51 protein-coding genes (2 of these 51 cut by a window edge) are annotated in these 57,671 nt (G+C 44.6%); 36 read left to right on the forward strand and 15 right to left on the reverse strand.

The genetic code is table 11. The features are described 5' to 3' along the window. On the reverse strand, nt 1–2,591 hold the 5' portion of the coding sequence (locus I6E86_RS04405) for an ATP-binding protein (RefSeq protein WP_197175624.1). Its footprint begins 292 nt before the window's first position; the window shows 2,591 of its 2,883 coding nt (coding positions 1–2,591); it begins with the start codon at nt 2,589–2,591; its stop codon lies beyond the left edge, outside the window. A gap of 360 nt (nt 2,592–2,951) precedes the next feature. On the opposite strand from I6E86_RS04405, the gene rsmG reads away from it, so the two are divergent. The 10 genes from rsmG (at nt 2,952) to I6E86_RS04455 (ending at nt 13,057) form a co-directional block, all read left to right on the forward strand. Beyond that, nucleotides 2,952–3,665 carry a 16S rRNA (guanine(527)-N(7))-methyltransferase RsmG gene (rsmG, locus tag I6E86_RS04410; RefSeq protein WP_197175625.1) on the forward strand — a complete coding sequence of 238 codons (714 nt, stop codon included), beginning with the start codon at nt 2,952–2,954 and terminating at the stop codon, nt 3,663–3,665. 174 nt (nt 3,666–3,839) lie between these two features. Next, a complete protein-coding gene (locus tag I6E86_RS04415) occupies nt 3,840–4,619 on the forward strand; it encodes a ParA family protein (RefSeq protein WP_197175626.1) in 780 nt (259 codons plus the stop codon). Between the two features lie 117 nt (nt 4,620–4,736). After that, nucleotides 4,737–5,897, forward strand: coding sequence for a ParB/RepB/Spo0J family partition protein (locus I6E86_RS04420; RefSeq protein WP_197175627.1), 1,161 nt, complete (start codon nt 4,737–4,739; stop codon nt 5,895–5,897). 103 nt (nt 5,898–6,000) lie between these two features. Beyond that, nucleotides 6,001–6,726, forward strand: coding sequence for a MotA/TolQ/ExbB proton channel family protein (locus I6E86_RS04425; RefSeq protein ID WP_227680530.1), 726 nt, complete (start codon nt 6,001–6,003; stop codon nt 6,724–6,726). Nucleotides 6,727–6,797: 71 nt separating this feature from the next. After that, nucleotides 6,798–7,229 (forward strand): ExbD/TolR family protein, encoded by a 432-nt coding sequence (locus I6E86_RS04430; RefSeq protein ID WP_194363046.1) that lies wholly within the window; start codon nt 6,798–6,800, stop codon nt 7,227–7,229. 142 nt (nt 7,230–7,371) lie between these two features. Next, nucleotides 7,372–9,156 carry a lipid A export permease/ATP-binding protein MsbA gene (gene msbA, locus I6E86_RS04435; RefSeq protein WP_227680531.1) on the forward strand — a complete coding sequence of 595 codons (1,785 nt, stop codon included), beginning with the start codon at nt 7,372–7,374 and terminating at the stop codon, nt 9,154–9,156. Between the two features lie 102 nt (nt 9,157–9,258). After that, the gene (gene lpxK / locus I6E86_RS04440; RefSeq protein WP_197175629.1) at nt 9,259–10,392 is read left to right on the forward strand and encodes a tetraacyldisaccharide 4'-kinase; all 1,134 of its coding nucleotides are present in this window, start codon (nt 9,259–9,261) and stop codon (nt 10,390–10,392) included. 50 nt (nt 10,393–10,442) lie between these two features. Next, nucleotides 10,443–11,249: a 3-deoxy-manno-octulosonate cytidylyltransferase gene (kdsB, locus tag I6E86_RS04445; RefSeq protein ID WP_197175630.1), complete on the forward strand. Its 807-nt coding sequence runs from the start codon at nt 10,443–10,445 to the stop codon at nt 11,247–11,249. Between the two features lie 96 nt (nt 11,250–11,345). Continuing rightward, nucleotides 11,346–12,479, forward strand: a complete 1,134-nt coding sequence (locus tag I6E86_RS04450) for a DNA polymerase III subunit delta' (RefSeq protein ID WP_197175631.1) — start codon at nt 11,346–11,348, stop codon at nt 12,477–12,479. 230 nt (nt 12,480–12,709) lie between these two features. After that, on the forward strand, nt 12,710–13,057 hold the full coding sequence (locus tag I6E86_RS04455; protein WP_194363050.1) for a PilZ domain-containing protein: 348 nt from the start codon (nt 12,710–12,712) through the stop codon (nt 13,055–13,057). A 242-nt stretch (nt 13,058–13,299) separates the two neighbouring features. Here the strand turns inward: I6E86_RS04455 and ppk2 are convergent, their stop codons facing one another. Together ppk2 and I6E86_RS04465 are read right to left on the reverse strand one after the other, a co-directional pair. Next, the gene (gene ppk2, locus I6E86_RS04460) at nt 13,300–14,379 is read right to left on the reverse strand and encodes a polyphosphate kinase 2 (RefSeq protein ID WP_265087548.1); all 1,080 of its coding nucleotides are present in this window, start codon (nt 14,377–14,379) and stop codon (nt 13,300–13,302) included. A 184-nt stretch (nt 14,380–14,563) separates the two neighbouring features. Beyond that, complete coding sequence (locus I6E86_RS04465) at nt 14,564–16,075, reverse strand: acetyl-CoA C-acetyltransferase (protein ID WP_197175632.1); 1,512 nt, start codon at nt 16,073–16,075, stop codon at nt 14,564–14,566. A gap of 534 nt (nt 16,076–16,609) precedes the next feature. Between I6E86_RS04465 and I6E86_RS04470 the strand changes: the two genes are divergently transcribed. From I6E86_RS04470 to I6E86_RS04485, 4 genes are all read left to right on the forward strand, one after another. Then, nucleotides 16,610–18,010 (forward strand): 3-oxoacyl-ACP reductase, encoded by a 1,401-nt coding sequence (locus tag I6E86_RS04470; RefSeq protein ID WP_197175633.1) that lies wholly within the window; start codon nt 16,610–16,612, stop codon nt 18,008–18,010. A 280-nt stretch (nt 18,011–18,290) separates the two neighbouring features. Beyond that, nucleotides 18,291–19,208: a MaoC family dehydratase gene (locus tag I6E86_RS04475; RefSeq protein ID WP_197175634.1), complete on the forward strand. Its 918-nt coding sequence runs from the start codon at nt 18,291–18,293 to the stop codon at nt 19,206–19,208. 49 nt (nt 19,209–19,257) lie between these two features. Beyond that, on the forward strand, nt 19,258–19,857 hold the full coding sequence (locus I6E86_RS04480) for a beta-lactamase hydrolase domain-containing protein (protein ID WP_227680532.1): 600 nt from the start codon (nt 19,258–19,260) through the stop codon (nt 19,855–19,857). A 197-nt stretch (nt 19,858–20,054) separates the two neighbouring features. Next, nucleotides 20,055–21,539 (forward strand): serine hydrolase domain-containing protein, encoded by a 1,485-nt coding sequence (locus I6E86_RS04485; RefSeq protein WP_197175635.1) that lies wholly within the window; start codon nt 20,055–20,057, stop codon nt 21,537–21,539. An 82-nt stretch (nt 21,540–21,621) separates the two neighbouring features. Here the strand turns inward: I6E86_RS04485 and I6E86_RS04490 are convergent, their stop codons facing one another. The 3 genes from I6E86_RS04490 to I6E86_RS04500 all read right to left on the reverse strand — a co-directional run bounded on the left by I6E86_RS04490 (nt 21,622) and on the right by I6E86_RS04500 (nt 25,918). Further along, complete coding sequence (locus I6E86_RS04490) at nt 21,622–22,869, reverse strand: cation:proton antiporter (RefSeq protein ID WP_197175644.1); 1,248 nt, start codon at nt 22,867–22,869, stop codon at nt 21,622–21,624. 220 nt (nt 22,870–23,089) lie between these two features. Next, nucleotides 23,090–24,976 carry a dihydroxy-acid dehydratase gene (ilvD, locus tag I6E86_RS04495; protein WP_197175646.1) on the reverse strand — a complete coding sequence of 629 codons (1,887 nt, stop codon included), beginning with the start codon at nt 24,974–24,976 and terminating at the stop codon, nt 23,090–23,092. Between the two features lie 180 nt (nt 24,977–25,156). Continuing rightward, nucleotides 25,157–25,918: a hypothetical protein gene (locus I6E86_RS04500; RefSeq protein ID WP_227680533.1), complete on the reverse strand. Its 762-nt coding sequence runs from the start codon at nt 25,916–25,918 to the stop codon at nt 25,157–25,159. 236 nt (nt 25,919–26,154) lie between these two features. On the opposite strand from I6E86_RS04500, the gene I6E86_RS04505 reads away from it, so the two are divergent. From I6E86_RS04505 to dusB, 3 genes are all read left to right on the forward strand, one after another. Next, entirely contained in the window at nt 26,155–26,598 is a 444-nt protein-coding gene (locus I6E86_RS04505; RefSeq protein ID WP_197175648.1) for an HIT family protein, read from the forward strand. Nucleotides 26,599–27,074: 476 nt separating this feature from the next. Next, complete coding sequence (locus I6E86_RS04510) at nt 27,075–29,120, forward strand: BCCT family transporter (protein WP_197175650.1); 2,046 nt, start codon at nt 27,075–27,077, stop codon at nt 29,118–29,120. Nucleotides 29,121–29,233: 113 nt separating this feature from the next. Continuing rightward, the gene (gene dusB, locus I6E86_RS04515) at nt 29,234–30,265 is read left to right on the forward strand and encodes a tRNA dihydrouridine synthase DusB (RefSeq protein WP_197175651.1); all 1,032 of its coding nucleotides are present in this window, start codon (nt 29,234–29,236) and stop codon (nt 30,263–30,265) included. Between the two features lie 67 nt (nt 30,266–30,332). Here the strand turns inward: dusB and I6E86_RS04520 are convergent, their stop codons facing one another. Beyond that, nucleotides 30,333–30,722 carry a DUF1622 domain-containing protein gene (locus I6E86_RS04520; protein WP_197175652.1) on the reverse strand — a complete coding sequence of 130 codons (390 nt, stop codon included), beginning with the start codon at nt 30,720–30,722 and terminating at the stop codon, nt 30,333–30,335. A gap of 197 nt (nt 30,723–30,919) precedes the next feature. Between I6E86_RS04520 and I6E86_RS04525 the strand changes: the two genes are divergently transcribed. Together I6E86_RS04525 and I6E86_RS04530 are read left to right on the forward strand one after the other, a co-directional pair. After that, nucleotides 30,920–31,807 carry an SDR family NAD(P)-dependent oxidoreductase gene (locus tag I6E86_RS04525; RefSeq protein WP_197175653.1) on the forward strand — a complete coding sequence of 296 codons (888 nt, stop codon included), beginning with the start codon at nt 30,920–30,922 and terminating at the stop codon, nt 31,805–31,807. A gap of 483 nt (nt 31,808–32,290) precedes the next feature. Beyond that, nucleotides 32,291–32,656 (forward strand): glutaredoxin family protein, encoded by a 366-nt coding sequence (locus I6E86_RS04530; protein WP_197175654.1) that lies wholly within the window; start codon nt 32,291–32,293, stop codon nt 32,654–32,656. A gap of 247 nt (nt 32,657–32,903) precedes the next feature. Here I6E86_RS04530 and I6E86_RS04535 read toward each other — a convergent pair whose 3' ends face one another. Further along, nucleotides 32,904–33,122: a DUF4926 domain-containing protein gene (locus tag I6E86_RS04535; protein WP_197175655.1), complete on the reverse strand. Its 219-nt coding sequence runs from the start codon at nt 33,120–33,122 to the stop codon at nt 32,904–32,906. A 99-nt stretch (nt 33,123–33,221) separates the two neighbouring features. On the opposite strand from I6E86_RS04535, the gene I6E86_RS04540 reads away from it, so the two are divergent. Together I6E86_RS04540 and I6E86_RS04545 are read left to right on the forward strand one after the other, a co-directional pair. Continuing rightward, the gene (locus I6E86_RS04540; RefSeq protein ID WP_197175656.1) at nt 33,222–33,644 is read left to right on the forward strand and encodes a hypothetical protein; all 423 of its coding nucleotides are present in this window, start codon (nt 33,222–33,224) and stop codon (nt 33,642–33,644) included. Nucleotides 33,645–33,709: 65 nt separating this feature from the next. Beyond that, a complete protein-coding gene (locus tag I6E86_RS04545; protein ID WP_197175658.1) occupies nt 33,710–34,153 on the forward strand; it encodes a hypothetical protein in 444 nt (147 codons plus the stop codon). Nucleotides 34,154–34,354: 201 nt separating this feature from the next. Here the strand turns inward: I6E86_RS04545 and I6E86_RS04550 are convergent, their stop codons facing one another. The 3 genes from I6E86_RS04550 to lipB form a co-directional block, all read right to left on the reverse strand. After that, a complete protein-coding gene (locus tag I6E86_RS04550; protein WP_197175659.1) occupies nt 34,355–34,819 on the reverse strand; it encodes a hypothetical protein in 465 nt (154 codons plus the stop codon). Between the two features lie 165 nt (nt 34,820–34,984). After that, nucleotides 34,985–35,515: an inorganic diphosphatase gene (locus I6E86_RS04555; RefSeq protein ID WP_110923013.1), complete on the reverse strand. Its 531-nt coding sequence runs from the start codon at nt 35,513–35,515 to the stop codon at nt 34,985–34,987. Nucleotides 35,516–35,708: 193 nt separating this feature from the next. Continuing rightward, nucleotides 35,709–36,542, reverse strand: a complete 834-nt coding sequence (gene lipB, locus I6E86_RS04560; RefSeq protein ID WP_197175661.1) for a lipoyl(octanoyl) transferase LipB — start codon at nt 36,540–36,542, stop codon at nt 35,709–35,711. A gap of 409 nt (nt 36,543–36,951) precedes the next feature. Between lipB and I6E86_RS04565 the strand changes: the two genes are divergently transcribed. The 4 genes from I6E86_RS04565 to pncB all read left to right on the forward strand — a co-directional run bounded on the left by I6E86_RS04565 (nt 36,952) and on the right by pncB (nt 43,253). Beyond that, nucleotides 36,952–38,430: a coniferyl aldehyde dehydrogenase gene (locus I6E86_RS04565; protein WP_197175663.1), complete on the forward strand. Its 1,479-nt coding sequence runs from the start codon at nt 36,952–36,954 to the stop codon at nt 38,428–38,430. 413 nt (nt 38,431–38,843) lie between these two features. Further along, nucleotides 38,844–40,772, forward strand: a complete 1,929-nt coding sequence (locus tag I6E86_RS04570; protein WP_197175665.1) for a glycine betaine ABC transporter substrate-binding protein — start codon at nt 38,844–38,846, stop codon at nt 40,770–40,772. A 65-nt stretch (nt 40,773–40,837) separates the two neighbouring features. Continuing rightward, nucleotides 40,838–41,749, forward strand: coding sequence for an ATP-binding cassette domain-containing protein (locus tag I6E86_RS04575; RefSeq protein WP_197175673.1), 912 nt, complete (start codon nt 40,838–40,840; stop codon nt 41,747–41,749). Nucleotides 41,750–42,026: 277 nt separating this feature from the next. Beyond that, nucleotides 42,027–43,253, forward strand: a complete 1,227-nt coding sequence (pncB, locus tag I6E86_RS04580; RefSeq protein WP_197175675.1) for a nicotinate phosphoribosyltransferase — start codon at nt 42,027–42,029, stop codon at nt 43,251–43,253. A gap of 75 nt (nt 43,254–43,328) precedes the next feature. Here the strand turns inward: pncB and xseB are convergent, their stop codons facing one another. The 3 genes from xseB to I6E86_RS04595 form a co-directional block, all read right to left on the reverse strand. After that, nucleotides 43,329–43,574 carry an exodeoxyribonuclease VII small subunit gene (gene xseB, locus I6E86_RS04585; protein ID WP_194363073.1) on the reverse strand — a complete coding sequence of 82 codons (246 nt, stop codon included), beginning with the start codon at nt 43,572–43,574 and terminating at the stop codon, nt 43,329–43,331. 58 nt (nt 43,575–43,632) lie between these two features. Continuing rightward, nucleotides 43,633–45,177 carry an exodeoxyribonuclease VII large subunit gene (gene xseA / locus I6E86_RS04590; RefSeq protein ID WP_197175677.1) on the reverse strand — a complete coding sequence of 515 codons (1,545 nt, stop codon included), beginning with the start codon at nt 45,175–45,177 and terminating at the stop codon, nt 43,633–43,635. Between the two features lie 256 nt (nt 45,178–45,433). Further along, nucleotides 45,434–45,802: a hypothetical protein gene (locus I6E86_RS04595; RefSeq protein ID WP_197175678.1), complete on the reverse strand. Its 369-nt coding sequence runs from the start codon at nt 45,800–45,802 to the stop codon at nt 45,434–45,436. A 326-nt stretch (nt 45,803–46,128) separates the two neighbouring features. Between I6E86_RS04595 and I6E86_RS04600 the strand changes: the two genes are divergently transcribed. From I6E86_RS04600 to purF, 11 genes are all read left to right on the forward strand, one after another. Further along, nucleotides 46,129–46,788 (forward strand): alpha/beta hydrolase, encoded by a 660-nt coding sequence (locus I6E86_RS04600; protein ID WP_197175680.1) that lies wholly within the window; start codon nt 46,129–46,131, stop codon nt 46,786–46,788. Between the two features lie 133 nt (nt 46,789–46,921). Continuing rightward, nucleotides 46,922–48,022: a cell division protein ZapE gene (gene zapE, locus I6E86_RS04605; protein ID WP_194363077.1), complete on the forward strand. Its 1,101-nt coding sequence runs from the start codon at nt 46,922–46,924 to the stop codon at nt 48,020–48,022. A gap of 62 nt (nt 48,023–48,084) precedes the next feature. Beyond that, nucleotides 48,085–48,744 (forward strand): nitroreductase, encoded by a 660-nt coding sequence (locus I6E86_RS04610; protein WP_197175689.1) that lies wholly within the window; start codon nt 48,085–48,087, stop codon nt 48,742–48,744. 160 nt (nt 48,745–48,904) lie between these two features. Next, complete coding sequence (locus I6E86_RS04615) at nt 48,905–50,194, forward strand: NAD(P)H-dependent glycerol-3-phosphate dehydrogenase (RefSeq protein WP_197175691.1); 1,290 nt, start codon at nt 48,905–48,907, stop codon at nt 50,192–50,194. Nucleotides 50,195–50,253: 59 nt separating this feature from the next. Beyond that, the gene (sixA, locus tag I6E86_RS04620) at nt 50,254–50,712 is read left to right on the forward strand and encodes a phosphohistidine phosphatase SixA (RefSeq protein ID WP_197175692.1); all 459 of its coding nucleotides are present in this window, start codon (nt 50,254–50,256) and stop codon (nt 50,710–50,712) included. Nucleotides 50,713–51,057: 345 nt separating this feature from the next. Beyond that, nucleotides 51,058–52,311 (forward strand): type II secretion system protein GspL, encoded by a 1,254-nt coding sequence (gene gspL, locus I6E86_RS04625; RefSeq protein WP_197175693.1) that lies wholly within the window; start codon nt 51,058–51,060, stop codon nt 52,309–52,311. 32 nt (nt 52,312–52,343) lie between these two features. Next, complete coding sequence (gene gspM, locus I6E86_RS04630; RefSeq protein WP_197175695.1) at nt 52,344–52,913, forward strand: type II secretion system protein GspM; 570 nt, start codon at nt 52,344–52,346, stop codon at nt 52,911–52,913. A 427-nt stretch (nt 52,914–53,340) separates the two neighbouring features. Then, nucleotides 53,341–53,754: a DUF4870 family protein gene (locus I6E86_RS04635; RefSeq protein WP_197175696.1), complete on the forward strand. Its 414-nt coding sequence runs from the start codon at nt 53,341–53,343 to the stop codon at nt 53,752–53,754. A gap of 149 nt (nt 53,755–53,903) precedes the next feature. Further along, nucleotides 53,904–54,938, forward strand: coding sequence for a quinone-dependent dihydroorotate dehydrogenase (locus I6E86_RS04640; protein WP_197175697.1), 1,035 nt, complete (start codon nt 53,904–53,906; stop codon nt 54,936–54,938). 30 nt (nt 54,939–54,968) lie between these two features. Next, complete coding sequence (locus tag I6E86_RS04645; protein ID WP_197175698.1) at nt 54,969–55,466, forward strand: CvpA family protein; 498 nt, start codon at nt 54,969–54,971, stop codon at nt 55,464–55,466. 208 nt (nt 55,467–55,674) lie between these two features. Next, nucleotides 55,675–57,210: an amidophosphoribosyltransferase gene (gene purF, locus I6E86_RS04650; RefSeq protein ID WP_194363086.1), complete on the forward strand. Its 1,536-nt coding sequence runs from the start codon at nt 55,675–55,677 to the stop codon at nt 57,208–57,210. A gap of 121 nt (nt 57,211–57,331) precedes the next feature. Here the strand turns inward: purF and I6E86_RS04655 are convergent, their stop codons facing one another. Then, nucleotides 57,332–57,671, reverse strand: partial view of an AzlD domain-containing protein gene (locus I6E86_RS04655; protein ID WP_197175699.1) — the 3' portion only. It continues 20 nt past the right edge of the window; 340 of the gene's 360 nt are visible here — the last part of the coding sequence; its start codon lies beyond the right edge, outside the window; the stop codon is at nt 57,332–57,334.

Below are 57,671 nucleotides of genomic sequence, written 5' to 3' on the forward strand. Positions count from 1 at the left end.
TCTTTGCGATAGCGGTCTTTTTTATTCGTCGTGTCAATGGGTAGACCTGTCATCAATGTTAATGCTTCGCTGAGTGTATAGACGCCATAGATATGAAAGTTGCCAGCTTTCACTTCTTCAATGATATCGTCACGCAGCATCAACTGCTTAACATTGGCCATCGGAATGACCACACCTTGCTCACCCGTTAGGGCTTGCTCACGGCAGGCATCAAAGAAACCTGCGATTTTGGCATTGATACCGCCAACCGCTTGTACTTCACCCAATTGATTCATCGAGCCCGTAATGGCGAGGGATTGGTTAATCGGCACGTTTGCCAAGGCAGACAGTAGCGCACAGCCTTCGCTGACGGTCGCGCTATCACCATCGATTTGGGCGTAACTTTGCTCAAACGCGAGCGACGCACTAAAGTTCAGCGCATGGTGCTGGCTAAAGAGCGCACGTAAGTAGCTGGTCATGATGAGCATACCTTTAGCATGCAGGCTGCCACCTAAGTCCACATCGCGCTCAATATCTAGAATTTCACCAGCCCCGATATTGGGTTGAATGACAGCAGTCAGACGGGCGGGCATGCCAAACTCACTGTCCGCATAACTGACGACGGTTAAGGCATTGACCTGCCCAACAGCAACGCCTTTTGTTTGGATAAGCTGCTGACCATTTTTGAGCTCATCCCAGTACAGGTCACGAAGGTATCCTGAGCGTTCATCCATATCATCGATTGCTTGAGTAACGTGATCAGCTGTCACTAAACTTTGATCATCCAAGCGGGCATGGCGGTTTGACTCATGTAGCAGTTTAATCAGTAAATCGCTATGCAGGCTCAAACGGTCTTGCTCTTCAGCTTGTAAGCTTAAATGCTCAAGCAAAGTGGCTTGTGCACTACTGTCAAAAGGGTACAAGTCGGCATAATCAATGATGTCTGCCATTTTTGCGACCAGTGCCAGTTCATGCTCGCTGGTGCGTGACACGTCGTCATGAAAGTCTGCGCGGACTTTGAACACCGCATCAAACTCAGGCTCAAGCTCTAACAGCTCATAGTAAAGATCCGCTTCACCCAACAAAATAACTTTGATATCTAGCTCAATCGGGGCAGGCGATAACGACAAACTGCCAGTCAATGTCAGCATCTGCTCAAGGCTAGAGAGTTTTATTTTGCGTGATTGCAGCGCACGCTTTAATCCTTGCCATGCATAAGGGTGCTCAAGCAAGTGGCTGGCTTCTAACAATAGATAACCACCATTGGCACGGTGCAGCGCCCCTGCTCGAATCATGCTGACATCGGTTGTCACCGTACCCAGTTGCGTGATTTGCTCGACATGCCCCAGCAAGTTGAGATGGGTTGGTAAGTCTTCGAACACCACAGGCGCGCCACTGTCTGGCGTGTGACTCACAATAACATTGACCGCATAGCGACTGGGTGTTGTGGCAAGGGCTGCAGTCACAAACTCTTCATCATCACCATTGACGATACGCTCGACATGAGTAACCATGTCAGAAAATACCGTTTTAAGATACTCGATGACCAGCGGATGCGCGGTGAACTGCTCATAAATAGGTGTAAATAGTGGCTCTAGCGCGCGCTGTGCAATACTACGATGTAACGCCTCTATGGCATCATTGGCCTCATCTTCTAACTGCTCAAGTGCAATCGTTAGTTGACTGAGTCGTTTTTGCATATGGTTTTTTTGTGCAAAGTTACTCAGTTCGGCCTCGTAGTCACTGTTGCTATAGGCACTATTACCATACTCAGACTTTTTATCATTGTTACCGATATCGCTATCAATATTGGCATCATTATTCAGATCAAGAGTATCAGTCTCATGGCGGTCTTCTGCCGTTGAGGTACGCCCATGGTTATTAATAGCAGCTTTATTATCGTTACCCTCACTCTCTACCGCAAGCTTACTGGGATGAACGAACATGGCTTTATTATCAAAGGGGCGGAACGTCAAGGCCAAATCGTATTGCTTACCCTCGGCGTTGAGCACCTCATAAGCCTGACTTTCTTTTTGATGCGTGTTGTTTTTGATGGCTTCAATTTTGCTTTGGTATTGGTCACTTCTAAAGCGTTGGCTTAGGCGTTTTTTGGCGTGTTGCCACAAGTGGTTGACTTGCTGTTGCAGCAGGGATGCTTGACCGGCAGACAGGCGCAACGCCAATGGAGTGCGTGGATCCGTAAAATTATGCACATAGACCCAATCGTCAGGCGTCGTCTCATCAGCAGCAATGCGGGTCAGTAAACGGCTAATGATGGTGCGTTTACCCAAACCATTCTCACCTGCAGCAAATACATGGTAGCCACTCGCTTTTATATCTAGAGCCGTATGCAAGGCTTTAAGCGCACGCTGTTGACCAAAGCCAACGTCTAAGTCAGGCGCAGTACGAGTATCTGTTGGCAGATCATCAGGGTCGCTATAGCGCTTTAGTTGCTCAGCTGAAATGACACAGTTTTGCTGAACCTCAACGAATATAGGATGCGGCGTCTGAGCATCATCCGGCGTAGCCTCTGCTGAGTCAGTAATAGGGGATGCTACATGGTTAGCGTCTTTTGATACATCAGATAGGGGCGTGTGTGAATGTTCGGTCATAGGCGTTGAGGTATCATCTTAAAGGTATTAAAAGGAGTCGGTATTCTATCGAGCTTGGTGTTTCGTATTTGCTCTGAGTGTCTATAATATCGTGAATCAATCAAGACATACTACAAGATATGGTTATGTTTTAACCATACTATTATGCGTATTTTGTATTATATCTATAAAAATCACTAGTATGGCCAGTACAAACAAGCCCATTAATCAGGATATTCGATGCTATCAAAGCAGAATAACGCCTCATGATAGGCGCAGATAGTATAAGATGTCGCATATTGGCGCAATCTGCAACTATTCAATGAGCAGACTGCATGATAAAATAGTCGGTTCACATGTCAAAACTGGATAACTTGTTGTATGTCAGCTTCCGCTAAAACCACCTCTTCTGCTAGCACAGGTACTATCCGCATTGATCCAACCGGCTTTGTAAAGCTTGGGTCACAATTGCCAAAGCTGGCCAATATCTTGGCACAAGCCGTCAATGAGCTGGGCCTACCGTTAACCCAGATGCAGCAGCGCACGTTATTGTTTTACTTAGACCAGCTTTTGTTGTGGAATAAAGCGTATAATCTGACCGCTATCACGGATCCAGAAGAAGCCCTGATCAAGCATGTGATTGATTGTTTGTCTATTATAACGCATTTACCATCAGGCTCGCTGCTGGATATCGGCACAGGTGCAGGATTGCCTGCGGTAATTATTGCGATTTGTCAGCCTGATCGCCAGTGCACGGCACTTGATAGTAACCAAAAGAAAATCCGTTTTATCAAGCAGATCAGTAGTGAGCTTGGTTTGAGTAATATGCAGCCCATTGCTTCGCGTATCGAAGCCCATGAGGCTAGCTATGCTGTGGTGACATCTAGAGCCTTTGCCAGTCTGATAGATTTTGTGGAAGTGGCACAGCCAAGACTGGCGGATGGCGGGTACTTATGTGCGATGAAAGGTAAAGCGCCAAGCGAGGAAGAACTGCAAGCGTTAGAGGGTGGTTGGCATATCAAAACCATCAAGCTGATCGTGCCGCGCCTACATGACAGCCGTCATTTAATTGAAATGTCCAGTCGAATTGCCTAAGCTATTAATGCTTTTAAGTGATTGAGTAGTCATGAAACAAGGGCATTTTTTTGTGAAACGTAGTTTACGTCTCTGGCTAAATGACATAGTATCTAACAGCATTGACATTTATCGCAGCTGAGTTAATCGTAAGAAAAGAATCAGTAATAGACCCCAATGAAATCGAGTGAGTGTATGGAAATCATCGCAATTGCGAATCAGAAAGGCGGCGTGGGTAAAACCACAACAGCGGTAAATCTGACCGCCAGTTTGGCTGCAAAGCGCAAGCATGTACTGCTGATTGACCTAGACCCACAAGGCAATGCGACTAGTGGTACTGGTGTCGACAAAAACGAGCTCGCGCTGACGATAGCAGATGTGCTACTTGATGGTGTGTCATTGTCTGATGCTATCGTGGCCAGTCCTGCTGGGTTTGATGTCATTGGTGCCAATCGCGACTTGGCTGGCATGGATATCACCTTGATGAGCAAGACCGACAGCCATGAGCTGTTTAAAACGGCGATGACAGCACTGGTTAATGATCAAGTTGCCCAGCAAAAACCCGCCTATGATTATGTGATTATAGATTGTGCGCCAAGCTTAAACTTGCTGACCATTAATGCCTTGGTCGCCACTGATAGTGTGATTATCCCTATGCAGTGTGAGTACTATGCACTTGAAGGATTGGCAGATTTGTCACAGACGATTGAGCGTTTAACAGAGCTGAATCCCAAGCTGTATATTCGCGGTGTCGTCAGAACCTTATTTGATGCACGCAATACGCTTGCTCGAGATGTCTCTGCTGAGTTAGAAGCACATTTTGGTGACATCATGTATAAGACGCATATTCCAAGAAATATCCGCTTAGCTGAAGCGCCCGCACATGGGCTGCCAGTCATCGCGTACGAGAGATGGTCAAAAGGTGCACGCGCTTATCAAAAGTTGGCCGCTGAAGTAATGAAACAAAGCAGTTAGTTTTAATGATGTTTTTTAATAAAAAACAAATTCGATAAAAAAGTATTTAACAGCATATTCAGTAAGCCGTATCAGTAATCAATTGGCTTTTATTTTAGTGTTAGAGGATAGGCAATCATGGCGAAGAAAAGAGGGTTGGCGGCTAATCGAGGTTTAGATGCCTTGCTTGGGTCAATCAAAAAAGAAAAGCAAATTACCGCCTCTGCATTGCAAGATGACATGGCAGCGCGCGACAATGCTTTGCTTACTGCTGCGCCAGATACCGATATGCCAAACGCTAGCCAATCAGCGACAACAGATCGCACGTCAGACAATGACACATCAAAGGTTCGTTCAATTGCTGCTGATGATAGTGACGTCAGTCAGCGAAAAACCCGTGCGCCGCGTGCGACAAGTAAGAGCAGTATGCATAAAACTGGCGCTAATAAGAACCGCGTTAGTGGCGTTGATGCCAGCACTGAAGATCAAATCAGTTTGGTACAAATTGATGTTACTCGTCTACAGGCAGGTAAATACCAGCCACGCCGTGATATGAGTGAAACCGCCCTTGCAGAGTTGGCGTCTTCTATTAAACAGCATGGAGTGATGCAGCCTATTGTTATTCGTCCGCTATTGGCAAACGAGGACAAAAGCGAGGCATTTGTTACCCATGAGATCATTGCAGGGGAGCGTCGCTGGCGCGCGGCAAAAATGGCAGGAAAATCTGTTATCCCAGCCATTGAGCGTGCCTTGTCAGATGAGCTGGCGATCGCGCTAGCACTGATTGAAAACATTCAGCGTGAAGATTTATCAGTGATCGAACAGGCGGCGGCACTACAACGCTTTCATACGGAATTTGGCATGAGTCATGCGATGATTGCTGAAGTCGTTGGTAAGGCACGTACGACAGTATCGAACTTGTTACGCCTCAACCAATTGCATGATACGGTAAAAGATCATTTGGCTAGCAGTGCATTAGATATGGGTCATGCACGCACTCTGCTTGCGCTATCTTCTGAGCAGCAGCCTATTATTGCCCAAAAAATTATCGATGGCGGCATGACGGTGCGAGAGGCCGAAAAACTGGTCAAATCAATACTGCAGCCTGCGCCCAAAGCCAATCGTATCGAACAAGCACAGTCTCGTGACGCTGAACGTCTGACCCAAAGACTGACCGATATGTTGGGTGCACAAGTTAAGCTCAAACATAAAAAAGATGGGCAGGGCAGTGTTGAGATTTTCTTTGAAAGTCAGGATCAGCTGGCCGCTTTAATCAAGCACATAGAAGCACAGTCTTAACATAGGGTCGAGTTAGTATTTTCTGTTCATATACTGACTTGCCTGCATAGCAACGATAACGACGATAGCAACGATTTTTTCAACAACATGGAAGAAACTGAATATGTGGGAGTTGGTAAAAGCGGGTGGCTGGCTGATGACACCTATTGTTGTGTGCTCAATACTCGCACTGGTGATCATCATCGAGCGGAGCCATACCCTACAGTTCAACAAAATCGTTCCAAGCAGATTGCGTGAGCAGCTCATTACTCGTCTGCGCGAAAATGGCGATATTGGCCGCACGCAATTGATGAATGTTCGAGAAAAAACGGCGCTTGGGGATATTTTAGCGACCGGCTTGCTCTATCGCCAATATGGTCTAGAGTCTATGACCATGCACATGCAAAACCGTGCTAGTGTGCAAATACACCATTTAGAAAAAAACATCAATATGCTGGGTACGATTGGCGCGATTTCGCCATTGCTCGGTTTGCTAGGGACAGTATTAGGCATTATCTCCTCATTTTTAGCGATTACTGATGGGGCCATGCAAGACCCAACGATGTTAGCCGCTGGCGTTTCACAAGCGCTTATTACAACTGCTGCTGGTATGGTTGTTGCGATTCCTGCACTGGTGGCTTATCGATATTTTCAGCGCCGTATTATTGATATCAATGCTAAGTTTGAGACCCAAGCAGGGCTAATGGTGCAAGAGCTATATGATTATCAGTTGCTTGATTATGCTCATGTGGCGATGCCCGCTAATTATGTGCCAGTCGATGACAGTATGGCTGATGATGAGTTATTTGAGGGGTTAAGTTCAGACAAAGCCAGCATCGCTGCGCTATAGTCAGTGAGGTTTTATAGACAAGCATGCTCAATCCTATGATTATGATTGGCAGTTAAATTGAAGAGACGGATATGCGCTTTAGAAAACCGACGGTTGAGCCACTTGAAATCAATCTAACGCCGATGATTGACTGCTTATTGTTTTTGATTGTATTTCTGCTATTAGCGACTTCATTTAACCACTTTAGTCGTCTAAATATTATTCTTCCTGACGCTGAAGGTGTCGCGCTCACCGAACAAAACAACAGCATTGAAGTCGCGGTACAAGAGGATGGCAGTTATTCAGTGAATGGCATCACCCTTGCCAGTAGCAATGAGGCTGAATTGATCAGCATGCTACAGCAAGAGGCAGGTAGTAATCGTGATATGCTCTTTGTGATTGCTGCTGATGCTAATGCCACTCATCAATCTGTGGTACGGGTGATGGATGTTGCAGGAAAACTAGGGTTTTTGAACCTTAATATCAGTACGGTTGTACCACTTGGTCAACCATTACCGCAATAGTATATAGTTGCTTTATATCACTGTTTTATATTACTAATTTATATAGTTACTTTATATTGCCACTTTAGCGCCACTAATAATCCTATGAAGCTGTGCTTTTAGCACAGTTTATTCATATCATAATACCCAAATTGAGGCTTTTATGAGCCAAATATATCAATCCGACTCAAAAGTATCCGCTAATAAACTGTCAGCGGAGCCATCAACGACGCCTAAACGTCAGACTCTACTTCGTCTACTAAGGTATTTAAAGCCGTACTGGTGGGCATTGGCACTGACTGTGTTAGGTTTTGCGATTAATGCTGGAACAGAGATATGGATTGCTAAGCTTTTGCAGTATATTACTGACGCTATCAATCAAGGCGATCAGAGCAAGCAAAACCTGTTTCCATTACTGATTATCGCATTGTTCTTCGTACGTGGTTTGGGTAGTTTTTTGGGTAACTATTATTCTGCTTTGGTCTCGCGTAATTTGGTGTATGAATTGCGAGTAGAGGTTTTTAATAAATTGCTGCGTTTACCAAGCTCATTTTATTTGGCCAATCCAGCAGGTACTATTTCATCAAAGCTCATATTTGATGTGGAACAGGTCACAGCAGCCAGTACAGAATCTATGAAGACGGTGTTGCGTGATGGCCTGACAGTAGTGGCTTTGCTTGGATTTTTGCTCTATAGCAATTGGCGTTTGACCTTAATTTTATTTCTGGTACTACCACCAATACTATGGCTCATTCGCATTGCATCTAAGCGTTACCTAAAATTGTCTAAGGGTATTCAAGAGACGATGGGTGATGTCAGTCATATTACCAATGAAGTTATTGGCGGCTATCAGGTGGTCAAAAACTATGGCGGACAAGCATACGAGGCCGAACGTTTTGATAAGACATCAAAAAAGAATCTACGCCAAGGTATGAAGGTAGTCGTTACCAATAGTATCAATACGCCAGCAGTACAGCTGTTGATGGCAATAGCGATGTCAGTTGTGGTTTGGCTCGCACTGCGTCCATCGGTGATTAATAATATTTCAGCTGGTGAGTTTATCTCCTATATCGCTGCGGCTGGTCTACTGAGTAAGCCTGTCCGTTCGCTGACAGATGTGAACCAAAAGTTGCAAAAAGGCATCGCGGCTGGCGAGTCAATTTTTGCGCTGCTTGATGAGCCAGAAGAACAAGATACAGGTGTGCTCAGCTCAGCCTTAACCGGTGAGATGAAGCTTGATAATGTCAGTTTGATCTATCCAGATTCGACAGTGGCACTGCGCGACTTTACGCTAGATATCCGTGCAGGAGAGACTGTTGCATTGGTAGGGCGTAGCGGGGCAGGTAAATCCTCCTTGGTAAACTTGTTAACACGTACGCTCACCACAACTTCAGGACAGATCACACTGGATGGTATGCCAATCGAAGATATCAAACTAGAGAGCCTGCGTGCTCAAATTGCGATGGTCAATCAGCAAGTGGTTCTGTTTAATACAACGGTATTTAACAACATCGCTTATGGTAGCTTAGCCAATAAGAGTCAGGCCGAAGTCGAGCGCGCTGCAAAAGATGCATTTGCTCATGACTTCATAATGAAAATGCCAAATGGCTACCAAAGCGAAATCGGTGCGGAAGGTTTGCAGCTATCAGGTGGGCAGCGTCAACGCTTGTCTATTGCTCGTGCTTTATTAAAAGATGCGCCCATTCTCATTTTAGATGAAGCAACCAGTGCGCTGGACAACGAGTCAGAGCATTATATTCAGCAAGCGCTAGACAATGTGATGAAAAATCGCACGACGCTAGTGATTGCCCATCGACTGACCACTATCGAGTCTGCTGATCGTATCGCTGTGTTGGATGCAGGGCAGATTGTCGAGCTAGGCACGCATACAGAATTGATGCAGTTGCAAGGCCATTATGCACAGATGTATGACCGTGATTTTGAATAGAGTCATGTGATTCTATTTCAATATGCATTTTATGATAAAGCAGCACTGAATGCATTTTATGATAAAGCGGCACTGAATTTATAGAATAAGTGGTCAATAAACATGAGCATTGAAACGACAGTGACACGTGCATGGCAACGACAAGCTCCTTGGTTGTGGCTATTGCTACCCATTAGCTGGTTGTACGGACTCATCACGATGCTCCGTCGTCAAGCTTATAGAATTGGTTTGCTATCAAGTTATCGTGCGCCTATTCCCATCATGGTTATTGGTAATATCAGTGTGGGCGGTAGTGGAAAAACGCCATTGATCATTGCATTAGTTGATTATTTACAGGATAAAGGCGTTAAAGTCGGGATTGTCAGTCGTGGCTACGGTGGGGATTCGAGTCAAATGCCAGCATTGGTTACCGCGACTAGTTTGCCAAATGTAGTAGGGGATGAGCCTTGCTTAATTGTCAATATGACAGGGGCTGCAATGGCAGTATGCCCCGATCGTCAGCAAGCAGTGAACACCTTATTAAAAGCTTATCCAGATTTACAATTAATTATTGCAGATGATGGCTTGCAGCATTATGCATTGCAACGTGATATTGAGTGGATTGTCGTCGATTCGGCACGCGGTTTTGGCAATGAGCAGCTACTGCCAACAGGGTTTTTACGTGAGCCAATGTCACGACTGCAGGGTGCCACTGTCATTTACCATGAAAAATTAGAGACAGGCGCAAATGATAATAAAGACAGTTTGCCTTTAGCCAATCGTTTGACTATGCATCTGATGCCTGACAAATTGCATCACCTGTGGCAACCTGAACCAACTGGTACTAACAAAACTAATGCCAAAGTGAAAATTGACATGCCTGAAAAGGGCAGTCAGGTACACGCCGTCAGCGGGATTGGTTATCCGCAGCGTTTCTTTGATACCTTGGGTTCTATTGGCTTTGAAGTAATCGGTTATCCTTATCCTGACCATTATGATTTTAGCTTGGCTGAGCTATTACAGTACCCTAACTATCCGATTGTGGTCACGAGTAAAGATGCGGTCAAAATAAGAGCATTACTATCGGCGTATACAGCAGCGCAAGCCCTAAGTGATGAGTATATAGAGCTGGTCAGTAGACTGTGGGTATTACCAGTGACAGCCGTACTCTCTAATAGTTGTTATGACAATTTAGACGAGCAACTCAAGACACTAGGTATTCAGTCTGATCCTGATATCCGTATGAAAACCATGTGATAGATAACCGCTAATATTCTACATTGCCAAAAAATTTATAGGAACAAACCATGTCGCCTGCCACCACATCTACCAAAACCCATATTGTTATTCCTGCACGCTTTAAAAGCACTCGTCTGCCTGGCAAACCATTGCTACAGATACATGGTAAGCCGATGATACTGTGGGTGGCTGAAAAAGCACAGGCTGCAGATTTCGCTGATGACTTGTGTATCGCAACCGATGACGAGCGTATTGCTAAAGTATGCACAGAGGCGGGGTTTGATGTAGTGATGACCAGTAGTGAGCACGCTTCAGGTACAGATCGCTTGGCAGAAGTTGCCGCCATTAAAGGCTGGGCCAGTAATGATATCGTCGTCAATATGCAAGGGGATGAACCACTCGTACCGCCTTTATTATTAGAGCAGGTGCAGGCACTGTTGGTGGCTGACGAAGACAGTGTGATGGCGACGCTGTGTGAGCCTATCGAGGACTATGAGACATTCGTGCGACCTTCTGTGGTAAAAGTGGTCAGTCAGCAGGCCAATAATCGGCAGCGTGCGCTGTATTTTAGCCGAGCGCCGATTCCTTGTGACCGTGATTTTGCATTGGCAAACGAGCTGCAAACATCAGCCCCAAAAAATGCCTATCGTCATCTAGGGTTATACGCGTATAGAGTCAGTCTGTTGGAGCAGTTTGTGCATTGGCCACAAACGCCACTAGAAATCATGGAAAGTCTAGAGCAGCTACGTGTTTTAGAAAACGCTGAGCATATTGCCATTGCCGTTGCGGCCTGCCAATTGCCTGCAGGTGTCGACACACAAGAAGATTTGGATCGCTTAAATGCGATGAGTTTGGCTGACTTTGATCTTAGCTAATGGGCGATATGGCTTCGCTTTAGTCAAATTTGATAGCTATCTAGTATATCGTTTTGAGCTGTGTCTTAACCAATCCCATCTGATAGAGCCCTCACTATGAATGATCTGACAGGAAGTACCCACGCACCAGAGATTTCTGATAGTGTGTATTTTGCCCCGCTTTTGCCTTGGCAGCAGGGATTATGGTCACAGATGACAAAGCGCGTATTGCAACAGCAGTCGATACCCCATGCGTTACTAGCGGCTGGTATGCAAGGTATGGGTAAGCGCGCCTTTGTATGGAGATTGGTCGCGTGGCTACTGTGCCGCGAGCGTCATGCGCATCTATCTGGCGCTTGCGGTATATGTGAAAGCTGCCAATGGCTCAAATCAGGCACGCATCCAAGCTTGCAGGTATTGCCTCTAATCAGCATGCCCATGCGTGCAGAAGACAGCACTACTAAAGAAAAACCAAGCAGTACCACAAAAGACAAAAAGGCTGCCAAAACAACCAGTAATACGGCTCTAAAGACCAAGGTAGATGATATTCGCGCTTTACAGCCTTTTATTTATCAAGGCGGGCAAGGCATGCGCATCTGTGTGTTAGATCATGCAGAACAAATGACCATTGCCGCGGCCAATGCCCTACTCAAAACATTAGAAGAGCCGCAGTCGCAAGTACATTTGTTCCTGATTAGTGATAGCCCAGCGCAGCTATTACCAACCATTAAAAGCCGGGTACAGCAGTTGGCATTACAGACTATTGAGTCATCTGTCGCCGCTGCTTATGTGACGCAGGCGCTTGGGTCAACGATCAATCGTGAAGCAGTGGGCGATTCGGCGATCCATCAGCTTATACAGCTGAGCAATGGTGCACCACTGGCGGCAATCGCTTTAGCGCAGACACCATGGTACAGCAAACGTGCACTCTGGCTGACGACGTGGCAGGCACTGCGTAGTGGCAAGCGCAGCAGCATTGCAGCCAGTGACTATTGGCAAAACCAGTTAGATATCAAGGCATTTATTCAATTGTCTGAGCTGATGCTATTGGATATACGCCGCGTTTGTCTTGGGCTAGATGAACTACAAAAAGACATGAGTCTGTCTGAAATTTTGGCTTCTTATCAACCTATAGACAGTGCTCTTGAGACGTTTGCCACTAGCTTACAGCAGACCAAAATTGCCCTACAACAAAATGTGCAAGAAAAATTTGCCTATGATAAGCTAATGCAAGAGTTGGCTTATTTATAGCGTGGTATAGTCAAGTCTATATAAATCCGCTACATCGTCATCCTCGCTAAGCATACTAATGTATAACTTGCACTCGGTTTCCTTGTATCGAAATTATATTGAACTGACTATATGCCAGTAATAAATCATGCGTAGCCGTTCTTAAATGCTTTGATTTACATGGTATTAATGCCTGATAAACTCAATAACTCATAAAATATAGTAGACCCACTTAACCAAGGAAGCTGACTATGGCAATGCCAGGACGTGGCGGGATTTTGACCTGTCATATTGAAAATATCGAGATGCTGTATGCCAGCTATTTGTCTTTTGTGACCAATGGCGCTCTGTTTGTGCCTTCCGACCAACCGCAAAAACTTGGCAATGAGGTATTCATTGCAATCACACTTCCTAACTCAAGTGAACGCTTGCCTATGAATGGCAAGGTGGTTTGGATCAACTCTAAAGCGCAGGGCGGTCGACCAGCAGGTTTTGCCGTCCAAATCGGCACTGATGTTGCGGGACTCAGAATAAAGAACGAGGTTGAGCGGCTACTGGCAGGTAAAATTGATAGCTTACAATCGACTTATACGATGTAGTCTGTATGACTATCGATATTTTTACCCACTGTTATAATCAAAATAAATATCGCCATAAAAAAGCAGCCTTATACTTGATATAAGGCTGCTTTTTAGTAGAAGTATAGTCAGTGAACTACTAAACCGCTACGGTGTTACCCTTCCTAGAGGTACTATGTTATGTACAATCTGCGGTCGGCTGCCTTGTAGCTGTTTTAGATTTCTTTGACTATATCAACAAACTGGTGGAATGTGAAAGCGTTCTAATAACGCGGCGGCACATACATATCATTTGGGATAGGTTCGCGGTAATATTCATCATCGCGTTTGCGATTGGGCAATTCAACCTCGTCACGAGGCACTTCTTTATACGGGATTTGTTCGAGCAAATGGGCAATACAGTTTAGCCTAGCACGTTTTTTATTATTACCCTCGACCACCCACCACGGTGCTTCAGGAATATGAGTGCGCTCAAACATGGTTTCTTTTGCTTTGGTGTAGTCTTCCCAGCGCCGACGTGACTGCAAGTCCATTGGCGAGAGTTTCCACTGCTTAAGCGGATCATATATTCGGCTCATAAATCGTGCATGTTGTTCATCATCAGTGATAGAAAACCAGTATTTTACGAGGCGAATACCTGAGCGTACGAGCATGCGCTCAAACTCAGGTACCGATTGAAAAAACTCTTCATACTGTGCGTCTGTACAGAAGCCCATCACATGCTCAACACCGCCGCGGTTATACCAACTGCGGTCAAACAATACAATCTCGCCAGCTGCTGGCAAGTGAGCGACATAACGCTGAAAATACCACTGCGTCTGCTCACGTTCGGTGGGAGCGGGTAATGCGGCAACACGGCACACTCTGGGGTTCAAACGCTGAGTGATGCGTTTAATAGCGCCACCCTTACCAGCAGAATCACGCCCCTCAAAGATAACAACAATGCGCTCACCGCGATCAACGACCCAATCTTGTAGCTTTATGAGCTCTCGTTGTAGTCGAACCAATTCGTGGAAATATGTTCGTCTGTCTAGTTTTTCTTGTTCGCTCATCTCCCGTCCATCAAAACGAAAATCACGTGCACAGTCATCTATTTCATTCTCAAGCTCTTCATCATAGGTATCGATTAAATCTTGGTGCATTTTTCGACGTAACTCATCATCCAGAACTTCTTTTTCGATACGCTCTAAAAGAATGGATTGTTCTCGATTATATTGATCCACATGCTCTTTAGTCGCTAAAGATTCAAAGTCAGCCGTTGTACGCGGTTCTGTCATCACAAATTTCTCAGAACCAAAAATGACTTCCCTCAGCTTTTCTAATAAATATTTTGTCTTACCCATAAATATTACCTTTGTTTGGCATATTGGATTTTGTAAGATGGTGCTCCCTCGTTCACTTTTATAATAACAAAATACGGGCAATAAAAAATGCCCTTTAAGTTAATTAAAGGGCATTTTTACAGACAGATGCTGATTAAAATAATAAGTCAGCGTATCTCTCTTTTTAGACTAAATGTAATCCAGATTATTTTTCTAGAATACAAGTCACACCTTGACCACCTGCTGCGCAGATAGAGATGAGTGCACGGCCTGAGCCTTTTTGATCGAGTAGTTTGGCAGCAGTGGCTAAGATACGACCACCAGTAGCAGCAAACGGATGACCTGCAGCCAATGATGAGCCATTAACGTTCAGTTTGCTACGATCGATAGATCCTAGTGGTGCCTCTAATCCTAGGCGCTCTTCGCAGAATTTCTCATCTTCCCATGAGGCAAGTGTTGACAATACTTGTGAAGCAAAGGCTTCATGAATCTCATAAAAGTCAAAATCTTGCAGCGTCAGACCAGCACGCTCAAGCATGCGCGGTACGGCATACGCTGGTGCCATTAGCAGGCCTTCCGTCGTGCCAGATTTACCAATAAAGTCAACCGCAGCCGTTTCCTGATGCACGATATAAGCCAATGGCTTTAGACCATGCTCTTTTGCCCATTCATCCGTACCCAATAGCACACAAGAAGCACCGTCAGTTAGCGGTGTAGAGTTGGCAGCAGTCATCGTTGGATTGGCGTTTCTTTTGCCAAATACTGGTTTTAGCTTAGCCAGTTTTTCTAAAGTGGTGTCTGGACGCAAGTTGTTGTCGCGAGTCAGACCTTTGTAAGGCGTGATCAAGTCGTCAAAGAAACCATCGTCATAAGCGCGTGCTAGGTTTTGATGGCTATTGAACGCAAGCTCATCTTGGGCTTCACGGCTGATGTTCCACTCAAGCGTTGTGATCGCTTGGTGCTCACCCATTGACAAACCAGTGCGTGGCTCGCCGTTTTGCGGTGAATCAATCAAGTCTTTTGGGTTTAGACCCATCAATGCTTTTAGGCGTTGTTTGTTGTCTTTTGCGGCACCCAGTTTGATAAGTACTTTACGTAGGCCATCGCCAACTGCGATAGGCGCATCAGAGGTCGTGTCTACGCCGCCAGTGATGGCTGAATCAATCAGACCAAGTGCAATCTTGTTTGCAGAGGCAAAAGTCGCTTGTAAGCCAGTACCACAAGCTTGTGAGATGTCATAAGTTGGCGTGTGCGGGTTCAATGCTGTGTTTAATGTTGCTTCGCGAGTTAGGTTGATATCGCGGCTCAGTTTCATGACAGCGCCAGATACCACTTCACCTAGTGTCTCGCCTTGTAGGTTGTAACGCTCAACCAAACCATCTAAAGCAGCCGTTAGCATGTCTGTGTTGCTGACGTCAGCATACGGACCATTTGAGCGTGCAAATGGAATACGGTTACCACCGATGATGGCCACACGGTTTAGGCCTGATGCAGGCTTTGCTTGACTGGCTTTTTTAGCGGTGGGCTTTTTGGCAGCAGGCGCATCTACTTTATCATCAGCCACTTTTTTACTAGCAGTTTCTTTAACAGTGCTTTCTTTAGTAGAGGTGTCTTTAGCAGCGGTTTCTTTTTTGGTATTGTCCGCTTTGGTACTAGTCGCTTTAACAACAGTGCTTTCAACAACAGGACTGTCTGGATGATTGTTTTTATTACTCATAGTATTATCCTTAAAAAGTATGTGTAGAAAAAAAGTTAAAAGATAGACAACTTGTCTTAATCAATAAATATTAGCATTTATTATGTGACATAGATGCTTATCATAAGGTGTTTTTATTCAGTTAATGTATATCTTTAGCAAACGATGTGACGCTTGTATCAGGTCAATAATAAATTCATAACCATTATTCATCGCTTTGATAGACTGACTAGTAAGAAATATTAGCATTGCACAATTCTATGTTTGATAATATATTGTTATCAATTATAGGACATGCCATAACTTATTGGTCGGATTTTAACATGTTATAGTGTCCCTTAACGTGAGAAAAAGTGGCCGTCTTGTATACTGAGTTGTTTACAGATTGTTGTAGACATTGTCTGTTTTTGGACTTGTTTATGAGGTCAGTGTATAGTTAGGCAAGTTTTAGAGCGATTTACTAAATATCAATAATGATAATAACGATGAGCCTATATAATACGCCCATCGCATTTTCTATTTATTATTTTAACCATTAATTATAAGGATTATATTATGTCAGACCGTTATGGTGATTTTGTTCAATCTTCTCTTGGCAAAAAAGTAGCTAAAAATCTAGGTTTACCAATGCCGACCACGCTTGATCGTTTTGAAAGCGGTGAGCGTCTGGTACGTGGTAGCGTGTTGGTTGGCCGTGCTAATGGTGATGACGCCAGCGTGAGCCAGTCTATTGCGCGCATCTTGTCAGATGTCCATGCTGAAGTATATGTGAACAGCGGCGATGATATGACTGATGCCCTAGCGGATGCAGGCGTTGAAGCAAAAGCCAACACAGGCGGTGATGACAAGTTCAAAGTTTTATTGTTTGATGCCAGCAACATTGTCAATGCCGAACAACTAAAAGAAGTGTATGAATTCTTTCATACGGTTGCACGCCGCGTAGAGAAGTCTGGCCGTGTGATTATTGTTGGTCGTACGCCTGAGAGCATAACTGATATCGAAACGGCAATGGCTCAGCGTTCGCTTGAAGGGTTTGTAAAGTCAGTTGGCAAAGAGTTCAAGCGCGGTGTGACCGCACAGCTCGTCTATGTTGAGACTGGTGCTGAGCAAAACCTAGATTCAACATTGCGATTTTTTACCTCAGCACGCTCAGCTTATGTTTCAGGACAGGTCGTTCGCGTTAGCAAAGGCGATTCAGTTGATGTAGATTGGAATCAGCCTTTGGGCGGCAAAACCATGCTAGTAACCGGTGCTAGCCGCGGTATTGGTGAAGCCATCGCTCGCGTATTGGCGCGTGAAGGGGCGCATGTGATTTGCCTTGATGTACCGCAGCAGCAAGCAGACCTACAAAAGGTGGCCAGTGAAATTAGTGGTTCTGTATTGACCGTTGATATCACCAGTGCTGATGCTGGTAAAGAGGTTGCAGAAGCGGCTGAAAAACGTGGTGGCCTTGATGCTGTGATTCATAATGCTGGCGTGACGCGTGACAAAACTTTGGCAAACATGGATGAGAAAAAGTGGGATATGGTTATCAACATCAATTTGGGCAGTATTGCCAGATTGAACCGCTATATGCTTGATAACGAAGTACTAAAAGACAGCGCACGTATTGTATGCGTATCTTCTATCTCAGGTATTGCAGGCAACATGGGTCAAACCAACTATGCCACGTCTAAAGCAGGCGTGATCGGTTTGGTTAATGCGACTGCGAACCAGTTAGAAGACAATGCAAAAGGCATGACCATTAACGCGGTTGCTCCAGGATTTATCGAAACGCAAATGACAGAAGCTATTCCGTTTGCTATCCGTGAAGCGGGCCGCCGCATGAACTCAATGAGCCAAGGCGGCTTACCAGTGGATGTGGCTGAAACCATCGCATGGCTCGCATCACCTGCCTCTGGTGGCCTAAACGGCAATATAGTACGTGTTTGTGGTCAAAGCTTGCTTGGCGCATAATGTTAATTTACGGCTGAGCATATAAGGCTGATACATAGAGGCTAGAGCTATGCTTACCAGATAATTGCTAATAAAAAGTAACAAAGCTGCCCACGGGTGGCTTTTTTATGATAAAAATATAAGAATCAATAGCCAAACGGTTTTTTGCTGATAGATATACTCATGAGGTTGATGAAATTTGATGCTTATTGGATGATTTAATAGTAGGCTTTAGTCAATGACTGTAGAATGTCTCTATATACGTTAAAAAACTTGTTCAAGCCACACTTAGGATCTATTTATGTCAGACAAACATTATGATGCGTTGCCAAAAGCGCACACCACTTATGCCAACATCGTCAAAAGCTTGCTGCCTATCGGAAACAGTGGCAAGGTCAGCAGAGACGAGTTGCCACAAGCCACTTATTACGTAGACGATTTGCATATCGATCAAGACAATTTAGAGGATTATCGCAAGATTTGTGGGTTCGCTGATGACGGTAAAGTACCAGCGACTTATTTTTCAGTATTGTCACAGACGCTACAGATGAATATGATGGTCAAAGAACCATTCCCGTTTGCGATGTTGGGTTTGGTACACGTTGACAATAGCGTGACGCAGTACCGTCCGATTGGGGAGCGTGAAACAGTAGCATTGTCGGTCACGTTCGATAATTTGCGCGATCACGCTCAAGGTCAGCAATTTGACTTTATTACCATCGTTAAATCAGAGGACGAGGTCATCTGGGAAGGCACATCGACATATCTGTCACGTAGCAAAAAGCCTGCCAGCAGCAAAGACAAAAAAAGCACGCCGCGCCCAGCTGTGGTCAAACCAGAAGTTGACGAAGCTGGGGTACACAGTATCTTTGAAGTACCAGAAGACATCGGTCGCCGTTATGCTTTCGTATCAGGGGATTTTAACTTGATTCATTTGCACCCATTATCAGCACGTGCTTTTGGTTTCCCCAAAGCGATTGCCCATGGTATGTGGTCAAAAGCCAAGTGTCTTGCCCTAATGGGTGATTTACCTGATGCTTATACTGTTGATGTCTCATTTAAATTGCCTATCTTTTTGCCAGCTGAAGTAGAGCTGATCGCTGAGCCAGTCGCACAGCTTACCAATGCAGACGATACCTGTGAATTTGGGCTATACAGCTCAAAGAATAACAAGCCGCATTTGGCTGGTGTTATGAAACTAGAGACAGATAGCAAGTAACCGCTATCTTTTTATTCAATGGCCATTTCTAACGAATATATTTATCATTATGACTGCACAAAGCCCTATGACCTTACCAGACCATGAAACAAGCACAGACCAGACAGATCAATCAGTCGCGACGAATACCCTAGCTGCTAATGATACCTCAAGCAGTAAAGAAGGCAGTGTCAGCAGTGCTAGTGATGCTGACACTGACAATGGTATTGATTTGGCTGTGATTCTCGAGCCGTATTTCCGTCCTGATGCCAATACCATTGTATGCGGTGCGCTAGATGATGAAAAAGTGTCGGCACTGGCGCAGGCTGGCGTTGAGATTATTATCAATTTACAGCCTGATGATGAGCTGGGCTTTGATGAGTCAGCAGCGGTATCGCGTGCAGGTATGCACTATGAGCATTTACCTATCAATGGCGCTGCAGAGTTAAAGCAGCTCAAAATATTGGCATTTGATAATATTTTGCGTCAGCACCATAGCAAAAAGATCGCTATGCACTGTGGGTCTGGAAATCGAGTAGGGGCTGCCATTGCGCTACGAGCAGGATGGCTGCGTGGACGCAAGATGGATACGGCTATGGAGCGCGGTCGTAGCCATGGTCTGACCAAACTTGAACAAGAAGTTCATAATCGTTTGCTCGTACCACGTTAAATATTTGCGTTGTATGAAAGGTTAATACTAAGCTAAATATTAGCATCATGATAAGATATCGTCATGATTGAGTAAGGAAAAGGCGACCGATGGGTGGCCTTTTTTATTGGCCAGCTGCTTATTTGTATTGATGCATGAAGCATGCATATCAGGCAGGTCTCAAAATTAAAATAAGTCAAAACGGGAGCAAGATAATAATGACGGGACACAGCGAAAAACACGTAAATACTGCTACGGATAGCATTTTACAATCACGTTTGCAGCAACTGCTGACTGACTTACAATTGGATGATGCGCCGGCAGGGGGTGCGGTGGTCGTATATCAGGCAGGAGCATGTATTGCACAAGCGAGCACAGGCATGGCACGTCCTAATATGTCGTGGCAGCCTGATACGTTGGCGATTAATTTCTCAACCGGTAAAGGGGTATTGGCCACGCTGGTACACGTGTTGGCCTCTCAAGCATTGCTCGACTATGATGTGCCTATTGCTCATTATTGGCCAGCATTTGCAGCACAGGGCAAGGAGAAAATTACCTTACGCCATGTGATGTCGCATCAAGCCAACTTATATTCTATTCAGAGCATTGATGCGGACAGCGACACATTACTGAACTGGGATGTGATGCTAGATAAAATTGCCGCGATGCCCGTCACACCGCCAGAAAACGCAGCCTCGTATGCTAGTGCTTACAGCGCATTGGTTTACGGCTGGGTACTAGGCGGCGTTATAGAAGCGGCCACTGAACTATCACTTGCTGAAGCATTGCGTCATTATTTGACAGAGCCTTTGGGCATTGCAGACAGTTGTTACTTTGGCGTGCCAAAGAGCAAGGTAGATCAAGTGGCACAGCTGACCAAAAACTTTGAAGGCGCAGATGAGCCTACCTCACAGCCCAATCAAAGACGTCATAAACCTACGTTAAAAGCGGATTCAAAAGACACGCTACACACCTACGCCGGCCTTCCCAGCTATGCGAGCTGGCAACAAAAGATGCTAGATGATAAAAATGATGCTAATGTCGAGAACGCTAATAGTACTAATGGTGGTATCGATAGAGAAAATGCTGGTGATTCAAAACCAGTGTTAGACACCGCTGCTATCAATCGTCTTTATCTTGATACCAGTACGTTAAATCTGAGAAACTATAAAGCGGCACTCATACCCGCAGGCACGTCACCGATTGATTATTATAGCGACGACACATTGCAAGCAGTCATACCAGCGGCCAACGGGGTGGCATCAGCGCAAGCTTTGGCCACTATCTATGCCATGCTGGCAAATGGCGGTAAATGGCGTGGTCAAACGCTGATTAATCAAGCAATCTTTGAGCAGTTATTGACATCGAAAGTGACGGGTTTGGATGCGGTTATGCCGTCACAGATGCAATGGCGATTGGGTTACCATAAATTATTTAGCATATGTGACAGTCAGAATAACAATCAGAACCCTATGATCGACAGCGTTCATAATGAAAGCGCTGAGAACGAAAGCACAAAGAATGACAGTGCCATATCATCAGGGTTTGGCCATATGGGATACAATGGTTCGGTCGCGTGGTGTGACCCTGAGCGTCAATTATCCTTTGCCTTTACTCATAATTTTGACACCACTATGCTCAATGACGTGCGTCAGTTTGCGCTGACAGAAGCCGTCTTAGCATTGGTGGATGATATGCTCTAAACAGAGTTTTATGGAAAGCCTCAAATCATAGAATAGCTGTGAGTTATACTGGATGAGCAGCATTAGTACGTATCATTACGTATTAATACTGCTTATTTGGCGTCATTTGAAGCAGTTTAGTAGCGCTCAAACCATGAATAAAGATTGAGGTTAAAATCACAATTGAGCAGACAATCCATAACTTGAGTGCATCTTCCTCATCGAAGAATCCTTGGTTTAGCGCGTAAGATAAATAATACAACGTCCCAATACCGCGAATGCCCAGTGCTGAGATGGCGTATTTTTCGGTATGCGGTAGATTCAATCCTGATAAAGCAATGAATCCACCAATAGGACGGATGAGTAGCAAGAAGGTAAAGCTCACGATATAGACACGCCATGTCAGCTCAATATCCGACTGTAGACCCTGACCGATGAACATCCCAAAGATTACCAATACCAATGACATCAGCAAACCTTCTGATTGCTCGGCAAAGTCATGTAGCTTTTGATGATACGTGTGCTCGCATTCTGAGCGGCGAAATGCAAAAGCGGCCACAAAAACAGCGATAAACCCATAACTGTGTACATACTCCGCTAAACCATAGGCCAAGAGCGTTAAAGCGATGACCACGTAGCCTTGTGAGATGGTGGTATCGCGAGTGTATTTAGAAAACACCAGCTTGGCCAGAACTTTACCAACCACGATACCAACCACCACGCCTGCGCCAATTTTCCATAGGACATCATGGGTAAACCAAGACCAGAGCATCTCGTAGGTAAAGACCTGTCCTTCGCTAAACGCCTCGGCAATTTTAATCGCCAAGTAAACAAATGGAAAAGCCAGACCATCGTTAAGCCCTGCCTCTGATGTGAGGGTAAAGCGCGGTGTGTCTTCGCCGCCCGTATTAGGCGGCCCTACCTGAATACTAGATGCTAGCACGGGATCGGTAGGTGCTAAGACTGCACCCAATAAGATAGCTGCGGCCAAGCTTAAGCCAAACGCGTAGTAGCCTAAGACCGCCATCGCAAAGATACCAATTGGCATGGTAATGAGCAGTAGCCTAACCGTGGGTCGCCATAGTTTCCAAGACAGCTCAGTGTCAATTTTTATACCAGCACCAACGAGTGAGACCAAGACGACAATCTCAGTCAGCTTTTCGATTATTAAGCCATTACTTAAGGGGTCTAAAAAAGACAATGACGTCCACCAGTAACCCATCATCAAACCAAAGCTGACTTGCAGCATAGGCAGTGAGATTGAGGTGCGCTTAAAGACAATAGGAAACAATGCCCCTAATAAAAAGGCAAACCCGCAAATTAATAAGAATAAGTTGTAGTTTTCAATCATAGGGCTGATACACGTTTTTGTATGGTTGAGAGGGTATTTAGCTTTAGCCTTTATCATGACGCCAAAAAAAATCAATTACCGCAAAAAATCGTTATCAAAATGTCTACTGCGTTGTTTTTTGGTGAAAAAAAGCCTGCATAAGATATGCAGGCTTTTCATGGGTCTTTAGATTGATATGTTTCAAGATAGTTTATTTATCTTAAAACACAGTGCGCATGTTTTAGCGTTCTACTTGGCTCACATCACGTATCGCACCCGTATCGGCACTGGTGGTCATGGCAGCATAGGCACGTAGAGCAGGGGTGACATAACGCTCACGGCTGACCGGTTTCCACGCATCACGTCCACGTGCTTCCATCGCTTCGCGGCGCGCCGCCAAATCGGCATCGCTGACTTGCATGTTGATAGTGCGGTTCGGAATGTCGATATGGATAGTATCACCCTCTTCAACCAGACCAATTGCACCGCCTTCAGCTGCTTCTGGGCTGGCATGACCAATAGATAGGCCTGACGTACCACCAGAGAAACGACCATCGGTGAGCAGGGCACATTCTTTACCCAAGCCTTTAGACTTTAGGTAAGTCGTTGGGTAAAGCATTTCTTGCATACCAGGCCCGCCTTTAGGGCCTTCATAACGAATGATGACCACATCACCAGCCACGATATCATCAGCCAATACCGCAGCCACAGCATCATCTTGTGACTCAAATAGGCGCGCACGACCAGTAAAGACTAATATGCTGTCATCTACACCTGCGGTTTTTACCACGCATCCACGCTCGGCGATATTGCCATATAGTACGGCTAAGCCACCATCTGCTGAATAGGCATGTTGCGCACTACGGATACAGCCTGATTCACGGTTGACGTCGAGGTTTGACCATTCTTTTGATTGCGAAAACGCCTCAGTGGTACGTACGCCACCCGGTGCTGCAAGGAATCGCGCGCGCGCTTCAAGGTTATCAGTATTCATGATATCCCATTTATCAATCGCGGCTTTCATCGTTGGACTATGGATGGTCGGGACGTCAGTGCTCAAGAGGCCTGCACGATCAAGCTCAGCCAATAACGCAAAGACACCACCGGCACGATGCACATCTTCCATATGGTATTTTTGTGAGGCAGGGGCCACTTTTGCAAGGCAAGGGACACCGCGGCTTAAGCGGTCAATGTCATGCATTTTAAAGTCAATTTCTGCTTCATTAGCCGCAGCTAACAGATGCAAAATCGTGTTGGTCGAGCCGCCCATGGCGATATCCAAGGTCATCGCGTTTTCAAAAGCGGCTTTGCTCGCGATTGAGCGCGGTAATACTGAATCGTCATCTTGCTCATAACGGCGTTTGGCCAATGATACTATGGTGCGACCCGCTTCTAAAAATAGCTCACGACGCAATGAGTGAGTGGCTAGTAGCGAGCCATTACCCGGTAGTGCCAAGCCTAAGGCTTCGGTCAAGCAGTTCATCGAGTTGGCTGTAAACATACCAGAGCATGAACCACAGGTTGGGCAAGCTGAGGCTTCGATAGCGGCCACATCTTCATCGCTAATGCTGTCGTCAGCAGCGTCCATCATGGCATCGACGAGGTCGAGTTTACGAACCGCACTGCTATCACTACTATCAGTATTGTGACTCTTACCAACCGTACTGGCTAGAATCTTGCCCGCTTCCATTGGGCCACCTGAAATAAACACTACTGGGATATTCAGGCGCATGGCAGCCATCAACATACCCGGCGTGATTTTATCGCAGTTAGAGATACAGACTAGCGCATCTGCGCAGTGAGCATTGACCATATATTCAACAGAGTCAGCAATGAGGTCGCGGCTAGGTAGCGAGTACAACATACCGCTATGACCCATCGCAATGCCGTCATCGACCGCAATAGTATTGAACTCTTTGGCCACGCCGCCCGATTTTTCAATCTCGCGTGCGACCAGTTGCCCCAAGTCTTTTAAATGCACATGGCCGGGTACAAACTGGGTAAATGAGTTGGCAATGGCAATAATTGGCTTGCCAAAGTCGCCATCAGTCATGCCAGTTGCACGCCATAATGCGCGAGCGCCTGCCATATTACGACCACCAGTAGAGGTTTTTGAGCGATAATCCATGTGATATTCCTTACAAATAGGCGAGGTTTATTAAAATGTTTAGCCTCAGCTGTGATATTGATAGTGTGCTTTTTATGATGCGTGAGGACTAGTGAATAATACTAAATGGCTACCATACCATTGGCTATGAGTGGCTAAAAATCGGCTGCCAACCATGATAAAGAATAGAGCGACAAAGTGCTACTCTAAACGCTCTAATATGGCATTTTCAAACCAAGGCAGAGCGGTTTTATTGGTTTCCAGTTTGGCTATAACGATTAACGCATGTGCGGCAGGTAACAGCTGATAGTCTGCACTGGTCTCTAGCGGTAAGATGGACTCCGCACTGGTGCGCTGCTCATCAATACTGACCAAAGGCAGTTTGTTGTTTTTATAGAGGATATCTACACGGCCAAAAAACTGCCACTCTTTTAAGGCGTTTGTCAGTGCATCTGCCTCATCTTTGGTATAAATCTGCTGCGTCTCTTTACCTGTGTTGGTCCAATGTAGACGTACCGCTAGCTGCAGAGCCTCACTAAATACGACCAATGAGCCAATAATTTTCACATGCCAAGGACTAGCGAGTAGTGCAGCATCAATTCCTATGAGCTTGGCAGCGGCTTGTGCTGTCATGGAGGTATTGAACTGTGCTAATAGCGCAGGTGTGAGTGGATGCGTTTGTTTAATGGCCTCATCTAGACTGTCGTAGTGATATAAAAACGGCAGCGGCAAGTCTTGCGTAATGGTTTTTTTACTGATTTTACAGTTATGAATCTGCCAAGCGATTGCTTTATCAGTTAATGCATCTGCCAAAATAATGGTATTGGGTGCAAGGGTTTGCACATCATCATTCGCATTGGTTTGCTGCGCATCGCTCACGGGCGCTGTGTCATCGGATACAGAGATTGATGGCGTGTCGTCGAGTGTGGAATGAGCGTAATTGTCATCTGATTGAGTCGTCAAGGTAGGCGAGTCCATAAACATCATGTTATTAAAATAGAGGGTTAATATAACATTTTAAGGGTGCGCCCCGCTAATAAATTGGTGAGCTGAGATAGTGAGTATGCAGCTTGATTTTCTCAACGATAATGATGATAGTGACTTGTACTAACGTTACATTTCATCCACTATATTACAAGCTGTCTAAACCATTCAAAAAGCTACTCAATGCCTAATAATCAAAAATCAAAGGAAAAATAATGACTGAATTGAATCAACAAACTACTTATGATAACAACAACATTTTTGCCAAAATGCTAGATGGTGACATTCCTTATCACAAAGTCTATGAAGACGAGCATACCCTTGCTTTTATGGATATCATGCCGCAAGCAGAAGGCCATGTATTGGTCATACCAAAACAGAAGGCCGTTGATTTAGCCGATCTTGAGCCTGAATATGCTGCTGCTGTTTTGATGACATCTAAGAAAATTATGCAAGCCCAGCGCCAAGTGTTTGCGCGAGAAGGAATTATTCAAATGCAATTGAATGGCGCGCAGGCAGGGCAGACTGTGTTTCATTATCATATACATCTGATTCCTAGCAGTATCCATGAGCTAGGACGTCATGCCGCTGTGATGGCTGACCAAGAGCAGTTGGCCAATTTGGCTAAGCAGTTGGCAGCGGTGATTGATGCTGAATAATGCCAGTACAATGCTTTATGGTTTTGACATCTATAGCAATTTATAGATTTTTATCATAAATTGTTAACTTAATAGCACATATAAGATAAGGGGGCAGCTAACAAGCTGCCTTTTTTCGTTCTCTTGGTAATAGTCATGTAACAATCGTTAAAGTCATGTTACAAGTTGAATGCTTGCCTAGGGTTTTTGAAAGGAGTGTGATAGATATGATGCTTATTTACTAACCATCTTACATTCCAGCTTTGTCTTTACTAGGGCGTGTCCTCATTTTAAAAATGGTGATAAAAATGAGATAAATCGCAGTCAAACAAGGAAAATAGCGCAGATAATATCGAGATATTAGTCAGCTATTTGACGCCGTTTGGCAAGATTTAGCCATTTTTAACCCATTTAGATAACTATCGATTGAATTGAGGACACGCCCTAATAAATCATTCTAAAAAAGGCAGAGCTCACTTCTGAGGAAACCATTTTTCATGAGCAAGTTACCTCGTTCTACTATTTTATTGCCAGTCTTTGTACCTGCAGCGGTCATTATGCTGTTGTTGGTCATCGGTACTGCGATCAATCCTGAAGCAGCTGGTGCGCTATTCAGTGATGTGCTTGCCTTCACGACCGAGACGTTCGGTTGGTTTTATATGCTAGCAGTAGCATTGTTTTTGATGTTCATCATTGTACTGGCATTTTCGTCCTATGGCAGTATTAAGCTGGGCCCTGATCATGCGGAGGCGGAGTATAAGTTCCTCGAATGGTTTGCCATGCTGTTCTCGGCAGGTTACGGGATTGCGCTACTGTTCTTTGGGGTAGCAGAGCCAGTCATGCATTTCGCCAGTCCACCACTCTCCCAGCCCCAAACCATTGCGGCAGCAAAAGAGGCGATGCAAATTGCATATTTCCACTGGGGTTTTCATATTTGGGCGATTTACGGTGTGGTGGGTTTGTCACTAGCCTATTTTGCGTTTCGTCATGGTCTGCCACTATCCATACGTTCGACGCTATATCCGATTATCGGTGACAGGATTTATGGCCCTATTGGGCATACGGTCGATGTGTTTGCGATATTGGGTACGATGTTCGGTATTGCCACCAGTCTAGGTTTGTCGGTATCGCAAATCAATGCGGGACTCAATTATCTGCTGCCTAATATTATCCCAGTGAATACGACCGTACAGGTGATTGCCATTGCATTGGTGACAGCAGCGGCACTGGTATCGGTATTGGCAGGAATGGATAAAGGCGTAAAACGCTTGTCTATCTTAAATATGGTATTGGCGACAGCGCTGATGTTGTTTGTGTTTATTGTGGGCCCGACCATCTTTATTCTGAATGCCTTTATGGAAAATACGGGCAGTTATTTGGGTAATATTGTCGAGCGTACCTTTAGTTTGCAAGCGTATGAGAATAGTGACTGGATCGGTAGCTGGACATTGTTTATCTTTGCATGGACGATTGCATGGGCACCTTTTGTAGGTCTATTCATTGCTAAGATTAGCCGTGGCCGTACCATCCGTGAGTTTGTACTGGGTGTGATGCTCGTACCAACCTTCTTTACGTTCTTTTGGTTTGCCGTGTTTGGTGATACCGCGTTACATATGATTATGGTTGATGGTTATACCTCGCTAATCGGTGATGTACAAGACAACCAAGCGATTGCCTTGTTTAAATTATTAGAGAACCTACCATTTACTGAATTTGTGTCGTCATTGACCATTTTATTGATTATTACCTTTTTTGTGACATCGTCGGATTCTGGCTCATTAGTGATTGATTCGCTAGCGGCTGGTGGTCGCAGTGATACGCCGTGGTGGCAGCGCAGCTTTTGGGTGGTGACCGAAGGTGCTGTTGCCGCTGTACTATTGATTGCAGGCGGCCTAACGGCGCTTCAAACGGCTGCTATTGTCAGTGCGTTACCGTTTGCAATTATTATTCTCATTTCAATGTTTGGTATGTGGCGTGCGCTGCGTATCGAGGGACATCGTAATCAGAGCCTCGGTCAAAACAACAAACTGCCGCCACATCTACTCAAGCCATCAGCATGGCGCGAGCGTATCGACTATATGACCGATAAACCGACGCGTGGCAAGGTGCTTAGTTATATCAAAGACGTGATTATGCCATCGATGATGGAAGTGTCATCTAAATTTGCAGAAACAGGCTGGACGACTGAGGTCAACTACGACGCGGTCAATAACCGTGCAGTGCTTGAGTTGCAACGTGGCGACGACGTTGAGTTTTGGTATGAGGTGCGCTTATCTGAGCATGATGCGCCCGATTACTATACAGAAGACAGCGCAGATACCTTGCCACAAGAGCACCATCACCGTGCTGAGGTGTATCTACGCCGTGGTGGCCAGACGTATGACTTGTATGGCTATGAGACAGAGGCCGTCATTAATGACATCATCGATCAGTTTGAGAAGTACTTACATTTCCTCAATGTGTCGCCTGATAGTTTACCGTGGCGTATGCAAGAGCATGATGAAGACATCACATTAGAGCAGGGCAGTGTGCTCGATAAATAATAGAGTGAATGCGTTAAGAGTCATCATGAAAGCTGTTCACGTTAATAACTTGCAATAAACTCAGGATTCCTTAGAATAACGGCTTGTTTTTCTTACAAATCAAGCCGTTTTTTATGTCTATTGATTCTTCTGTTTTATCTGCGAATGCGCCAGTGTCTGATCATCCATTATTGCAACCATTAAATATAGGTGGTCTGACGATTGAAAACCGTCTGATGGTCGCACCAATGGCTGGCGTGACAGACAATCCTTTCCGCCGACTGTGCAAATCATTTGGTGCAGGTCATGCGGTCAGCGAGATGATCATCGCTGATACGGCGCTGTATGCGCGCAAAAAATCCCTGTATCGTGCCAACTTTGACAATGAAATTGCGCCTATCTCTGCGCAGATAGCAGGGGCTGAACCGGATAAATTGGCTCAAGCCGCTCGTTATCAAATTGATAATGGTGCACAGATTATTGACATCAATATGGGCTGTCCTGCCAAAAAAGTTTGTCGAAAATTGGCAGGGTCTGCATTGCTACAAGACGAAGACTTAGTCGCACGATTGCTCGATGCAACCGTCAATGCGGTCAATGCACCAGTCACCCTCAAAACACGTTTGGGTTTTGAAAATGGCCGTGAAAACATCTTACGAGTGGCCAAGCGGGCGGAGCAAGCAGGCATTGCCGCGATTGCCATTCACGGGCGTACGCGTGAGGATATGTATACTGGCGAGGCGCGTTACGAGCTCATACGCGAAGTTAAAGAAAGCATCAGTATTCCTGTTATTGCCAATGGTGATATCGATAGCGCACAAAAAGCTCAGCGCGTTTATGAGCTAACAGGCTGTGATGCCGTGATGATTGGACGAGCAGCCCAAGGCCAGCCATGGATATTTCGCGATATTGAGCACTTTCTGCGTACTGGTGAGACTCTAGAGGCACCTAGTGTGAGCGAGATAAAAGAGATCGTGCTGGCGCATTTGCAAGAGCTATATGGCTTTTATGGTGAGTATTCTGGCTGCCGCATCGCCCGCAAGCATATTGCTTGGTATACGACAGGTATTCCCAACTCCAATGCCTTTAGGCAAGCGATGTATGGAGAAGAGAGCACCGCAGGACAGTTCCGAGTCGTCGAGACTTTTTTGCAGGCGCATGAGTAATATAAGCTGAATACTCCTTCGGTGCACCTATGCGTATGAATGATTCATAAAGTCTATTCGACCACTGCTATGTTTTTTCTACCATTGCTGTGTCTGGATTCGGTTCAGCGGCAGTTATTTTGTTTTGCCAAGGGAATCGACCTTCTAACTCAACCTGTAGTGACAAGCTCAAAAAGGTTCGAATAAGCACGATAATACCTAATACTAGTACGCTGCGTAGCGACGGCTCTGTCACGACAGTAGCCACAATATCAGCAGCGATTAGCACCTCTAGTCCTAATAGAATAGACTTGCCAATGGTCTGCCTGATTTCTACGTACGTATTATGATTGAGGCCACCCGATAGCCGAAATGCCCTATAAAAAGCAAAGAACAGTCCAAAAAACATAATCAGTACGCCAATGACTTCAATTATCTTGGCAATTAAATCGACATAGTGGGTCAACGTTTCTATCAAAGTGTATTCTCCTCGGTATTAGCCAGAAAAAGCATCATAAGTAGCATCACTATTATTATATGATTAGACATGGCTGCAAACCCCTAAAGCCCTCAAATTAACTACCAGTTACTGGTGTTTTGTTCACTTTGTGTGATATTTTTTTGCTATGCTATAAATGAATATTCATTGGCATAGGACAAAAAAAAGGAACTTTTATGGCAAATCCCTCGAAAAAAGCAATAACCAAAGCAGTAAAAGGTAAGAATATTATTATTACAGGGGCTTCAAGTGGTATTGGCGAACGTACGGCTTTTTTATTAAGTGAGTGCGGTGCACAGGTTATCTTATTGGCACGTACTGAGGATAAGCTAAAAACAGTAACAGAAAGCATTGAAATACTTGGTGGCAAAGCCAATTATTATCCTTGTGATTTGACCAATATGGATGATATTGAAAAAGTCAGTAAGCAAATTTTGGCGGATTTTGGCCATGTTGATGTCTTAGTCAATAACGCTGGTCGCTCGATTCGTCGTTCAGTTCATGAATCGGTCGATCGTTTCCATGATTTTGAGCGTACGATGGATATCAATTACTTTGGCGCTGTTAAAATCGTTCTTGGGTTTTTGCCGACGATGATTGAACGTCAGACGGGTCAAATTGTCAACATATCCTCGATTGGTGTATTGGCGAACAGTCCACGCTTTGCCGCTTATGTCGCATCGAAATCAGCGTTGGATGCTTTTAGTCGCTGCTTAGCTGCCGAAGTAAAAGGGGACAATGTGACGATTACCAATATCTTTATGCCATTGGTTCGTACGCCTATGATTGCCCCAACCAAGCTATACCGCTACATGCCTGCGTTAATGCCTGATGAAGCGGCGTTGATGGTCGCAAGAGCCATCGTCGATAAGCCAAATAGTATTGCCAGTAATATGGGTAAATTTGCATCAGCCACGTATTCACTGGTGCCAGCATTTAACGTCGGTATCCAATCAATTGGCTATCGTATTTTCCCAAGCACCCGCGCTGGACTGACTACCGATAAGAAGCCAAACCTTGCTCAGCGTGCCTTCGCCAGAATCCTTCCGGGTGAGCATCACTAAAGTTCGGGTTTCATGCGCTTTGAGTCATAAGAAAGGATGCTACGGCATCCTTTTTTAATATCTCTCAAGGTATTAATACTTATATGAATGGGTAGAATAGCGATGCTTTTTAGCTATCTGATGACCAGAACGACGAGATTGTTAGATGCTTTAGGATTTTACTTTTAGTACCTTAAAATAGATGCCTCATTTACGATGCTAACCAAGGCGACTGGGGGTATATAGTCAATCCTCTATAAAAGAGTGACAGCGTTAACCTTGCTTGAAGTATCACGTATACATCTGCACTCGGTTGCTTTGTATCTCTTTTAAACTGAATCAACTGTAGTAGAATGAGTTTACCATGGCCTAATCGTCTCGACTCTCATGCTCAATGAGATTAAGCTTTGCATATCGGAAAATCTGAACACCATACAAGTACACACTAAGCACTCATTCGCTGAGTGTTAAAGAATCCACAAAAGATAATTTGAAGAGGTAAGGATGTTAATTAAATTGCTACGAGAAGGTCTAGGACGAATTATTGCGGGTATTAGTTTTATGACACAAGGTAATGCCATGAAACGTACTGAAGAAGAACAAGCTCTTGTTAATAAGGCTGGTGAAGATCTATCCTTATATCAATTTCAATCTTGTCCTTTTTGCGTCAAAGTACGTCGTCAAATTCATAAGTTGAATGTGCCTGTTGAGCTTCGAGATGCAAAAAACAATGAACAGTTTCGCAATGAGCTTGCTGCGAACGGTGGGCGGATAAAAGTACCTTGTCTACGTATTCAAAAAAACGACGACGTCCAATGGATGTATGAATCTAATGATATCAATGCTTACTTGCAACAGCGTTTCGGCTAGAGCGTGCTGCAGTTCGAACAACAACTGTTAAATAGACTAAAAGTGGCTAAATCATCGCCAAACTGTGTTAAGTAACTTGTTAATATCTCGATATTATCTGTAATACTTTGCTTGTTTGGCGGACATTTATCTCATTTTTATCACCATTTTTGAAATGAGGACACCCCTTAGTATGTTTAATAATAGCCTCTGAGGTTGAATCAGCTTATGTCTGAATGTACTCAACGGTTGGGCAATTCACCTTTAACTATTCGATATATGTTTCAGTGCTGGCAACCCAATAAAGGCTCATATCTTCTTTTTTCAAGGGTACAGTCGCGAGTGTACGACCTTCATTGTCAGTGAATTCAATTTCATATACGGGAGGAGTCACATCAAAAATATGTACTACAGTTCCCACATCACCCGCTCTGATATTCTCTTGAATATCTTTTGATACCTTAATAACATCGTTTATATTCAACATATTGCTAATCCTTATTTGTCATAACGTCTGTTGTTCGTAATGGAGTTACAAAAACTGTCCAAGTCACTTATGTGAATACTCCAGAAAATAGGAATTAAAATGGAAAACTACCAATTATCACGTTTTCTGCCACGAAACAAAATACTAGATTATATTTCGGCGTTAGATGAAGATGGTTTAACGACCTTCGTGATACACAATGCTGATGATTATGGGGTTTATTTGGTAACTCTTTTAGCTGAAGTTGCAAAGAAAAAAAACACTCCTCTTTGGTATAAACACTTGGGAGTACTATGTTCATCTCATTTATTTTTTATGCACGGTGCTCAACTATCTGCTTTATTTTATTTTATAAAAGCTCATGAGCTAGATTCGAACGATACTTCCATATTAAATTCTATTTTAGATTTTGGTGAACCACCTGAAATTGTGCTGACTGAAGATCAAAAGAAGTATTATGCTGCTAAGCTGCTAGCATTAGAACCTGAAAATGAAAAAGCTTTAGTTATCATCAATTCGTGATCGGTGCGCTATACAGGCATCGAACTGCTTACCGTATAACCAAAGATGAATGGATAAAAAAACTAATGTCTACTATAGAAAAAAAGCTGAACCAAGCAGAGATTTTTTACCAAAACTACGAACCAGAGCTAGCTCTTGATATCTTAAATGAAGTAATTTCTGATAGTAATTCAACAGATAGTGAAATAGCGGAGGCTTTAAACCTAAAAGGAATAACTGTAGATCTTGCTCCATATCTTTCGGAAGATAAAGAAAACTACTCTGGACTAATTTTTTTCCAAAAAGCTTTGGAATACGCCCCTTATAATACTAGTATTCTATTCAACGTACTCAATTCATTTTCTTGTATAGACATGATGCAAGACTATACTCAAAAAAACAAAAGTGCTTTTATATGCGCTTATGATGTCTTGAATAATGACCTGTATGATTCTTTAAACGAAGAGTCCAAAAGTAATTTGCATAAATTTTCTTCTAAATATCATGAATTTCAAGAGGAACGCTTTTAGGGTATACCTCAAGGGAACCAGCTAATTCACCCTTAAAACCTATTAACAGACTACTTAAAACAGACTACTTAAAACAGACTAGTATAATGGAACCACTTATAACAGACTCTGTTGGGATTTCTAGTATCGAAATAGTCACGCTCGACGGCTAATAATGTCGGTAAGATTTTGCAGTAGATACATCGATTTCACCTCTGTCATTTAACCAAACACACTGCGTAGTATGAAAAATAACCCTATCATTACGACAACGATGACGAGCAATCGTTTGAGCCAAAAAGGGAGCAGCGGCTTTTTATAACCCAAGTCGTTGAGCTGACTGTCAACCCCAGCTTGTAAGCGCTTAAATCCTTGGCTCTGCTCGGTGGTTTTGACACGGTTCTTAACCAGTGGCTGTGGCGGCTCTGCCGTAGGCGCTCTATCAAAACTGATGGCTTCGTTAGGAATCCCCTGTTTGTTGGCGATAGTCGTAAGCTTCTGCTGTTGTTTTATTTTTAGCGCCGTCTCATAAGCATCGATCCTATCTTTGGCATCATCCATGCTGATGTTTTCGTCAGCTGCCAAGGTTTTGATCGCCATGACTAAGTTGTTTTTTTCGATCATCATCATGACCGCTTTTGGCAGCTTTGCATTGACTTTTTTTGAGCTGGGGTCAGAGTTAAACATGATTGTCCTTATGACAGCATAAAGGTGTGAGTAGCTAGATAGTATGGTTATTCATTATAACCATTTTATATCAGAAAAATTCAAGCAAAAAAATACCGCAATCATAATCATGACTGCGGTATTTTAATATCTATCTTATCAGCATTTCTGCCAACCTATGATAAATTATAAATCTTTCCAACGTTGGATAGATTTTTTAATCACTTCTTTGGCTTCTGCAACATCATCCCAAGACTCAACCACTGTGCTACCTGGCTTTTTCAGATCTTTGTAATGGCTGAAGTGGTATTCTAACTGGTTGATTAGCTGTTTTGGTAGATCGGCTAGGCTGTTGTAAGCATTACCAGTGTCACGGTCGTCAGCAGGTACGACAACGATTTTGTCATCTACTTCGCCATCATCGACAAACTTCATAACGCCGATTACTTTGGCTTTTAAGAAAATACCCGTCGGTAAAGGCTGCTCAGTCAGTAACAACACATCTAGCTCATCGCCATCTTCGTCAAGCGTTTGCGGGATAAAGCCATAGTTGCAAGGCTTAGCAAAAATCTGTGGATCAATACGATCAAGCTCAAATACGGCTAGCTCGCGATTCCATTCGATTTTATGGCTGCTACCAGCTGGAATTTCTACGACTACGTTGATGATGCCGCCATCTACGTCGCCTGCGTCTAGAATTTTATTAAAATCTGCCATGAAATACTCCAATTTTCTTTTGTTTTAAGTGTTTGAATAATCAATGATAGTCAAAGTGTTGAGCTGGGAGACTAGCAAAAGAACTGTAGCACCCGATTTGTACTGCATGCGATTATAGCAAGTTTGATGCAAATTTTCTCATAATGCTTAGTCTAAGCGCGCAAGAGATTATGCAAAAATGGACTCAGAGCATTTATTGGGGCGCGATTGCTCGTAACTCAATCAGTCCAGCATGACGTTTGGCAATATTATCAATCAGCTTCTGAGTCACTTGCTCATAGCTCAAAGCATTGCTTATCTGTTGAGTGTTTTGTGTACTTGGCGCTTTATTCATCGCCACAAAGTCAGACAGACGCAGCATTTGCATCCCTGCATAACCGCAAGGATTGATGGCGTTAAAAGCGGCCAAATCACAATTTAGATTGATTGCAATACCATGATAACTAAAGCCATGCTTGATCTTGAAGCCTAGAGAGGCCATCTTGCCTAGCATGATTTTATCATCAACAGGTGTGCCGTTGGTTTGCGTATCGGTACTGCTATCTGATTCAGGGATATCTGCATACAAGTAAACCCCTGGTGCATCACGACGAGCATGGGCGCTGAAATGTGCACTGTCAGATAGAGGCGTGCTATGTAAGCAGTCGTTAATGACATCTTCAATGGCTTGTTCGGCGTGAGAAACTAGGTTGCGTACGCTCCATTTGAGACTATTCAAATCAAACAACCAGTAAAGCACCAGCTGCCCGTGTCCGTGCCATGTGACTTGACCACCGCGATCAGTCTTGATGATAGGGGTATTAGTGCGCTGTAATATGTGCTCTTCTTTGCCCGCTTGCCCAAGGGTGTAAACGTCATTGTGATCAACAATCCATAATTCATCAGGTGTGCGTACACCTTGCTCTTTTTTTAAGGCAATACGCTCAAGCGTACGCTCAAGCATTGCATCGTGAGTCGGGTTATAGTCGGCTGCTGATAGGGATTTACTGATCAGCATATCGCTAAGCGGCTGTGTGGCATTTTGCATAAGGGTGTCTGTCTTATTGTTATTGGGTATAGAAATGAAGATAGATACTACTGATAGGCAGTGTAGCAGTTTTAACCCCTATCACTCAAAACTATTGCTCAAGTTATGGCCTAAAGCATCGTTCGATTCGTTGACCAAAGCTATACAGTGGATAGTACCTATCCTATAACATGTTCTAATATATAATGACCTGATATAACAGGTCAGGCCTCCACGAGCACAGACGCAGCAGTCGACCAAAGATGCTGTTCATTGCGTGGGTGATGCGCTACATTAAAGTATGATGAATGGAATCTGATTAGGACGCGACCTTTTAAGATAGGCTCCTATTCTAGGGTCAGGATATGCCAACAAACCGTGCACCCTAATATACCCAATTGATGCCAATAAATATGACAAGGAAGAACAAATGACAGACAGCAATCAACAGATCCATGATCAGGCGTTAACCGGTACAAGCCTTGCACGTTTGCCCGAAGCCCTAAGTACCGCCACGACGATTGATGAGATGAAAGCGCAGTTCTCGCGCTTGCAAGCACTCAGCCGTAGGCAGCCGATAAACGATTGGCAAACTCGTGAAAACCAGCTCGATAACCTAGAAATCATGCTCAGCGACAACCAAGAGAGTTTTGCCACAGCGATCAGCGCAGATTTTGGCTATCGGAGCCAGTCAGAGACTCAGTTTGCTGAGCTGTTTCCTAGTTTTACAGGCATCAGTCATGCCAAAAAACACGGCAAAAAATGGATGAAGCCGCATCGTGCGCCTATTTCTGCCCTATATATGCCAGCCCATAATGAAATTCAGCCACAGCCACTAGGGGTAGTCGGTATCATGGTTCCTTGGAACTATCCACTGTTTTTGGCGATTGGACCCATGATTGATGCACTCACCGCAGGCAATCGCATCATGGTAAAAATGAGTGAAGCCGCGCCGCAGTTCGCTCAGACATTCGCTGATGCGATAGCGCGTTATTTTTCGCCAGATATGATCTGTGTGGTATTGGGTGAGGTTGATATTGCGGCCGCCTTTAGTGAGTTGCCGTTTGACCACCTATTATATACAGGCTCTACTGCGGTAGGCAAGAAAGTCATGGCAGCTGCTGCGCCGAACCTAACACCCGTGACGCTAGAATTGGGTGGTAAGTCGCCGGTTATCGTATTAGACGACGCCAATCTAGAATCTGTCGTCAATCGTGTGATGATGGGCAAAACACTGAATGCAGGTCAAACCTGTATTGCCCCTGACTATGTATTAATTCCGCGCCAATATCACGAGCAGTTTATTCACTTAGCAACAGAGTGGATGACAAAGCACTATCCTAATATTGAAAGCAACCCTGACTACTCGCGCATCATCAATGGTGAGCAGTTCAAACGGGTCAAAGGCTATCTAGATGCATTGTCAGCTGAGGAAGTACATGCCCTCACAGCGGTTGAGTCAGACATAGAGACACGCCTGATGCCGCCAGTGATTGTATGTGAGCCTGCACCTGATAGCGATGTGATGCAAAACGAGATTTTTGCACCGATTTTGCCGCTCATGCATTATGAGACACTTGATGAGGCGATTGCATTTGTGAATGCACGTCCAAGACCATTAGCTTTATACATTTTCGGTGATAACTATGGTGGTATCGAAAAAGTGCGTAATAACACTGTCTCGGGTGGTCTATGTATCAATGAGGTTTTGATACATGTGGCTCAGCATGATTTACCTTTTGGCGGTGTCGGTGAATCAGGTACCGGTGTTTACCATGGTAAAGATGGATTTGAGCGTTTAAGTCATATGAAGCCAGTGTTTGTTCAGTCTAAGCTAAACGGCCTGAACCTCTTATTACCCCCTTATGGTGGACTGTTTAAAAAGGCCATGGCGCTGTTTTTAAAATAGCTGTTGAACGATATCGGATTTAGAATCAGAGGTTTATGAGCATATGACTGGCAATAGCTCTAGGACTAGTCATTAAGTTAGTGTCAGCAATAGCCTAATCAATAGCACTTATGCCTATAAGTGCTATTTTTTTGCCTACGATATTGCGTATCGGATGCTATGTCAAAGTAAAGCGTTATATGGTCAGTTTTTTACTCTCATGATAGGGCTGTTATCTACTGTCATAACTGACAAATAAGCATTTGTCATGACTCTGATAAATCGCTACACTTTGTAGTAAGTCTACACAACAGTAAGTAATCTTTGAATAAGCTAGGGATGTCATCGATGGATATGACATCGTAGGATCTATATTGAAACTTACTGTGTGAACCAGCCTTTTATGCGATATAAAACAAAAAATAGGACAGCGCATGCGCCAATGGATTGCTTTAAGTTTACTGTGCATGAGTGCGTTGCTGCTGCCTGTATCGGCATCAGCGGCTTGTGACTCGCCCATTAAATTTGGGGCACTGACATGGGAGAGTGGCCAATTTATCTCAGGTGTGCTCAAATATATCGTTGAAGATGGCTATGGCTGTACGATTGAGGAGGTACCCGGAGCAGGACCTGCATTGGATACTGCGCTGTCACAAAATGACATTCAGGTGATTGGCGAGCAGTGGATCGGGCGTTCTCCTATCATGGAGCAAGCGATTGAACAAAACAAAGTGGCTGTCATTGGAGATACGCTAAAAGGCGGAGCGACCCAAGGGTGGTATGTCCCCCGTTATGTGCTAGAGGAAAACCCAGGTCTGCGTCGCTATCAAGATTTGCCAAAATATGCTGAGCTGTTTAAAGACCCCGAAGACCCAAATAAATCACGTTTCATGAACTGTCCCTCTGGTTGGACGTGTGAGATTTTTAACACGCGGTTGCTCAAAACCACAGGTCTGGACAGTATCTTTAATAACGCCCATCCTGGTACGGGTGCCGCGCTCGATGCCGAAATCGCCTCCGCTTTTGAACAGCATAAACCACTGTTGTTTTACTACTGGCAGCCCACAGGTCTGATGGCGAAGTATGACTTTGCCGCCTTAGAGTTTCCGGCGCATAAGGATGCGTGTTGGCAAGACCTACTGCTTGCTGATGGCACGATGGATTGTGTATCAGGTTTTCCGGTATCACCCTTAGGTATCGCAGTATCTACGCTCTTTATTGAAACCAATCCCGAGCTGGTCGATGTGTTTGAAAAGGTGCAATTCACCTCTGATGAGCTGAACGGCGCTATCTTAGAGATGAGTGAGAGCAAACGTAGCGGTGATGAGCAAGCGTTGGTGTTTTTGCGTGAGAATCCAAACGTTTGGCAAGGATGGTTGACCGATGAAGCGGCTGTCAATCTTGCCGCTAAATTGGGTCTGGACTCGGCAGGTGCTATGACAGCTGATGCCGCCACCTCGCGCCTTGATCCATCAGCGCGCTCATCAAGCTTTCCTTTGTGGTCACTTGAGACTCCTCTCAATAACGCTTTAGCAAGCGTCGTCCAAAACTATGGTGGTGTATTCCGTACTATCAGTACCATGGCACTCACATATCTATTGCTACCTATTGAGCAGTTGTTAACCGCTATCCCGCCTTGGCTGATTATTGCATTTGTGACTGTGCTTGGTTGGTTTGGTGTCCGCAAGATTTGGTTTGCGCTGGCATGCGGTGCAGGATTGTTTTTGATTGGAGCATTTGGCTTATGGGGTGCATTGATTGATACATTGGCATTGCTCATCGTCTCGGTGCTGGTCACCATCGTGATGGGTATTCCTATCGGTATTGCGATGTCAAGCAGCCAGTTGCTGCGCAAAGTGGTGACGCCTGTACTGGATGTCATGCAGACCATGCCAAGCTTTGTATATCTGATACCCGTGCTCATGCTGTTTGGTATTGGTAAAGTACCTGCGCTGTTTGCCACGATTATTTATGCGCTGCCGCCACTGATTCGCCTTACGATGTTAGGTATCACGCAAGTCAATCATGAGATGGTAGAGGCGGGTCGCTCATTTGGTAGCACCCATATGCAGCTGCTTATCTGGATTAAGTTACCACAGGCATTGCCTAGTATCATGGCGGGTGTTAATCAAGCGGTAATGATGTCGCTCTCTATGGTGGTACTTGCCTCGATGATTGGTGCCCCCGGTCTGGGCGAAGATGTGTTGCAATCCATCCAAACCCTCAATATCGGTCAAGGTTTACAAGCGGGTACAGCAATCGTCATCGTTGCCATTATTATTGACCGTATAACCCAAGCCTTTGGTCAAGGCAAGCGTGCCCGTCAAAAAACCATTCAAGCAGGCAAACGTCCGATTGGGTAAGATTTGTTTAGCGATAACCATGCAAAGTTACAATAATAAAATCCACCTAAACAGTGAGAGTCATAATGAGTCATATCCAGCTAAAAAATATCAGTAAGATTTATAATGCCACTCGCACGCAAGCGCAGTCTGCATTGGCACTATTGGCTGAGGGTATGGATAGCATCGAGGTAAAGGCACAAACGGGCTATTCGGTGGGTCTTTATGATATCAACCTGAATATCGAGGCGGGCGAAGTACATTGTATAATGGGGCTGTCAGGCTCAGGAAAATCTACGCTAGTACGCCATATTAATCGCTTGATTGATCCAACCAGTGGAGAAATATGGGTAGATACCACTAATAATACTAACGTTAAAGCTGGCAATAAATCTGGTAATAAGACAGACATAGACGCGACTGATTCTCCAGCAATGACTCCTGCCATCAATGCTATCAATATTTTAGCGCTGAATGACAAACAGTTGCAGCACTATCGTCAGCAATCGATCAGTATGGTCTTTCAGCATTTTGGTCTGGTGCCGCATATGACCGTCATACAAAATGTCGCCTATGGTCTACGTGTGCGTAAAATGAGTGTTAGTGAACGTCATGAAACGGCAAGACATTGGCTCAATGAGGTGGGGCTATCAAATGTAGAGGGTAGCTATCCGGATGAGCTGTCTGGTGGTATGCAGCAGCGTGTTGGACTGGCGCGAGCACTAGCAACAGACAACCCGATATTATTGATGGATGAAGCGTTCTCCGCTCTTGATCCGCTCATTCGCACCCAACTACAAGAGCAACTGTTAGCGCTACAAGATCGTCTAAACAAAACCATTGTTTTTATTACTCATGATATTGATGAGGCAGTCAAAGTAGGTCAGCGTATTAGTATTTTAAATGGTGGTCGTTTGATCCAAACAGGTACGGCACACGAGTTGCGTCATCACCCTGCAGACCGTTATGTCGAGCAGTTTATGAGCATAAAGGCATAATTGGCATTGTTCAGTAGTGGGGAAATCGATGAATAGAGTATGTCTTACTGAAGGTGGGTAAGCCTTGCTGGGTATAGACTATTTGCTGTTCTTATTGAGATGCTATTTTGTGTCAATCACGTGCGAACTCTGAAATAAACCCCAAACTTCGTTATACTTAACGGTTTATCGACGCCTTATTATTTTTTGGGTCGTCTTATTTGTTATCCATATATAACGTCGCTTGGTCTATCAGGTGACATCTATTTTTTACTTTTGCACTTTTTAAGGCCATAGCATGACCGTTACTTATGCACCTATTATTACCTCATTGCTTGATAATGATTTGTACAAATTTACCATGCTACAAGCCATGCTACATCAGTTCCCGCAAACTCATGGTGTCTATCGTTTTCGCTGCCGTAATAATAAAGACACGTCCTACCCATTGGCGGATATTCAGCAGGATTTAGAGCAGCAAATAGACAGTCTATGCGAGCTACGATTTTTGCCAGATGAGCTGGAATACCTGCGCAGTTTACGTTTTATTCGCTCAGATTTTGTCGATTATCTGGAGCTATTTAAGCTAAAGCGCCGTTTTATCACGGTCAGTACGGATGACAAAGGTCGCTTATCTATCGATATCGAAGGACCGATGATTCAGGCGATGTTCTTTGAAGTATTCGTGCTGGCCATCGTCAACGAGCTTTATTTTAATGCTTTATCCAGTGAGAGCGTGATTGCCGAAGGTCAGCGTCGCCTTAATGAAAAAGTGGCGTTGCTACATCAGTATGCTGGCGAGCAGAAAAAAAATGGCCAAGACAAACCGCCATTTATCGTGGCAGATTTTGGTACGCGTAGACGATTCAGCAGACGCTGGCAGGCCCATGTGGTCGAGACATTATATAAAGCCGAACCAAAAATTGTGAGTGGCACATCCAACGTCTATTTGGCTAAGCAGCTCGGAATGACACCGATAGGCACGATGGCGCATGAGTTTATGCAGGCCTTTCAGGCTTTGGATGTGCGTTTGCGTGACTCACAAAAGGCCGCGTTGGAGTCATGGGTGCATGAGTACCGTGGCGACTTGGGCATTGCGCTGACAGATGTGGTTGGGATGGATGCGTTCTTACGTGATTTTGATTTGTATTTTGCTAAGCTCTTTGACGGTCTGCGTCATGACAGCGGTGACCCATATATCTGGGGTGATAAGGCGGTTGCACATTATGAAAAGCTCAAGATAGACCCAAAGACCAAGATTCTGACCTTTAGCGATGGGCTAAATCTAGAAAAGGCGTGGGAGCTGCATCAGTACTTTAAGGATCGCATCAGAACCAGTTTCGGTATTGGTACCAATCTCACCAATGATATGGGTATCACGCCGATCAATATCGTGCTGAAATTGGTGGAGTGCAATGGTCAGCCAGTGGCTAAGCTATCTGACAGCCCGGGCAAGACCATGATCAATAACGACACGTATCTTGCCTATCTTCGCCAAGTGTTTGAGGTGGATGAGCCTGAGTAAACGAAAGGCAGAGCCCAAATGAGCTTGATGCGCTTGGTTTGACTAATTAGCTGCTATCTAGTGGCAGGTTTTTATTTAACTATCAATGCTGCTAGTAGATTTTTCTTCGGCAAAGGCGGCGTCTAATGCTTGTTGTACGGCGTTGATACGGGTCTCGCAAACTCGATAAGCGGCAATAGACTCTTCGACCGTGGTCATTAGGTTGTCAATATCAGGCTCGTCTTGCTGCTGCAATTCAGCGGCATTGGTTTTTAGAATATCGTAAGCCGCCTTAAAGGTCTTTGGGGCGGCTTTTTTGCGTCGGCGAGTTGTGGTAGTCATAGAATTTCCTAATTTTTAAAGGTAAGTAGATCAGTAATCGTTAGATATTATTATGTGGTTAAGCTGGAATATCTGAGGTTTCCGTCGCTTTCTTATCCGTATTGACATTAACAATCTGTGCTGTTGCATTGCCATCTTTTAGTATGATGTTTACCGTTTGCTCGGGATAGAGTTGGGTGCTACTAGTGAGTGTTTGCTTATTTTTCACATCTGTTAACATAGTATAGCCCTGCTTAAGCACACGGGAAGGGCGATGTAGTAGCACAATATCACGTAGATGTTCGCTATCACGCTGTGCTTGTATCAGCTGCTGCTGAGTGCTGTGCATGATGGTCGTTTGGTGGTTTTTGCTCGCAGTCGAGGCCATCGTCAACTGCTGATGAGCCAAGGTCTGCGTTTGCTCATAGTGCTCAGAGGTGAGTCTGGCGGCTTGCTTCACTTGGCGCTGTGCGCTTTGTTGAATACTATGCCATGCATAGTCACTGTCTTTTTGTAGGGCCGTCAGCTGACCGATTGTTTGCGATTGTATTTGACTCAACTGACGCGCCGTTTGTTGCTCGGCAGTATTCAATTGGCGCTGAGCTGCTTGCTTGATTTGCGCTTGGTATTGTAGCGTCTGAGCGATGAGCTGTGCTAAGTGGCCACTAATGGCGGCGATGACTTTTGATGGTGTATCAAAACTGGTATGCGCCACCTCGTCTAAAATGACTTTGTCACGCTCATGACCAATACCTACCCATACAGGAATAGGCTGCTCAGCAACCAACGCCGCCAGTTCATAATCATTGAGATAAGCCAAGTCCCCAACCGCACCGCCGCCGCGAATAATCACCAATAGATCCGGCAGGTGCTGATACGTCTCATAAAACTGCTGCTGAGCACTGACGATGGCTTGGCGTATCTCGGCGGGCGCATGATTGCCTTGAAACGTAGCGTTATGATAATGGAAGTGACACGCACCTGTACTGGCTAAGCGATCCGCATCTGCTTGAAAGTCTCCCAATCCGGCCGCCTTTTCGGGAGCGATAACCAGTACATGCTCGATGTCAAATGGCGCGGGAAGCTGTTGATTGAGATGTAATAGCCCTTCACCTGTTAAACGGTCGACCATTTCTGCATATTGCCGTGCCAAGTCGCCTAGTGTATAGCTAGGGTCGATGTCTTCAATGGTGATTGAAAAACCATACTGAGCATGAAATCCTGCCGATACTTTGAGTAGTACGGTCAAATCACGCTCAAGTGGCATACCTGTTGCCCGCTCGAACTTGGCTAAGACACGGGCCGCTTTAAAGCGCCATAGATTACCACGGCAGCTGGCGACCACTTTGCCATCATCGTCTTTTTCGGCCAACTCAAAATAGTAGTGACCGCCTTTACTCGATAGATTACGGATTTCTGCTTTGACCCACACTCTATGATCAAAGGTTTGTTTAATGACCATCTCAACTGCTGATAGATAGTCACTCAGGCGCAGGACAGTATCTTCTAAATTCACTTCAAGATTGTTTTCTTGCTCAGCGAGTTCGGCCTCTAAAGTCGCCAAATCTTTGGCAGGCGTTAATACTTTGGCTTGTTTGGTGTTTGAAATATTGGGTTTGCGCATGATAAAAGACCAAAGATAAGTAAGACGTAAAGGCTGATGAGGGCATGTTAAATACAATAGAAGTAGTTTAACGTAAAAGAGAGCACACAAAAAGCGATGCCAACAAGCTTTGATTGATATATTATCTATATCGCAGTTTGTTGGTTACTTGCTGAAGGGATATTGTATGTCATTTGATATTGGCGGTTGGATCTTAAGCTTGGTTTCATCTACAGACAGTTAGCGTATAGGGAAAAGCAGTTCGCTATTTATCGGTCTATTGGCAGCGGAAGTTAATGGTATATTCATAATCGTCATCGCGTGATAAGTCTGGTGTTCCCGTGCCAAATATTGAGCCAACGACAGCGCCTACTTGACCAACCATACGGCCAGTACTTTCATTTAAGATGCCATTGTATTTTACATTGTCATCGACGATGATCACTTGCTTACTTCGACAAGTTTTTTGCGCGCTATTTATCGCATTTTGCTGCGCTTTAACTTTAGTCTCGGCGATGCCTGTTGTCTCATAGATAGAGTTGGCACGTTGAATCACTGGTGATGAAGGTGTGCTCTGGCAGGCACTTAATACGAGTACAGCCGCTAACGTGGTGGTCAAACCGGCAGCTTTATTGAAAATATTCATAAATAATTCCTAAAGTTTATAAACAGAACCTATTTTTCACGCAAGACGATAGCAGTGATAAGCAAGTCTCATGAAGATAGCCTATCTACGCATTAAGTGTCTAGACGGTTATTGTGTGCTGTATTACAGTGGCATTGCCAGTGAGTGCTATTATGCATGATACATTCCAAAACAAGTAACATCGCACATCTATCGATAGACTGTATGAGTCTAAAATAAAACAAGTCGCAGCCGTACACAGCAAACCACTTGAAATATACCTCATATCTAGGATAATTGAGCCATTCGTTTTTTACTAACTTCCATTTTTATTAATAAGTAACTTTATGCAATTGATTCCTGCTCCTGCTGGTGTGCTCGAGGTCGACGCACTATGGCAACAAGACAATCCTAATAACCTAAATACAGATACAGTAGCGCTGCTGTGTCATCCCAACCCGTTGTTTGATGGAACGATGAATAATAAAGTGGTCACGACCATGTATCGTTTTGCCCGTGATAATGGCATGCATGTGGTACGCTTTAACTTTCGCGGCGTTGGCCAATCGACAGGCGAGCATGACTATGCCGAAGGTGAAGTGGTCGACGCAATGACCGTGCTACAATGGATCGCCGAGCAAACCAATGCCCGCAAGCTCTGGCTTGGTGGCTTTTCTTTTGGTGGTTATGTCACGGCACGCGTGGCTGAGCAAGTGCTGGAGGCCTCACATATATGGGGCGTGAGCGATTTTGAGATATCAAAAATCGCCCTTATCGCACCGTCAGTTGAAAAAAATGACAGCAGTGATATCAGCTTGCCCGTTGATAAGACCTTTGAGATTTATGGTAATGCGGATGAGGTGATCGAACCTGACAATATGCAAGCATTTGCTGATCGCTTAGGTATTGAGGTGAGCGTTGTGGATGGTGCGGGTCACTTTTTTCATGGCCGTCTATCAGAGCTGAAAGGTTTATTGGAAAAGCATAGCTTTGGACAAGACAGCTAATTTGTTTGTTACCTAGCTCAGCTTCATAGTTTTCGTTTCGATATGGTTTAGCATGGCTTGCTTGGTAGCACCAGCACCGTGCTAAATTGCCCCACTATTTTAATATTTATTGAATCCAACGATGAGTCGTATTATGAGTTTATCTCCATTGCAACGTTACGAGAAAGCCGTCAGTACCGATGAATTTACTCGAGATGAGCAGCAATTTCAGGCCATGAGCTGTCTTGATGAGATATATCATCAGCTCATTAATAGCGCACCGCAAAAGAAAGGCTTTTTTGGCTTTTTAAAATCTAAACCGGTTGCACCAATGGGTTTATATATGTGGGGCGGCGTAGGGCGCGGCAAAACGTGGATGATGGACATGTTCTATGACTCATTGACCATTGAGCGTAAGATGCGCCTGCATTTTCATCATTTTATGCAGCGCGTTCATAAAGAGCTAAACAAGCTACAGGGCGAAAGTAATCCGCTTGAAAAAGTGGCTGATATCATCTATAAAGAAGCCGTTATTATCTGCTTTGATGAGTTTTTTGTCTCTAACGTCTCTGATGCCATGATACTGGGTGATCTGTTTACCATGTTGTTTGAGCGCGGTATTACTTTGGTCGCCACATCAAACATTGAGCCGTCTGGACTGTATAAAGACGGCTTGCATCGTGATCGTTTTATGCCGGCTATTGCGGAAGTTGAAAGTCACACCGCCGTGATGAATATTGACTCCGGTATTGATTATCGTCTGCGTGTCTTGCAGCAAGCAGAGTTATATGAATCGCCCCTGACTAAAGCTAATTACCACTGGTTGGCCAACCGTTTTGCCAGCCTATCAAATAACCAAAAAATCAGTAAAGAGCCTATTACGATCAACGGCCGTGAGGTCAAAATTAACGCTCGTACCGAAGATATTTTGTTTTGCGATTTCCGTCATCTATGTATGGCACCGCGCTCAGCTGCTGATTTTATTGAACTTGCCAAGCAGTTCAGTACGGTGTTGGTGGATTCAGTACCAGCGCTAGATGATGACCTACGTGATCCAACACGCCGTTTTATTTATCTGGTTGATGAGTTTTATGATCGCCGTGTCAAACTGCTCGTGCGAGCAGAGCAGTCAATTTTGGACTTGTATCAAGGAGAAAAGCTGGCCTTTGAGATTGAGCGTACTCGCTCACGTTTGCTTGAGATGCAATCAGAGGACTATCTACGATCTGATCACCGTGTTGAAGATGCAGCGTAGCTGACAATGTTAAAAGTTATTAGCAAAAAATAGTAAGAGATAACGATAAATGAGGATAGAAAATGACGGTCATAGACGAAAACAACCAAAAAATAGATGACAAAAAACTGTCAGTTAAAAACGTAGCAGTAAATGATATATCCTCTACCAGTGATGAGCTGATTGGCTGGATTAGTTCAAGACGCAGTATGGGTAATCTGGATATGCCTGCGCCCACACGTGCACAAATTGAATCTGCTATTGAATGTGCGACAACCGCGCCAGATCATAAAAAACTGACTCCATGGCGTTTTATTGTGACGCAAGGCGCGGCACGTCATGAGTTAGGTCAAGCATTGCTCAAAGCAGCTCAGGAGCAAGCAGTAAGGGATGGAGAAGAGTTGTCTGAGAAAACCATACAAAAAACCCAAAATATGCCATTACGAGCGCCTCTAATCATAACGGTCGTGACTCAAATGCAGGAACACAAAAAAGTGCCGCCTTTTGAGCAAATGCTAAGTGCGGGCGCTGCAGTACAAAATCTAATCTTGGCGCTAAAAGCCCAAGGATTCAGTACCGTATGGCGTACTGGACTGCTATGTAATGAGCCTGCAGTAAAAGAGTATTTCAATGTGGGCCCAGATGATTATGTGACCGCTTTTGTTTATACTGGCACCAGTCCAAAAGATGAATCCAAACGCAAACCTATAGATATCGAGCCATTGGTACGCTTCGAGTCATGATTTGACCAAGCACCGTCTTTTGGTCAAAAGCTTTCAAAACAATTTTGCCTATACGATTAGGCTGAATACAGCATTTAGCACCAAATATCGGTTACTAGCACTAAATATCAGTTACGATGGGTTTTATTGATAATACGTCAGTCAACATGGATAAAAGAACATGACAAGTCCTAACAATAGTAAAAAAGACAATGACAGCGATAACAAGGAAGTGGTCAAACACACATCTGAAAAACAAAACGGTATGCTGGCAGGTATCTTGGAGCGGGCAACAAAATCAGGTATCGGCCGCAAAAAACTGAACCCTAGTGCCGTAGAGTCGGCAGTGGCGAAAGGTATGGCAGAGATTCATAGTAACCCTACTAAGCTGCGTTTGGTATTTTTGGGCGGCGGTAGCTTCGGTACGGCAATGGCAAACTTGGCTGCTCGTAATGGCTGTGATACTACGCTGTGGGTACGAAACAAGCGTACCGTTAAGGCGATGGCAAAAACCCAAACCAATAAGAAGTATTTGCCTGGTTACAAGCTGGATGATCGCTTGAAATACAGCCACGATTTGGCCGCATCAGTCAAAGACAAAGACATCATCTTCATTGCTGTACCGGGTCTGGCATTTCGAGAGACCCTAAAAAATATTGCCCCTTTTATCAGTGGGCAGTCTATTGTCTCATTAACCAAAGGTATGGAAAAAGACACCTTTGCGATGATGAGTGATATTATCAAAGAAGTGTTGCCAGAAGTGAATTTCGGTGTCATGTCAGGGCCAAACTTGGCCATTGAAATCATGAAAAATATGCCATCTGCGACCGTGATTGCTAGTGAGTCTGAGCCGCTGCGTCACGCGGTACAAGCGGCGCTGCACAGTGCCTTTTTTAGAGTATTTGCGAGCGACGATGTCAAAGGTGTCGAGCTTGGTGGGGCCCTTAAAAACATCTATGCGATCGCCATGGGTATGGCAGCAGCTTATGAAGTAGGCGAAAATACCAAAGCGATGATACTGACGCGCGCGTTGGCAGAAATGAGTCGTTTCGGCGTTGAAGAGGGAGCCAACCCGCTCACTTTCTTAGGCTTGTCTGGCGTAGGAGATTTATACGCCACTTGTAGCTCAGAGTTGAGCCGCAACTATCGTATCGGCAACATGCTCGGTCGCGGTATGAGTATTGATGCAGCGGTCAAAAAGCTTGGCCAAACTGCTGAAGGGGTCAATACTATTCAGCAAGTACATGAAAAAGCGACCAAAGCTGGTATCTATATGCCGATCACCCATGCGCTTTATGCCGTGATTTATGAAGACAAGGCCGCACTGGGTGTGGCATTACATCTGATGGAAGCCGGTTTCCGTAGTGATGTTGAGTTTGTGATGGCGCACGATCATAGCAATGCGGCACTGACGGCTCACATGAAAACCTCTAATAGTAGTGCCAAGAATAAAAGTGATGCTGATAAGTAAAATATATTACTAAGAGGTAGTATTAAGAGACCGTATAACTCAGTGTGCCAAGGAAGGTTATGAAAATTATATTAGTACGTCATGGTCAAGCAGAAGACGAGACGCGCCCAGACAGTGCGCGTCAGTTGACAAGTTTTGGTCAGCAGCAAGCTGCGCAAATGGCAGCGTATCTCACCACTCATTATAAACCAGATCGTTTCGTCGTCAGCCCTTATACTCGGGCACAGCAAACCCTAGCTGTGCTGCAATCACTTGTATCATGCGTGCCTTCATCGATACAAGACAATATCACACCGTCTGATGATGCCCGTCAAGCGCTGATAGATATTGGCAATATTGAGGCCGAGTGTCTGGTCGTGGTCTGTCATATGTCTATCGTGGCTTATATCGCCGGACTGCTCACAGGTGATTATCCTGAGTCATTCTCGTTGGCAGAAGCGAGAGTGTTTGAGATGGATTTTGTGATGACTGGCATGGCAACTGAAGTTGATCGTTTTGTGCCTGATCAGCCTTACTAGGGCGTGTCCTCATTTCAAAAATGGTGATAAAAATGAGATAAATTGCAGTCAGACAAGGAAAATAGCTGGCTAATATCGAGATATTAGTCAGCTATTTGACGCTGTTTGGCAAGATTTAGCCATTTTTAACCCATTTAGATGACTATCGATTGAATTGAGGACACGCCCTAGACTGGTTGATAGATTTACTGCTTAGATTTGAGCGATTCGGAAGTGACTGATCTTAAAAGCAGTCATAAAAACTGAGCGCTTTGCTGAGTATGCAAAATTTTCTAATCATTTCTTTACGACAGTATTGCTTCATAGAGTATTTTATAACCGCCGCAATAATTGAGGACACGCTTAGTGTTACATGTTTGGTTAAGAGCGCAGCATAGTCCACTAGCTGTCTGGCACGAAGATATACAGCAATGGCAAACGGTTGATGGGTGGCAACAGCTGCAAACTATCTATGGTAACTATAAATCCAATGGCCAAAAGACGCTTTGTTTGTATTTTCCTTCAAGCCACGCACTGCAAGTGGATACTGAGCTCAATATTGCCCAACTCAAACAATTGGGCAATACTGGTAAGCAGTATTTGTTTGAAGAGACGTCATTGACGCCTGTTGATCAGCTGTCTATTCGTCAATTGAATCATGCAGACGATACGCAACTGTATGCGCTGGCGCAAAGTGATATTGAGGCATGGCAGCAAAGTGCCGAGCTGGTTGGCTTACATATCGCTGCACTGCTTCCAGATTTTTTTTTGCTGCCGCCGCCAGAAGAGGGTGCAGGTCAGCAAGTAACCCTTTATCAAGATGAGTATACGATACTACTGCGCCAATCATGGCGTCAGGGTATGGCCGTTAGTTATTTGCCATTGATATTTGAGCGGTTTTCTTACTTGAGTGAAGTGATGGTATTGCCAGCTATTGAGGCTGCAGAGGATCCTTTAAACCCATCAATGCCAATGAGTTTTGTGGCGCAAACAGCCGCACTTGTTGCAGATCATCAGCTTTTACTCACGACATTGGCCACGACGCCCAAGCCAGTCGACAATCCCGAACGTCATGCGCTCAATTTCTTTGTTAAATCAACGGATTCACAGTTGTCACCGTATCTACGGGTTGCGATGATGGTGGCGCTATCTGCCTTAGTGCTACAAATGGCAACCGATGGCGTACAGTGGTATCAATACAACGCAGCGAGTGCTGCAACTAAGACTGAAATTGCAGCGCAGTATCAATCTTGGTTTGCCGATGAGCCGCTGAGCACACGCACCAAGCTGCAAGTGCAGCTGCAACCAAAATTGCGTAGTGATAGCCAAGCAGCGGCTGCACATATGGCAGTACTATCACGGATATCACCGCTGATTAAACAATCTTCATTGCGTGCGCAAGCCTTAGTCATGCAGCCCTCAGCGCTCAGCTTTACGTTAACTGCGCCAGATCGTGACAGTCTTGATAAGTTTGCAAGTGCGCTTGTCGAGCAAGGACTAAGCGCCAAGCTAGAGCAAGTCAATAGCAATGAGCAAGGTCAATTTAGCGGTCAAGTTACTGTCAATGTTGTAGAAAACAATGTTGTGACAAGCAATGCTGTGACAAACAATGCGTCATAATTCATCAAGGTATTGGTAATAAAGGTCAAAACATGAAACGATTACAGCGCCGACCCAAACGCAGTGCAGCTGTCCCTACAACCAGTACTAAAGCGCATGCATTTTCAGAGCGTGTGAGCAGTTATCAAAATGGATTGGCGACGCGTTGGCATCGGCTGCCTGCACGTGATCAGTTGGCGTTGGCTGTATTGTCAGTATTTTTACTATTGTTTATCGGTGGCTACGGTGGTTACAGTGTCCATCAAGCAGCCAATGACAGTAAACGCGGCTATCAGGAACAAGTAGCAGACTATTTCTGGTTACGTGCTCAAGAAGGTAATATCGATAGTAAAGCATCGAGTGCGGCTACTACGGTTGATGGAGAGGCTGATATGCCACCTGCTAGTCGTATTAACGCGTTGTTGAATAGTTCTGGCATTGCAAATGCTCAAGTGGTTGCCGCTGGTGATTCAGTACAATTGAGCTTTACCCATCCGAGCCAAGCAGTGGTCAGTACGGCACTTGGCAAACTTGAACAGCAAGGTTGGCAGTTCACGCAATTGTCTATGCAGCAGGATACAACCAACAAATCTATTCAGGTACAGGCGACAGTCGCTTTGTAGAATGCGTCAGAAAGATGCTTAACTCTCAGTCATTTTTATACCATCGCATTTTGTATTTGATTTAAAACTAGGGCTTGTCATCAATTAGATTGTGAGGCTTAAAATGAGAGAAATTGTAGATAAACAAGGAAGAAATTGCCGTTAATATGAACATATTGACAAAATTACTGACGATGTTTAGCAAAATTTAGCCATTTTAAGGCCACTAAATGCATTAATGTGCTAATTGATGACACGCCCTAGGGCTTTATCCTTGGTATCATTGAAAAGCCACTCATCTAGCACCATTAAATGTGTATTAGCCGAACACATATCAACCATAAACAATCGCTCGATAGCCAATCCGAGCAGCAGTCACATCACTAAACTGCCTCTACCTATAGCGATTAATGAGCACAAATACTACCTGTAAGGAAAAAATCCTATAATGAGTGACAGACTGAGAAACGATACGCAGGGTTCTTTGACTACTTATAATCACATCACTTATTTCTTATATGTGATCAGTTACTTTACGGCAGGTCTGCTGTGGATTGTGCCGATTGTCATGAACTATGCCAAACGTCACGATGCTGATGGAACATGGCTGGCCACGCACTTTGATTGGCAGATTAAGACCTTTTGGTACAGTATTGTTTGGTTCATCGTTGGTATTATTATTATTACCTTTGCATTTGGTGGCTTTGGCGTTGGTATGCTGGCTGATAGTGGCAATATTGCTATCGGTTCGGTATTGTTGGCAGGGGTGGGTTTACTTATTATGACCTTTACCTTTATCTGGCACTTATATCGTATCATTCGTGGCTGGATTGCGCTGACCGATGGTCGTCCTGTGCCCTGATAGCGATTAATCTGTATTCACTACAGTGCTAATATGGAAATTTACCGCATGAAACTTTGCTCTTATTTCTGTTAAGCTGATATAATCGCTGCGCCTGATTTCATTCGCATTATTCATTCACTTTTTTTCGAGCAGGGTCTGTCATTACTATGTCTTATGCCTTACTTCGTCCTTTTTTGTTTAATCTGGATCCCGAGCACGCCCATGAGATGACGCTGTCTTTATTGGATAAAGCGCACAAAGCGCGTGTGCTAGGCTTGGCATATGGTCAGTCGATGCAACCAACGGATTGTATGGGATTGCAGTTTGCTAATCCCGTTGGTTTGGCAGCAGGGCTAGACAAAAACGGTGACTATATCGATGCACTCGCAGAGCTAGGCTTTGGTTTTATCGAAGTAGGGACAGTGACACCAAGACCGCAAGTAGGCAACGATAAGCCAAGACTGTTCAGAATCAAGCAAGCAGATGCGATTATCAATCGTATGGGCTTTAACAATGAAGGCATCGATTATCTGATCGACAATGTCAAACGCTGCAAGTATAAAGGTAACATCGGTATCAATATTGGCAAAAACGCCGATACGCCAGTCGAGCAAGCTGCCGATGATTACGTCTATTGTTTAGAGCGCGCTTATCCGCATGCCTCATATATCACGGTCAATATCTCATCGCCAAACACTAAGAATTTACGTGATTTGCAAAGCGGTGAAGCCCTAACTCGTTTGATGGACACCATCAAAAACCGTCACAGTCAATTAGCCACTGAATATGGTTTTTATGTGCCACTGGTGCTTAAAGTTGCTCCTGATTTAGAGCCATTACAGGTGGACTATATCTCACAGCAGCTGATAGATTTTGAGATTGATGGTTTGATTGCGACCAATACAACCTTAAGCCGTGTCGGCGTTGAAGATTTACGTGATGGCGATCAAATGGGCGGTCTATCAGGTCGACCAGTGAGCCATATTAGTACCCAGATTTTACAACAGTTCTCTGATCAGCTAGAGGGTAAAGTCGCGTTGATAGGTGTGGGCGGTATCGATAGCGGTGCCAAAGCGGTCAAAAAAATCGAAGCAGGCGCGGACATGGTACAGCTCTATACAGGACTCATATATAGAGGCCCTGGGCTGGTGCAGTCTTGTATCCAAGCAATCGGTGGCTATTATGATGCCATGGAGAGCTAGCCATATGAATAAAATGATGAGTCATAGCATATGAGTGGTTTAGATATTGTGATTGCTATTGTGGTCTTGATTGGCTTATGGCGTGGCTTTCAGGTCGGACTGATTAAAACAGCGATAGGCTTGGTAGGGTGGTTTATTGCCCTTATTGCAGCGACTCGGCTCGCAGGCGTGGTATCACCGCAACTGACTGGTATCGTACAAAACCCTGTATTACAAATGGCCATGGCGTTCTTATTGGTGGTGATTGCCATATTGGCTATCATGCACCTAGTGGCTTTTGTGTTCTCAGGGATACTTAAGACGCTACGTTTGGGCGTCTTAGATAAAATGGCAGGCGGCGTACTGGGTGCTGCCAAAAACGTACTGATGGTCTTGGTTGTACTGAGTGTTAGTGCGCCATTATTGGTACAGATGCCACAGTGGCAGACCTCAGTACTAGCACCTGAGCTGCTTCCTTATGCACCGATGGGCAAGGCCTTGGTATCAGATGTATTGGGTATGGCTTGGAATCAAGTCAATCAATCGTAGTTCTCCCTATTTTTAATTCTTTTAATACTTCTAAATATTTGCGTGTGTCATTAATTATCCAAAACAGATTACCAAAAATTCTCGTTAAATTTTTTACAAAATCATCAGGTTAGCGGCGGGCGATGGCGAGTGGTTTTAGTAATATACTGCCGTTAAGTTTGCCGTTATTGTCGTACTAATGTATGAGTCAAAATAGGATATAGCTATTATGTGTGGAGTCATTGGAGTTGCAGCTCACGAGCCAGTCAATCAGATACTTTATGACGGTTTGACGATGCTACAGCATCGCGGGCAAGATGCAGCGGGTATTGTCACTTTGCAAGATGGACGACTCTATCTACGTAAAGAAAACGGCATGGTGCGTGACGTGTTTATGAATCGTCATATGATGAAACTGGTTGGTAAATTCGGTATCGGTCACGTTCGTTATCCAACAGCGGGTACTTCAAGCAGCGCTGAAGCTCAGCCATTTTATGTCAACTCACCTTATGGCATCACCCTTGCGCATAATGGTAACTTGACCAATGCTGAGAGCTTGGCCAAATCGTTGTATATCGAAGATCGTCGCCATCTTAATACAGATTCAGATTCTGAAGTACTATTGAATGTATTAGCGCACGAGATGCAGAATCTTGGCAAAACGCATCCAACGGCTGATGATATCTTTGAAGCGGTCAAAGCTGTATATAAACGCTGTGAAGGCGCTTATGGCGTAGTTGCTTTGATTACTGGCCATGGCCTGCTAGCATTCCGTGATCCAAACGGTATCCGTCCGCTTATCTTTGGTAAGCGTATGGCACCGAATGGCGGCACTGAATATATGGTGGCATCAGAGTCAGTGGCATTAACAGGGTCAGGCTTCACTATCGTTCGTGATGTCAGACCAGGCGAAGCTATTTTCATTGATCTCAACCATAAGTTGCACACGCATCAGTGTGTCGAGCAAAAAGAATACACGCCTTGTATCTTTGAGTATGTGTATTTTGCTCGTCCAGACTCTATCATGGACAACATCTCAGTCTATAAATCACGCCTCCGCATGGGTGAAAAACTGGCAGATAAAATTCTTGCTGAATGGGGTGAGGATCATGATATCGATGTGGTTATTCCGATTCCAGATACCTCACGTACCTCAGCGATGGAGCTTGCGCTCAAAATGAACGTCAAGTACCGTGAAGGGTTTATGAAAAACCGCTACATCGGTCGTACGTTTATTATGCCAGGTCAGCAGCAGCGCAAAAAGTCGGTTCGCCAAAAGCTTAGCGCCGTTCCACTAGAGTTCAAAGGCAAAAATGTACTGTTGGTTGATGACTCAATCGTCCGTGGTACGACTTGTCATGAAATTATTCAAATGGCGCGTGATGCTGGCGCAAACAAAGTATTCTTTGCAAGTGCATCGCCACCTGTCAAATTCCCGAACGTATATGGCATTGATATGCCTGTACGTACTGAGCTGATTGCGTCAGGCAACAGTGTTGAAGAAGTGCGTGAGATTATTGGAGCTGATCGTTTGATCTTCCAAGACTTGGATGATTTGATCGATGCGGTAAAAGACACCAAGCACAGTAAAGTTGAAGGCTTTGATTGTGCGGTATTCAATGGCTGTTACATTACCGGACAGATCAATGAAGCGTATCTTGATCACTTGCAAGAGCAGCGTAACGACACTGCCAAAACAGGTAAAAAAGGCGTACAAATAGTGGCCGATACCCCAGTTGACATGATGGGTGTTGAAGAGCTTTAAGCTGAACTAAAGCCATTATTTTTAGCTAGGCCTTAAGTATAAAAAAAGCTGGATTCTTTATAGAATCCAGCTTTTTTGTGCTTAAACTACCGCTAAAAAATAGTATCAGTCCAAAATATTCTTAACCCAACAGCTGGCTAAATAACCAAAACAGCCCATTGATGGCAGCAATGCCCACAATCATACTGACCAAGAGCTGACGGCTGATATGGTATACCAATAGTACCAAGCAAAGCGCCCCAACTTGTGCCATTAATAAATGTAGCTCTACATTATTTAGGGCAATATCTGCCGATAAACCTGAGTAGGTTAGGCTCGTAAAAATGAGCAATACCATAACCGATAACGGCAAGCTCTCATTCAATCGGTGCAGCCACGGCGTGTCTAGCACCTTTCGAGGTATCAAAGAAGGCAAGGCACGCGTGATAAAAGTGACAGCGGCCATCGCAAAAGTGGCGAAA

It is taken from the genome of Psychrobacter sp. SWN149, from assembly GCF_015864565.1.
GTDB lineage: Bacteria > Pseudomonadota > Gammaproteobacteria > Pseudomonadales > Moraxellaceae > Psychrobacter.

Coding starts and splice junctions, on each gene's coding strand:
- I6E86_RS04430 (WP_194363046.1), top strand. CDS start 6,798: ATGCGCTTTAGAAAACCGACGGTTGAGCCACTTGAAATCAATCTAACG.
- I6E86_RS04645 (WP_197175698.1), top strand. CDS start 54,969: ATGAGTGGTTTAGATATTGTGATTGCTATTGTGGTCTTGATTGGCTTA.
- pncB (WP_197175675.1), top strand. CDS start 42,027: ATGACCGTTACTTATGCACCTATTATTACCTCATTGCTTGATAATGAT.
- I6E86_RS04600 (WP_197175680.1), top strand. CDS start 46,129: ATGCAATTGATTCCTGCTCCTGCTGGTGTGCTCGAGGTCGACGCACTA.
- purF (WP_194363086.1), top strand. CDS start 55,675: ATGTGTGGAGTCATTGGAGTTGCAGCTCACGAGCCAGTCAATCAGATA.
- I6E86_RS04465 (WP_197175632.1), bottom strand. CDS start 16,075: ATGAGTAATAAAAACAATCATCCAGACAGTCCTGTTGTTGAAAGCACT.
- I6E86_RS04420 (WP_197175627.1), top strand. CDS start 4,737: ATGGCGAAGAAAAGAGGGTTGGCGGCTAATCGAGGTTTAGATGCCTTG.
- I6E86_RS04505 (WP_197175648.1), top strand. CDS start 26,155: ATGACTGAATTGAATCAACAAACTACTTATGATAACAACAACATTTTT.
- I6E86_RS04565 (WP_197175663.1), top strand. CDS start 36,952: ATGACAGACAGCAATCAACAGATCCATGATCAGGCGTTAACCGGTACA.
- lpxK (WP_197175629.1), top strand. CDS start 9,259: ATGAGCATTGAAACGACAGTGACACGTGCATGGCAACGACAAGCTCCT.
- I6E86_RS04510 (WP_197175650.1), top strand. CDS start 27,075: ATGAGCAAGTTACCTCGTTCTACTATTTTATTGCCAGTCTTTGTACCT.
- I6E86_RS04450 (WP_197175631.1), top strand. CDS start 11,346: ATGAATGATCTGACAGGAAGTACCCACGCACCAGAGATTTCTGATAGT.
- I6E86_RS04570 (WP_197175665.1), top strand. CDS start 38,844: ATGCGCCAATGGATTGCTTTAAGTTTACTGTGCATGAGTGCGTTGCTG.
- I6E86_RS04575 (WP_197175673.1), top strand. CDS start 40,838: ATGAGTCATATCCAGCTAAAAAATATCAGTAAGATTTATAATGCCACT.
- I6E86_RS04615 (WP_197175691.1), top strand. CDS start 48,905: ATGACAAGTCCTAACAATAGTAAAAAAGACAATGACAGCGATAACAAG.
- xseA (WP_197175677.1), bottom strand. CDS start 45,177: ATGCGCAAACCCAATATTTCAAACACCAAACAAGCCAAAGTATTAACG.
- lipB (WP_197175661.1), bottom strand. CDS start 36,542: ATGCAAAATGCCACACAGCCGCTTAGCGATATGCTGATCAGTAAATCC.
- I6E86_RS04595 (WP_197175678.1), bottom strand. CDS start 45,802: ATGAATATTTTCAATAAAGCTGCCGGTTTGACCACCACGTTAGCGGCT.
- kdsB (WP_197175630.1), top strand. CDS start 10,443: ATGTCGCCTGCCACCACATCTACCAAAACCCATATTGTTATTCCTGCA.
- I6E86_RS04490 (WP_197175644.1), bottom strand. CDS start 22,869: ATGATTGAAAACTACAACTTATTCTTATTAATTTGCGGGTTTGCCTTT.
- I6E86_RS04550 (WP_197175659.1), bottom strand. CDS start 34,819: ATGTTTAACTCTGACCCCAGCTCAAAAAAAGTCAATGCAAAGCTGCCA.
- ppk2 (WP_265087548.1), bottom strand. CDS start 14,379: ATGGGTAAGACAAAATATTTATTAGAAAAGCTGAGGGAAGTCATTTTT.
- I6E86_RS04475 (WP_197175634.1), top strand. CDS start 18,291: ATGTCAGACAAACATTATGATGCGTTGCCAAAAGCGCACACCACTTAT.
- msbA (WP_227680531.1), top strand. CDS start 7,372: ATGAGCCAAATATATCAATCCGACTCAAAAGTATCCGCTAATAAACTG.
- I6E86_RS04480 (WP_227680532.1), top strand. CDS start 19,258: ATGACTGCACAAAGCCCTATGACCTTACCAGACCATGAAACAAGCACA.
- I6E86_RS04535 (WP_197175655.1), bottom strand. CDS start 33,122: ATGTTGAATATAAACGATGTTATTAAGGTATCAAAAGATATTCAAGAG.
- I6E86_RS04540 (WP_197175656.1), top strand. CDS start 33,222: ATGGAAAACTACCAATTATCACGTTTTCTGCCACGAAACAAAATACTA.
- I6E86_RS04530 (WP_197175654.1), top strand. CDS start 32,291: ATGTTAATTAAATTGCTACGAGAAGGTCTAGGACGAATTATTGCGGGT.
- zapE (WP_194363077.1), top strand. CDS start 46,922: ATGAGTTTATCTCCATTGCAACGTTACGAGAAAGCCGTCAGTACCGAT.
- I6E86_RS04555 (WP_110923013.1), bottom strand. CDS start 35,515: ATGGCAGATTTTAATAAAATTCTAGACGCAGGCGACGTAGATGGCGGC.
- I6E86_RS04635 (WP_197175696.1), top strand. CDS start 53,341: ATGAGTGACAGACTGAGAAACGATACGCAGGGTTCTTTGACTACTTAT.
- I6E86_RS04455 (WP_194363050.1), top strand. CDS start 12,710: ATGGCAATGCCAGGACGTGGCGGGATTTTGACCTGTCATATTGAAAAT.
- I6E86_RS04485 (WP_197175635.1), top strand. CDS start 20,055: ATGACGGGACACAGCGAAAAACACGTAAATACTGCTACGGATAGCATT.
- I6E86_RS04545 (WP_197175658.1), top strand. CDS start 33,710: ATGTCTACTATAGAAAAAAAGCTGAACCAAGCAGAGATTTTTTACCAA.
- I6E86_RS04640 (WP_197175697.1), top strand. CDS start 53,904: ATGTCTTATGCCTTACTTCGTCCTTTTTTGTTTAATCTGGATCCCGAG.
- I6E86_RS04415 (WP_197175626.1), top strand. CDS start 3,840: ATGGAAATCATCGCAATTGCGAATCAGAAAGGCGGCGTGGGTAAAACC.
- dusB (WP_197175651.1), top strand. CDS start 29,234: ATGTCTATTGATTCTTCTGTTTTATCTGCGAATGCGCCAGTGTCTGAT.
- I6E86_RS04425 (WP_227680530.1), top strand. CDS start 6,001: ATGTGGGAGTTGGTAAAAGCGGGTGGCTGGCTGATGACACCTATTGTT.
- gspM (WP_197175695.1), top strand. CDS start 52,344: ATGAAACGATTACAGCGCCGACCCAAACGCAGTGCAGCTGTCCCTACA.
- ilvD (WP_197175646.1), bottom strand. CDS start 24,976: ATGGATTATCGCTCAAAAACCTCTACTGGTGGTCGTAATATGGCAGGC.
- I6E86_RS04610 (WP_197175689.1), top strand. CDS start 48,085: ATGACGGTCATAGACGAAAACAACCAAAAAATAGATGACAAAAAACTG.
- sixA (WP_197175692.1), top strand. CDS start 50,254: ATGAAAATTATATTAGTACGTCATGGTCAAGCAGAAGACGAGACGCGC.
- I6E86_RS04525 (WP_197175653.1), top strand. CDS start 30,920: ATGGCAAATCCCTCGAAAAAAGCAATAACCAAAGCAGTAAAAGGTAAG.
- rsmG (WP_197175625.1), top strand. CDS start 2,952: ATGTCAGCTTCCGCTAAAACCACCTCTTCTGCTAGCACAGGTACTATC.
- I6E86_RS04470 (WP_197175633.1), top strand. CDS start 16,610: ATGTCAGACCGTTATGGTGATTTTGTTCAATCTTCTCTTGGCAAAAAA.
- xseB (WP_194363073.1), bottom strand. CDS start 43,574: ATGACTACCACAACTCGCCGACGCAAAAAAGCCGCCCCAAAGACCTTT.